This is a genomic window from uncultured Pseudophaeobacter sp., from assembly GCA_905479575.1.
GTDB lineage: Bacteria > Pseudomonadota > Alphaproteobacteria > Rhodobacterales > Rhodobacteraceae > Pseudophaeobacter.
The window spans coordinates 1-55,538 of record CAJQNB010000018.1 but is presented as its reverse complement, the minus strand read 5'-3'; the positions used below and the strand labels follow the sequence as shown (position 1 = coordinate 55,538).

Annotated in this window: 55 protein-coding genes, 3 tRNA genes and 1 riboswitch (1 of these 59 running past the window's edge); of the genes, 51 read left to right on the top strand and 7 right to left on the bottom strand. The window is 58.5% G+C overall.

From position 1 onward, the window contains the following. The 29 genes from QZ268_RS06945 to QZ268_RS06805 form a co-directional block, all read left to right on the top strand. Positions 1 to 378 carry the 3' portion of a hypothetical protein gene (locus tag QZ268_RS06945; protein ID WP_295450135.1) on the top strand. 135 nt of this gene lie to the left of the window's left edge, so only the last 378 of its 513 coding nucleotides appear in the window; the start codon falls outside the window, past its left edge; its stop codon occupies positions 376 to 378. 250 nt (positions 379 to 628) lie between these two features. Continuing rightward, entirely contained in the window at positions 629 to 1,000 is a 372-nt protein-coding gene (locus QZ268_RS06940) for a hypothetical protein (RefSeq protein WP_295450133.1), read from the top strand. Continuing rightward, positions 997 to 1,611, top strand: a complete 615-nt coding sequence (locus QZ268_RS06935; RefSeq protein WP_295450131.1) for a hypothetical protein — start codon at positions 997 to 999, stop codon at positions 1,609 to 1,611. Before QZ268_RS06940 ends, QZ268_RS06935 begins: the two co-directional genes overlap by 4 nt. Before the next feature lie 196 nt (positions 1,612 to 1,807). After that, a complete protein-coding gene (locus QZ268_RS06930; protein ID WP_295450129.1) occupies positions 1,808 to 2,386 on the top strand; it encodes a hypothetical protein in 579 nt (192 codons plus the stop codon). 140 nt (positions 2,387 to 2,526) lie between these two features. Then, positions 2,527 to 3,162 (top strand): hypothetical protein, encoded by a 636-nt coding sequence (locus tag QZ268_RS06925; protein ID WP_295450126.1) that lies wholly within the window; start codon positions 2,527 to 2,529, stop codon positions 3,160 to 3,162. A 103-nt stretch (positions 3,163 to 3,265) separates the two neighbouring features. Continuing rightward, positions 3,266 to 3,646, top strand: a complete 381-nt coding sequence (locus QZ268_RS06920) for an HNH endonuclease signature motif containing protein (RefSeq protein ID WP_295450123.1) — start codon at positions 3,266 to 3,268, stop codon at positions 3,644 to 3,646. A 148-nt stretch (positions 3,647 to 3,794) separates the two neighbouring features. Beyond that, complete coding sequence (locus QZ268_RS06915) at positions 3,795 to 4,214, top strand: phage terminase small subunit P27 family (protein ID WP_295450119.1); 420 nt, start codon at positions 3,795 to 3,797, stop codon at positions 4,212 to 4,214. After that, positions 4,201 to 5,868: a terminase TerL endonuclease subunit gene (locus QZ268_RS06910; RefSeq protein WP_295450116.1), complete on the top strand. Its 1,668-nt coding sequence runs from the start codon at positions 4,201 to 4,203 to the stop codon at positions 5,866 to 5,868. The genes QZ268_RS06915 and QZ268_RS06910 overlap by 14 nt, the downstream gene beginning before the upstream one ends. After that, a complete protein-coding gene (locus QZ268_RS06905) occupies positions 5,865 to 7,145 on the top strand; it encodes a phage portal protein (RefSeq protein WP_295450113.1) in 1,281 nt (426 codons plus the stop codon). The genes QZ268_RS06910 and QZ268_RS06905 overlap by 4 nt, the downstream gene beginning before the upstream one ends. Then, entirely contained in the window at positions 7,142 to 8,065 is a 924-nt protein-coding gene (locus tag QZ268_RS06900; RefSeq protein ID WP_295450110.1) for a S49 family peptidase, read from the top strand. Before QZ268_RS06905 ends, QZ268_RS06900 begins: the two co-directional genes overlap by 4 nt. 109 nt (positions 8,066 to 8,174) lie before the next feature. Continuing rightward, positions 8,175 to 9,476, top strand: a complete 1,302-nt coding sequence (locus QZ268_RS06895) for a phage major capsid protein (RefSeq protein ID WP_295450107.1) — start codon at positions 8,175 to 8,177, stop codon at positions 9,474 to 9,476. Positions 9,477 to 9,551: 75 nt separating this feature from the next. Next, a complete protein-coding gene (locus QZ268_RS06890) occupies positions 9,552 to 10,034 on the top strand; it encodes a hypothetical protein (RefSeq protein WP_295450105.1) in 483 nt (160 codons plus the stop codon). A gap of 12 nt (positions 10,035 to 10,046) precedes the next feature. Next, the gene (locus QZ268_RS06885) at positions 10,047 to 10,622 is read left to right on the top strand and encodes a hypothetical protein (protein WP_295450102.1); all 576 of its coding nucleotides are present in this window, start codon (positions 10,047 to 10,049) and stop codon (positions 10,620 to 10,622) included. A gap of 1 nt (position 10,623) precedes the next feature. Next, complete coding sequence (locus QZ268_RS06880; RefSeq protein WP_295450099.1) at positions 10,624 to 10,953, top strand: head-tail adaptor protein; 330 nt, start codon at positions 10,624 to 10,626, stop codon at positions 10,951 to 10,953. Continuing rightward, positions 10,950 to 11,399 (top strand): HK97-gp10 family putative phage morphogenesis protein, encoded by a 450-nt coding sequence (locus QZ268_RS06875; protein ID WP_295450096.1) that lies wholly within the window; start codon positions 10,950 to 10,952, stop codon positions 11,397 to 11,399. The genes QZ268_RS06880 and QZ268_RS06875 overlap by 4 nt, the downstream gene beginning before the upstream one ends. Positions 11,400 to 11,402: 3 nt before the next feature. Beyond that, positions 11,403 to 11,795: a DUF3168 domain-containing protein gene (locus QZ268_RS06870; protein ID WP_295450094.1), complete on the top strand. Its 393-nt coding sequence runs from the start codon at positions 11,403 to 11,405 to the stop codon at positions 11,793 to 11,795. Next, a complete protein-coding gene (locus QZ268_RS06865; RefSeq protein WP_295450092.1) occupies positions 11,788 to 12,207 on the top strand; it encodes a phage tail tube protein in 420 nt (139 codons plus the stop codon). The genes QZ268_RS06870 and QZ268_RS06865 overlap by 8 nt, the downstream gene beginning before the upstream one ends. After that, a complete protein-coding gene (locus QZ268_RS06860; protein WP_295450089.1) occupies positions 12,204 to 12,560 on the top strand; it encodes a hypothetical protein in 357 nt (118 codons plus the stop codon). Before QZ268_RS06865 ends, QZ268_RS06860 begins: the two co-directional genes overlap by 4 nt. Positions 12,561 to 12,571: 11 nt before the next feature. Further along, entirely contained in the window at positions 12,572 to 12,856 is a 285-nt protein-coding gene (locus QZ268_RS06855) for a hypothetical protein (RefSeq protein WP_295450087.1), read from the top strand. Beyond that, on the top strand, positions 12,856 to 14,847 hold the full coding sequence (locus QZ268_RS06850) for a hypothetical protein (RefSeq protein WP_295450084.1): 1,992 nt from the start codon (positions 12,856 to 12,858) through the stop codon (positions 14,845 to 14,847). Before QZ268_RS06855 ends, QZ268_RS06850 begins: the two co-directional genes overlap by 1 nt. Next, positions 14,847 to 15,506 (top strand): hypothetical protein, encoded by a 660-nt coding sequence (locus QZ268_RS06845; RefSeq protein ID WP_295450082.1) that lies wholly within the window; start codon positions 14,847 to 14,849, stop codon positions 15,504 to 15,506. Before QZ268_RS06850 ends, QZ268_RS06845 begins: the two co-directional genes overlap by 1 nt. Beyond that, positions 15,503 to 16,090: a hypothetical protein gene (locus QZ268_RS06840; RefSeq protein WP_295450080.1), complete on the top strand. Its 588-nt coding sequence runs from the start codon at positions 15,503 to 15,505 to the stop codon at positions 16,088 to 16,090. The genes QZ268_RS06845 and QZ268_RS06840 overlap by 4 nt, the downstream gene beginning before the upstream one ends. Then, on the top strand, positions 16,087 to 16,533 hold the full coding sequence (locus tag QZ268_RS06835; RefSeq protein WP_295450077.1) for a hypothetical protein: 447 nt from the start codon (positions 16,087 to 16,089) through the stop codon (positions 16,531 to 16,533). Before QZ268_RS06840 ends, QZ268_RS06835 begins: the two co-directional genes overlap by 4 nt. Further along, complete coding sequence (locus tag QZ268_RS06830; RefSeq protein ID WP_295450075.1) at positions 16,523 to 18,349, top strand: fibronectin type III domain-containing protein; 1,827 nt, start codon at positions 16,523 to 16,525, stop codon at positions 18,347 to 18,349. Before QZ268_RS06835 ends, QZ268_RS06830 begins: the two co-directional genes overlap by 11 nt. 14 nt (positions 18,350 to 18,363) lie before the next feature. Continuing rightward, entirely contained in the window at positions 18,364 to 20,694 is a 2,331-nt protein-coding gene (locus QZ268_RS06825) for a hypothetical protein (protein ID WP_295450073.1), read from the top strand. A 111-nt stretch (positions 20,695 to 20,805) separates the two neighbouring features. Beyond that, the gene (locus tag QZ268_RS06820; protein ID WP_295450070.1) at positions 20,806 to 21,027 is read left to right on the top strand and encodes a hypothetical protein; all 222 of its coding nucleotides are present in this window, start codon (positions 20,806 to 20,808) and stop codon (positions 21,025 to 21,027) included. Positions 21,028 to 21,098: 71 nt separating this feature from the next. Beyond that, a complete protein-coding gene (locus QZ268_RS06815; protein WP_295450069.1) occupies positions 21,099 to 21,824 on the top strand; it encodes a lysozyme in 726 nt (241 codons plus the stop codon). Next, positions 21,821 to 22,168, top strand: coding sequence for a hypothetical protein (locus tag QZ268_RS06810; RefSeq protein WP_295450067.1), 348 nt, complete (start codon positions 21,821 to 21,823; stop codon positions 22,166 to 22,168). The genes QZ268_RS06815 and QZ268_RS06810 overlap by 4 nt, the downstream gene beginning before the upstream one ends. Positions 22,169 to 22,433: 265 nt before the next feature. Next, complete coding sequence (locus tag QZ268_RS06805; protein WP_295450064.1) at positions 22,434 to 22,823, top strand: hypothetical protein; 390 nt, start codon at positions 22,434 to 22,436, stop codon at positions 22,821 to 22,823. Positions 22,824 to 22,985: 162 nt separating this feature from the next. Here QZ268_RS06805 and QZ268_RS06800 read toward each other — a convergent pair whose 3' ends face one another. Continuing rightward, positions 22,986 to 24,071, bottom strand: coding sequence for a site-specific integrase (locus tag QZ268_RS06800; protein WP_295450062.1), 1,086 nt, complete (start codon positions 24,069 to 24,071; stop codon positions 22,986 to 22,988). Between the two features lie 165 nt (positions 24,072 to 24,236). Next, positions 24,237 to 24,315: riboswitch (SAM riboswitch) on the top strand. A gap of 59 nt (positions 24,316 to 24,374) precedes the next feature. On the opposite strand from QZ268_RS06800, the gene metZ reads away from it, so the two are divergent. The 11 genes from metZ (at position 24,375) to QZ268_RS06745 (ending at position 39,915) form a co-directional block, all read left to right on the top strand. Beyond that, on the top strand, positions 24,375 to 25,565 hold the full coding sequence (gene metZ / locus QZ268_RS06795; protein WP_295450059.1) for an O-succinylhomoserine sulfhydrylase: 1,191 nt from the start codon (positions 24,375 to 24,377) through the stop codon (positions 25,563 to 25,565). Between the two features lie 159 nt (positions 25,566 to 25,724). Continuing rightward, a complete protein-coding gene (gene folE2, locus QZ268_RS06790) occupies positions 25,725 to 26,828 on the top strand; it encodes a GTP cyclohydrolase FolE2 (RefSeq protein ID WP_295450057.1) in 1,104 nt (367 codons plus the stop codon). Positions 26,829 to 26,973: 145 nt separating this feature from the next. Continuing rightward, the gene (locus QZ268_RS06785; RefSeq protein ID WP_295450055.1) at positions 26,974 to 28,434 is read left to right on the top strand and encodes a TrkH family potassium uptake protein; all 1,461 of its coding nucleotides are present in this window, start codon (positions 26,974 to 26,976) and stop codon (positions 28,432 to 28,434) included. 158 nt (positions 28,435 to 28,592) lie between these two features. Continuing rightward, positions 28,593 to 29,831 (top strand): aspartate kinase, encoded by a 1,239-nt coding sequence (locus QZ268_RS06780; RefSeq protein ID WP_295450053.1) that lies wholly within the window; start codon positions 28,593 to 28,595, stop codon positions 29,829 to 29,831. Positions 29,832 to 29,878: 47 nt separating this feature from the next. Next, positions 29,879 to 32,119 carry a phosphoenolpyruvate--protein phosphotransferase gene (gene ptsP, locus QZ268_RS06775; RefSeq protein ID WP_295450050.1) on the top strand — a complete coding sequence of 747 codons (2,241 nt, stop codon included), beginning with the start codon at positions 29,879 to 29,881 and terminating at the stop codon, positions 32,117 to 32,119. 627 nt (positions 32,120 to 32,746) lie between these two features. Next, positions 32,747 to 35,041, top strand: a complete 2,295-nt coding sequence (locus tag QZ268_RS06770) for a bifunctional salicylyl-CoA 5-hydroxylase/oxidoreductase (protein ID WP_295450047.1) — start codon at positions 32,747 to 32,749, stop codon at positions 35,039 to 35,041. Continuing rightward, positions 35,038 to 35,793: an SDR family NAD(P)-dependent oxidoreductase gene (locus QZ268_RS06765; protein WP_295450045.1), complete on the top strand. Its 756-nt coding sequence runs from the start codon at positions 35,038 to 35,040 to the stop codon at positions 35,791 to 35,793. Before QZ268_RS06770 ends, QZ268_RS06765 begins: the two co-directional genes overlap by 4 nt. Beyond that, positions 35,790 to 36,251: a MarR family transcriptional regulator gene (locus QZ268_RS06760; RefSeq protein ID WP_295450042.1), complete on the top strand. Its 462-nt coding sequence runs from the start codon at positions 35,790 to 35,792 to the stop codon at positions 36,249 to 36,251. The genes QZ268_RS06765 and QZ268_RS06760 overlap by 4 nt, the downstream gene beginning before the upstream one ends. Beyond that, on the top strand, positions 36,248 to 37,051 hold the full coding sequence (locus QZ268_RS06755; protein ID WP_295450039.1) for an enoyl-CoA hydratase family protein: 804 nt from the start codon (positions 36,248 to 36,250) through the stop codon (positions 37,049 to 37,051). The genes QZ268_RS06760 and QZ268_RS06755 overlap by 4 nt, the downstream gene beginning before the upstream one ends. A gap of 82 nt (positions 37,052 to 37,133) precedes the next feature. Beyond that, positions 37,134 to 38,294: an acyl-CoA dehydrogenase family protein gene (locus QZ268_RS06750; protein WP_295450037.1), complete on the top strand. Its 1,161-nt coding sequence runs from the start codon at positions 37,134 to 37,136 to the stop codon at positions 38,292 to 38,294. 1 nt (position 38,295) lies between these two features. Next, entirely contained in the window at positions 38,296 to 39,915 is a 1,620-nt protein-coding gene (locus QZ268_RS06745) for an AMP-binding protein (protein ID WP_295450035.1), read from the top strand. A 66-nt stretch (positions 39,916 to 39,981) separates the two neighbouring features. Here the strand turns inward: QZ268_RS06745 and QZ268_RS06740 are convergent, their stop codons facing one another. Next, positions 39,982 to 40,566 carry an NAD(P)H-dependent oxidoreductase gene (locus tag QZ268_RS06740; RefSeq protein WP_295450033.1) on the bottom strand — a complete coding sequence of 195 codons (585 nt, stop codon included), beginning with the start codon at positions 40,564 to 40,566 and terminating at the stop codon, positions 39,982 to 39,984. A gap of 161 nt (positions 40,567 to 40,727) precedes the next feature. On the opposite strand from QZ268_RS06740, the gene QZ268_RS06735 reads away from it, so the two are divergent. Then, positions 40,728 to 41,309: a TetR/AcrR family transcriptional regulator gene (locus QZ268_RS06735; RefSeq protein ID WP_295450031.1), complete on the top strand. Its 582-nt coding sequence runs from the start codon at positions 40,728 to 40,730 to the stop codon at positions 41,307 to 41,309. A 16-nt stretch (positions 41,310 to 41,325) separates the two neighbouring features. On the opposite strand, the gene QZ268_RS06730 is transcribed toward QZ268_RS06735, so the two are convergent. Next, the gene (locus QZ268_RS06730; RefSeq protein WP_295450028.1) at positions 41,326 to 41,961 is read right to left on the bottom strand and encodes a glutathione S-transferase; all 636 of its coding nucleotides are present in this window, start codon (positions 41,959 to 41,961) and stop codon (positions 41,326 to 41,328) included. A gap of 193 nt (positions 41,962 to 42,154) precedes the next feature. Between QZ268_RS06730 and QZ268_RS06725 the strand changes: the two genes are divergently transcribed. From QZ268_RS06725 to QZ268_RS06710, 4 genes are all read left to right on the top strand, one after another. Beyond that, entirely contained in the window at positions 42,155 to 42,727 is a 573-nt protein-coding gene (locus QZ268_RS06725) for a histidine phosphatase family protein (protein ID WP_295450026.1), read from the top strand. Between the two features lie 73 nt (positions 42,728 to 42,800). Then, a tRNA-Val gene (locus QZ268_RS06720) sits at positions 42,801 to 42,876 on the top strand. Between the two features lie 457 nt (positions 42,877 to 43,333). Further along, positions 43,334 to 43,410: transfer RNA gene (locus QZ268_RS06715), tRNA-Asp, on the top strand. Positions 43,411 to 43,503: 93 nt separating this feature from the next. Beyond that, positions 43,504 to 43,580, top strand: a tRNA-Asp gene (locus QZ268_RS06710). A gap of 171 nt (positions 43,581 to 43,751) precedes the next feature. Here QZ268_RS06710 and QZ268_RS06705 read toward each other — a convergent pair. Continuing rightward, the gene (locus QZ268_RS06705) at positions 43,752 to 43,973 is read right to left on the bottom strand and encodes a hypothetical protein (RefSeq protein WP_295450023.1); all 222 of its coding nucleotides are present in this window, start codon (positions 43,971 to 43,973) and stop codon (positions 43,752 to 43,754) included. 208 nt (positions 43,974 to 44,181) lie between these two features. Continuing rightward, positions 44,182 to 45,570, bottom strand: coding sequence for a M20/M25/M40 family metallo-hydrolase (locus QZ268_RS06700; RefSeq protein ID WP_295450021.1), 1,389 nt, complete (start codon positions 45,568 to 45,570; stop codon positions 44,182 to 44,184). Between the two features lie 528 nt (positions 45,571 to 46,098). On the opposite strand from QZ268_RS06700, the gene hemA reads away from it, so the two are divergent. The 3 genes from hemA (at position 46,099) to ispG (ending at position 49,968) form a co-directional block, all read left to right on the top strand. Then, positions 46,099 to 47,322 (top strand): 5-aminolevulinate synthase, encoded by a 1,224-nt coding sequence (gene hemA, locus QZ268_RS06695; protein WP_295450018.1) that lies wholly within the window; start codon positions 46,099 to 46,101, stop codon positions 47,320 to 47,322. A gap of 130 nt (positions 47,323 to 47,452) precedes the next feature. After that, positions 47,453 to 48,667, top strand: coding sequence for a helix-turn-helix domain-containing protein (locus tag QZ268_RS06690; RefSeq protein ID WP_295450015.1), 1,215 nt, complete (start codon positions 47,453 to 47,455; stop codon positions 48,665 to 48,667). A gap of 170 nt (positions 48,668 to 48,837) precedes the next feature. After that, complete coding sequence (gene ispG, locus QZ268_RS06685; RefSeq protein ID WP_295450012.1) at positions 48,838 to 49,968, top strand: flavodoxin-dependent (E)-4-hydroxy-3-methylbut-2-enyl-diphosphate synthase; 1,131 nt, start codon at positions 48,838 to 48,840, stop codon at positions 49,966 to 49,968. Between the two features lie 91 nt (positions 49,969 to 50,059). Here the strand turns inward: ispG and QZ268_RS06680 are convergent, their stop codons facing one another. Together QZ268_RS06680 and QZ268_RS06675 are read right to left on the bottom strand one after the other, a co-directional pair. Further along, on the bottom strand, positions 50,060 to 50,830 hold the full coding sequence (locus tag QZ268_RS06680) for a DsbA family protein (protein ID WP_295450008.1): 771 nt from the start codon (positions 50,828 to 50,830) through the stop codon (positions 50,060 to 50,062). Continuing rightward, complete coding sequence (locus tag QZ268_RS06675) at positions 50,827 to 52,203, bottom strand: M48 family metalloprotease (protein WP_295450005.1); 1,377 nt, start codon at positions 52,201 to 52,203, stop codon at positions 50,827 to 50,829. The genes QZ268_RS06680 and QZ268_RS06675 overlap by 4 nt, the downstream gene beginning before the upstream one ends. Here QZ268_RS06675 and QZ268_RS06670 point away from each other — a divergent pair. The 3 genes from QZ268_RS06670 to QZ268_RS06660 form a co-directional block, all read left to right on the top strand. Next, positions 52,202 to 53,347: an aminotransferase class I/II-fold pyridoxal phosphate-dependent enzyme gene (locus QZ268_RS06670; protein ID WP_295450001.1), complete on the top strand. Its 1,146-nt coding sequence runs from the start codon at positions 52,202 to 52,204 to the stop codon at positions 53,345 to 53,347. The two genes, QZ268_RS06675 and QZ268_RS06670, sit on opposite strands and share 2 nt — an antisense overlap. A gap of 91 nt (positions 53,348 to 53,438) precedes the next feature. Then, positions 53,439 to 54,674 (top strand): N-acetylmuramoyl-L-alanine amidase, encoded by a 1,236-nt coding sequence (locus tag QZ268_RS06665; RefSeq protein ID WP_295449997.1) that lies wholly within the window; start codon positions 53,439 to 53,441, stop codon positions 54,672 to 54,674. 230 nt (positions 54,675 to 54,904) lie between these two features. Then, on the top strand, positions 54,905 to 55,538 hold a 634-nt coding region (locus tag QZ268_RS06660; RefSeq protein ID WP_295449995.1), incomplete at its 3' end, for a biosynthetic peptidoglycan transglycosylase.

Here is a 55,538-nt window from a genome sequence, read left to right as displayed (position 1 = left end):
GGGCTTGGCTGCGCGGCAGGGTGGCGAATGCCGATTTCAGTTCGAGGTACCGTTTATAAAAACTCATCCGAAGCCGCAGAGGTTCTCGGGGTTACACGATCTGCAATTCATAATGCCCTGCACCATGGGCGGATCGATAAGGTTGGTTTGCCTAGTCCTAAAAGGAAGAAGGGTAAGCCATTTTCTGTCGGTGGATTGAGTTGGCCTTCTATGCGTTCGGCAAGTTTGGAGCTGGGATTTGGGCACCAATATGTGTTCAGGGCCTTCAAGTATAATCGGGTCGAGGCAAAGCATAAAATCCTTCTGGCAGTCATGAAATTGGCAAAAGAGCGCGGTGCTGTAGGATCTGAGGGCGGATCGATAAATGTCGTTACTTGATGTTTCTACTTCGCTCGGCTCGCAGGGCCAGCCGCGCATGAAAGCCATCTGCGATGACTGTGAACGGGATGAGGTTTTTGCCAACCCGCGAGGGGATGAGGGCAAGGCTCGCAAGAAAATTCAACAGATGGGGTGGGAAGTTGCCGGAAAATCCGAGCGATGCCCTGCCTGCAGGGCGAAGAGGAAGGCACAAAAAATGGCGGCAAGGAAACCTAAACCGGTCCCTGTGGCACCGGCATCTGATGCTCTGATGAGGCAGCCTACGCGAGCGCAACGGCGCGAGATCATGGGATTGCTTGAGGTCTCGTATGACGTTGAGGCCGAGCGCTATTCTGGTCATGAAACCGATGAGACGATCGCAACGGTTTTGAATGTTCTGCCAGGCTGGGTTTCGGCCATCCGCGAGGAATTCTTTGGTGCGGCGGGCGGGAATGACGAAATCGCTGCCTTGCAGAGTGGCTATGACGATTTGGCCGGGCGCGTTGCGGATCTTGTGTCGAAACTGGCTGAAGTATCGCAGCAGGCCTCAGACATTAGTGCACAGTTGACGGGCTTTGAGGGGCGCTTGTCCAAGGTTCAGAAGGCGGTTGGCGAGCGGGCCATGGCGAGGGCGCGCGGATGAATATCCAGGCCAATCATTTGCAGCCGGTCGATGCTTGCGAGTTGCCAGTATATCCGATTGAGGCGGGTGAGAGGCTGGAAAGCCACTACTTTGTTGAATTTCACTATCAGCGCTGGTTGACAAGCGACACGCGGCTGCTGGCTGACCTTGAGGTTCGGTCAGTTTTCCTTGATCTAATCTGCCTTGCCCAAACGCAATCCCCGGTCGGCACGTTGCCAACCAATCCCAAGCTGCTGGCAAAGCTGGTCGGGCTATCGCAGGAAGTATTTGATGGGCTGTGCAAGCGCGAAGTCGGCCCGCTGCACAATTGGGCACCATGCCTGTGTGATGGGGTTCAGCGGCTGCATCACCCCGTGGTGACCGAAATCGCTCTGAAGGCGGTCAATTCCAAAAAACGCAATGCGGCCGCCAATGCCAATGATCGCGAACGCAAACGCTTTGCCAGCATCCGAAAGATCCTTGTGCGCGATATTCCAGGCGGTGCCCGGTTTGCAGAGAGCCAGTCTATGGTTGAGCAGATCAGTGGTTGGATAGAGGGCGAGTATCCTGGCGGCAGTTGCACGGTGACGCGGGTGAAGGAGGCGCTGAATGCCTTGTCCGCGCGTGAGTGATTTTCTTCCAGAATTCTTCCGCCGGAAGAAAACGGAATTCCGCCGGAAGATTTTGGAAGTTTTTTTTCTTCCAAAAAACGCGGTTCTGAAAGGAGAAGAGAAGAAAATGATAATGAAAAGATAACCGTTGGCGTGACGCAATTAGCCGGTTTCGGCTGTGGATAAGTGGGAAAGAGCAGAGAAAAGGTTAGGGGCGATGGGGTCAACAGACCTGAAGGAAGCAAAGAAGCGGGTCAGGGCGCATCTGGTGGATCCTCTGCTGCGATTGGGGCTGCGTCGGCCATCGGGAATGACGGTTAGGCAGTTCGATGAAATGGTCGATGAGCTGTGTGGGCGGTTGTCCTACATGACGGCATTGAACCTGGACGCCTTGGCAGAACAGGCAGCAGTGCGACCTAGTGGCCGGGATGGGTCGCGGTTTCCGATTGCGGCCAAGATCCTCGCATGGGCGGCGGAGATCCAAAGGCCGGAGGATACCGCCTCGCCCCTAATGATTGCAGTGTTTTCCGGGCCGATCGGTCAGGAGGCAGTGGCAGAAGATTGGGCACCTGAATTGCTGTCGCATATACGAAAGTTCCGGACATGGCCAAAGTCACCAGACTTGGCCGCCATTAAGGGGCGGGCTGATGATGCGCGGCGCAGGATTGCCAAGGCGCAGGAACTGGCGGGCCGTGGTTTTGTTGCCTCGCCAGAAGACCAGAGGCTGAAAGAGATGCGTGGCAAGGCGGCTCAAAGGTGCCGCCGAATTCTGCAGGAAATTGAGGTGCAGCAATGAATGAGCAGGTGGTGATTGTAACCTCCGCTGGGGTGGCCCGGTTGCAGGATGAGGCAGCGCGCATTGCAGAGATCAGGGCGCGAGGCTGTGTACCTGTTGAATGCGGTCCAGAGATACCGATGGCCCCAGGCCGAGGGCCAATGATGCGCTTCACGCCGCGCGAGATGCGCCAGACCGAATGTGGCGGCTTTGTCTCGGTCAAGACTGGCGAGGCGGGCCGGGATGCGGCACGGGTTGCAGATGCGTTCGATGCGATGGAGCGGGCTTCACTAAAGGCGCATCGGGCGGCAGAGGTCAGGCGGGCCTCGGCTGGACAGGAACCGCAGGCCTATAGCGCATTGTTCACGCCGGGGCAGATCAGCGCGGCGCGCGACTATGCGGCGCTGGTCGAGCGGGTCACAGCGTCGGGCGTCAAATGTTCGTCTCTTGAGGCTGTTCATTCCGGCGGTGCCGGTGGTGGTGATCGAGAGGCTGCGATCTTTCGGGACTTCCAGAGATTGCGGGCTTTGCATCGCCGCATTGGCGATGGGCTGGCAAAGGAGGTTAGACGCATCCGGCCATCAAAGAATGGTGGGGTGAAGCGCCGGGCCATCTATGTTCGTCGGTTGGTCGATATGGTTTGTCTGGGTGACATGTCAATTCTTCAGGTTCTTCATTCGCATGGATGGTCAAAAGATGGTGGCGCATCAAAGGCTTTACGGCTGTCTCTCTGTTCGGCTCTTGATCGAATGCAGGGATATGATTTGGCCAAAATGAAAAAGGGTGTTGACACTTAACCCACCCGCAGAGCATGAATAGTGCATCATCTACAAAAGCGCCCACGGGAAACTGGCGGGCGCTTTTGCGTTGGTGGCTTTCAAACAGAGTTGGGATTACCCGATGGCGCGACTAAAGATCTGCGTTGCTGCAGGTTGTGATGAGTTCGCATTGCCTGGGCTGTCGCATTGCGAAGAGCACGAGGCTGCGCGCAAGGCAAAGCTGAAGACGCGGCGCGCGGTGGCGCAGACCTCGCCAGCGGCCATTGCGGCTCGGCGTTTGTATGCAGATCCGAAATGGAAAGCCGCGCGACTGGTTCACTTGCGCGCCAATCCGATCTGCGCTGATTGCGATGAGCTGGGCGTGGTCGAGGCGGCAACGGATGTGGATCACATCATGCCGCACAAAGGCGATCGAAAACTGTTTTGGGATCGCAAGAATTGGCAGAGCCTTTGCCACTCTTGTCACAGCCGCAAGACCGCGCGTGAGGTGTTCCACCGATAAGGGGGGTATCTCAAAACTGAGGCCCCACAATACAAACCGGAGGGATAACCTTTTTTTACGCGACCGGGAAATTGGAGAGAAAAACCCACTTTGAGAGGAGGGATGAGAAATGAAGGGACGCAAGCCGGATCTGCAAAATGTCATCCCCATGAAGGGGGATATCCAAAGAGAAATACCGGCGGCGCCGGACTTCATGGATGATCTCGCCCGTGATGTCTGGGATGAGCTGGTGCCGGAACTGGTGAAGAAAGAACGGATGGAACTGCTCTTCAAATATCAGTTTGCGAGCTACTGCGTGGCGGTGTCAAATTTCATTTCCTCTACCAATACGGTGGCGATGGAAGGCCAGTTTTATGACACTGGCAAGGGGCGCAACGGCAATCAAAAGCGCAAGCATCCAGCGCTGACCTTGCAGGAAACGGCGGCAAACACGATGCGGAGAGAGGCTGCTCTGTTTGGTTTGAGCCCAGTGGATGAGGCTCGGCTGGGGGCTGGAAGCCAAGGCGAGTTGTTTGATCAAGTAATGGCGCAGCTGAATAAACCTACTGGAACCAATGGAACCAATTGACCACCCTGTCAGCCGCTATGCGCTGGGGGTTGTTGAGGGGGATCTGGTTGCGGGCGATCTGGTGCGGATGGCCTGCGAGCGCCACCTGATGGATCTGGAAACCGGGGCCGATCGCGGGCTGTTTTTTGATTGCCAGGCCGCCAGCCGGATTATCAACTGGGGCGGCATGCTGCAGCACACAACCGGGCCGATGGCTGGCCAGCCTCTGAAGCTGGAACCCTGGCAGGAATTTAGGCATGGTTCTGTCTTTGGCTGGAAGCGATCGGAAACCGGTCTGCGGCGGTTCCAGTCGACCTATCACCAGGTGGGCAAGAAGAACGGCAAAACCACGGATACGGCGGTGCCGATGCTCTATACCCAGTTGTTTGATGGTGAGGCGGCGCCGCAGGGCTATTGCGCGGCGACCACCAAGAACCAGGCGGGGCTGCTATTCAAAGAAATGAAGCGGATGATCAAGCGATCACCGCTCTTGCGCGAATTCATGGATGTCTCACGCACCGCGATCGAGACGAACCAAACAGACGGGCTGATTGCCTGTCTGAGCCGGGACGGTGATTCCTCGGATGGGATTAACCCCAGCTTTCTGGCGCGCGACGAAATGCACCGCTGGACCGATCGCGAACTGGCGGACACGATTGTTGAGAGCATGATCGCACGTGCGCAGCCGATCGATTGGGTGATCACCACGGCGGGGCAAGACCGCGCATCGCTCTGCGGTGAGCTGCGCGACTATGGCGAAAGTGTGCTGCGCGGCGGCGTCGAGGATGATGCCTTTTTTGGCTACATCGCAGAGCCGCCCGCAGATTGTGATCCGGCGGACCCGCAGTTCTGGGCCATGGGCAACCCCAATCTGGGGGTGAGCAAAAAGATCGATGCGATGCAGTCGACGCTGAAAAAGGCTCTGGCGATCGCGGGGCGCATGCCCAACTTCAAGCGCTTTCACTTGAACCTCTGGACTGAAGGGGCAGAGACCTGGATTGCGCGGGATATCTGGGACAAGGGCATGGCCAGCGCGCCGTTTGACATAGAGCGCATGTATGGCCGCAAAGCCTGGGTCGGGCTGGATCTGTCCAACAAGATCGACACTACGGCGATTGTGATCGCGGTGCCAGTTGATGGGCTGATCTACCTGGTCGCCTTCACCTTCCTGCCAGAAGGGCCCAAGGGATTTATTCAGCGGGCGCAATCGGAAAAGCGGGAATATGTCGGCTGGCGTGATCAGGGGTGGCTGGAGATCCACAAAGGCGGAACCATTGATGAGGATGAGCTGGCCACCCGGTTGGAATGGATCCGCCAGCACTTTGATCTGCAGGAAGTGGCCTATGACCCCTGGGGCATGAAGTATCTGGCCGACAAGCTGGACAAGCGCCGGTTTCCGATGGTGGAGCATCGGCAGGGCTATCAGTCGATGTCAAACCCGATGAAGCGGTTTGAAGAGAAGGTCATGGAAAACAAGATCCGCCACGGCGGCAATCCCATGCTGGCCTGGCAGGTTGGCAATGTGCACCGGGATGAGGACGCCTCGGAGAATGTTAAGCCGAACAAAAAGAAATCATCGGGCCGGATCGATGCGGCTGTGGCCGCGATTATGGCGCTGGGGCGCGCCGAGGCGGGCGAACAGAAACGTAAAGCACGGGAAGTTGAAGTGGTATGAGGTTCTTTGGATGGGATATTGCGCGCGGTTCAGATGAGACTGTTGTGCAGCGGGTCGAGCCGCCGGTGATGTCTGCCGAGGCCGCGACCTCTGGTACCATGGCACCAGAGCCTTGGCTGTCCGATATCGGCTGGGGCGGATCTGGTGGGCGGCTCGCGAAACATCTGCCGCGCGTCTCGCCCCAGCGGGGCGAACAGCATGCGACGGTGTTTGCCTGCTGCAACAATATCGCGGGGGATCTGGCCAAGGTGCCGTTGAAGCTCTGGCAGCGTAAAGGCGACGGGGAAGAGGTGCGGGTGCGCGATCACCCAGCGGCCTATCTGCTGAATGTCGAGGCCTCGGAGGGTGTGCCGGCCAAGGTGATGCGACTTGCTCTGATCTATGCCTGGGCGCTGCGCGGCAATAGCTATGCCTATGGTCCTCGTGATGGCGGTGGCGAGCTGGAGCTGATCGAGATAATCAACCAGGATGCCTGCACGATGCTGCGCTCTGGCCGGTCGCGGTTCTATGATTTTACCGATGGGGCAGACGTGCAGCGTCGCGCGCCCAGCCGGTCGATGGTGCATCTGCGCTATTTGGCGCTGGATGGCTGGACGGGCCGGTCTCCTTTGCAGGTCGCAACTGAGAGCGTTGGATTGGCTTTTGCCGGGCAAGAGGCGGCGGGCCGGTCTGTTTCTGGCGCCCATGCCAAGGCCTTTCTGAAACTAGGTGAAGGCTATGAAGACGATGCGGCGCGGACCCGCAATGCGCGGCGGCTCAAGGATCACATCACCAATCCGAACTCGGATGGCATTCCGGTTCTGGGGCCGGAGGATGATATCAAAAGCCTTGATCTGACAGCGGCAGATCAGGAGCTACTGGCCAGCCGCAAGTTTGACCGCGAGCAATTGGCTGCAATTTACCGGATGCCGCCCAGCAAATTGCAGATGCTGGAAAACGGAGTGAAGGCAAACGGCGAACAGCAGGCGATCGATTATCTGACGGATTGCCTCTTGCACTGGTCGGGGTTGGCAGAGGAAGCCATGGCGATGTCGGTGCTGACGCGGGGCGAAAGAGATAGCGGCATGTTCCTGCGCCATGACTTTGGCGCTTTGCTGCAGCCCACAATCAAAGATCAGATCGAGGCGGTGACCAAGGCGGTTGGCGGGCCGATCTATACCCCGAATGAGGGGCGCAAAAAGGTTGGGCTACCGGCCACGGAAAATGGCAACAAGATGAACCCTGCGCCCAACATGACCCGCAAAGAAGAGGCAAAGCCGAAAGGAAAAGAGCAATGACAGTGACCACTATTGCAGCCCTGTTGGGGGCCGCGCCGCTGGCAATGTCCGAGCATGGATTGCCCATGTTGTCGATGGGGTTGCCAAAGGAAGAGGCTGTTTCCTCGGTTGATGTGTCAGCCATGGGTGGTGATGCGATCAAGTTTGAACGTGGCCAGCGGTTTGCGGTGCATCGCGGCGTTGCCTTTGTTCCGGTGCGGGGCATCCTTACGCCAAACTCGGCCATGCTGGAGCGCTATCTGGGCTGGGCCACCTATCACGGGTTGGCAGAAACCATGGCGGCAGTCACTGCCAGCGATGAGGTGCAGGCCACGGTGATGTTGTTTGACACGCCGGGCGGCTCAGTGATGGGCATTCAGGCCGCAGTGCAGGCGGTTCGCGCGGCAGTCTCGGTCAAGCCGGTGCATGGCTTGGTGCATCCGTTGGCGGCCTCGGCAGGCTACTGGCTGGCCAGCCAGTGCAGCGATTTGAGCGCCACCCCTGGCTCCTGGGTTGGCTCGGTTGGGACCATGGCCACAATGGCTCAACCAATGCAGCCGGGATCCGGTGGCGATCAAATCTTTATTCAGACCTCTGCCCATGCCGGGGCCAAGCGGCCTGACCCGTCAACAGATGAGGGCAAACAACTGACCCAGATGCGCCTGGATGAAATGGAAGGCGAATTCCTGGCGGGGGTTTCCGAGGGGCGCAAAATTTCCGTTGCAGATCTTCCTGGGCGGATGAGCCGCACGGATAATGCCGAGGATGGCGGCGACGTGTTTTGGGGAGCGGATGCAATCAGCCGCGGGCTGGTGGATGCAGAGGAAACCCTGCCTGATTTTCTGGGGCGCATCGGCGCGCTGTACGCTCCCAAACCGCGTGCCAAAACGCGGGCGGCCATGGCCCTGGCTGAAGCCGCCCAGGCGCAAGCTACCCTCTAAAACTCACGATTAGTCACCGGCAACCTTGCCTGTGTTCACCTCGCGCATTTGCGGCGGGGCCAATTGGGCTGCGCTATTGCAGCCTTTCCATGACGAAAAGGAAACCAACATGGATATCAACGATCTGCGCCGCATGCTGAAGGCGGCGGCTGAAACCATGGGAACCACGGCGCAGGCGCTGGATGATTTGGAAGCCAGCGGCACTGCCGAGGTCAGCGCGATCGAAGCGGCGACTGCTGCCTTTGATGCGGCCAAGGCGGACTTTGAAGGCCTGAAGGTGCGGGTTGCACGGGCTGAAGAGGTCGAGGCTGCCAAGGCCAGCACTGCCAGTTCTGAGCTGACCCCTGGTGGCCTTGGCGTCTCTGTGCCGGGGCAGGTTGCCAAGGCGGATGACAAGGGCGCTGATACCGGCCTGATGGTGGCGGCGCTGGCCAATTCCAAGGGCAACAAGGATCAGGCTGTCACCTTCCTTGAGGCGGAGGGGCACAGCGGTATTGCGGCCACTCTGTCTGGGGCCAGTGATGGGGCTGGCGGGGTGCTGATCCCACGGGCGCAAAGCGCGGTTTTGATCAGTCTTCTGAAGCCGCGTGTTGTGGTGCGCAAGCTGGGGGCACGGGTGCATGATATGCCCGCGGGCAAGCTGCGCATGGGGCGTGTCGCCTCGGCCCCCACGGCGGGCTATATCGGGGAAAACGCCCCGATTGTTGAAAGTGAACCCAGCTTTGACAAAGTGGATCAGGACTTCAAAACCCTGACCGCTCTGGTGCCGATCGGCAATGCGCTGCTATCGCATTCCAGCGCCAGCATTGGCGCGACGGTGCGGGATTTGCTGTTGGACTATATGGCGCTGCGCGAAGATCTTGCCTTCATTCGCGGCGATGGCACAGGCGAAACCCCCAAGGGTTTGCGCAACTGGTGCCTGCCCGCAAATGTCCGTCTGGCCGTGGCCAATACAGCGGCGGTTGTTGAAGCCAATCTGCGCTGGATGGTCAGCGTGGTGGAAGATGCCAATGTGGCCATGCAACAGCCCGGCTGGATCATGCGGGGCGCAACCAAGCATTTTCTGGCCAGTCTGCGCGATCCATCGGGGGCGAAAATGTACCCTTCGATCGAGGCCAGCAATACGCTGCATGGCTACCCGATTGAGACCACCTCGCAGGTGCCGAACAATCTGGGCACGGGCAATGACACCGAAATTACCTTTGCCGACTTTGGTGAGATCATGATTGGCGACGATCAGGAAATCCGGGTGGCGTCTTCCACTGAGGCCTCGTTTGTGGATGTTGGTGGTAATACGATCTCGGCCTTTCAGCGGGATCTGACCTTGATGCGGGCGGTCTCGCGTCATGACCTCGCCCCTGCCCATGATGAGGCGATCTCGGTGCTGACTGGCACCAGCTGGGGTCTCTAAACCCCTCTGAACAGCACGACAATCGGGGCGGCCTAGCGGTCGCCCTTTTCTATTCCTGAGATTTGGAGACGTGAGATGACACGCATTCTGGTGCAATTCCTTGCGGGATATTCCCGCTACAACAAAGGTGAAACCGCAGCGTTTGATGAGAAAAAGGCCAAACAGCTCTGCGCTGGGGCAAGCGCTGTCGCGCGGCTTGTTGGGCCTGTGAAACAGGTGACTGCTCTCACTAGTGAAGGCATCGATCTGCTGGAAAGCGATCGGCAGGAGCTGGCCCAGGCTGGCGAGAATATGGCGGATCAATTGGCGAGTGTTGAGCGCCGCGAAGAAGAGTTGCTGGTTGGTCTGTCTGGCCTTGAAGCGCGCGCGCGGGATCTGGCCGCGCGGGAGGCGGCTTTGCTGGGGCGCGAGGAAGAACTGCAGGCGGCACTGGATGCTGCGGTTGAATCCGTTTCTGAAGAAGAACCTGCAAAGACCCCCGCTGAACAGATTGAACCTGAAACGCAGGGCAAAGGGAAAGCGCCTGGTGCGCCGCCCAAACAGGGCGCAAAAAGCTAAGGGGCGCGAGTTATGCGGGTGATTGAAGCGGGTGAAATTGCTGCTGGTGTGGATCTGGCTGACTTCAAGCGGTCGATCCACTTTCAGTCTGAGGATGCCGGGGATGATGCGGCACCGCAGTTGGCGCTGGAATCGGCGGAGGCCACTGTGGCAACCGCAACCGGTCGCCCGCTTACACCGCGCCGGGTGGAATTTGTTGTCACGCGTAGCGCGTGGCGGCGGTGGTGGTTTCCTGTGCTGCCGGTGCAGGAGCTGGTTGGGCTGGCGCTGGATGACGGTGCAGGTGGCTGGGTTGATCAGCCATTGGCCGGGGTCTGGGTGCAGCAGGCGCATGATGAGCCGCAGCTTGTTCTGGGCAACGCCTGGGCGGGGCATGCTGTGCATTCCGAACTGCTGCGGGTGCAGGCTAATGTTGGCGGCGCAGATGCGCCCACTGCGAAGCGTTTGCGGCAGGCGATCTTTTTGCTGGCCAAGGAATGGCTGGAAGCCGGGATCTCGATCGAGAATGAGGACGTGCCGCGCATGTCCTTTGGGGTGCGCATGCTGATGAAACAGGCGCGCTACCGTCGCCCCTGCGAGGTGGCTTGATATGGGCGGACGTTTGGACACACGCATTCAATTTCTGAGCAAAGCGCAGGTGGATGATGGGCGGCGGCGCGAAGACGTGTATCAGCCGCACGGCCAAAAAGTCTGGGCCTCTAAGGAGGATGCAAGCGCTGATGAGGTGTTTCGGGCGGGGCAGGATGCGGCGCACCTGGTGGCGCGGTTCAAGGTTAAGAAAACCGCCTTCACCTCATCGATCACTGCGGCGCATCGCCTGAGGTCCGGGGCGCAGGAATTTGAGATCTTGGGCATCAAGGAGGTTTCTGGCCGTGGCCGGATCCTTGAAATCACCGCCGTTGTGAAGATGCAGCCATGAGCATGGAAATGAAGCTGGAGGGTTTCAGCGAATTGGAAGATGCGCTGGACGAGCTGAGCAAATCAGCGGGGCGGGGTGTGTTACGCCGATCCCTGATGAAGGCGGCAGGGCCGATGGCGGATTTGATGCGCAGTGGTGCGCCGCACGGTGAGGGCGATCTGCAAGAAAGCATTGCGGTCAGCACCAAGCTGTCAAAACGGCAGGCGGCAGAGCATCGGGCGTTGTTCCGGGATCAGCGGGCTGCGGTGGAGATGTTTGTGGGGGCGGGGCCATTGCCGCAGGCAACCCAGTCAGAATTTGGCAATGAGCATCAGGCGCCGCAGCCCTTTGCGCGGCCTGCCTGGGATCAGGATCAGCAGGCGCTGCTGGATCGGCTTGGCGGTCATCTCTGGGCGGAGTTTGAGAAATCACTGGCTCGCGCGCAGCGCAAGGCCGCGAAAGGATAGCCCATGCAAATTGAACTGCGATCACTTCTGCGCGGAGTGCCGACGGTGGCCGCGCTCTGCGGTGTGCGGGTGGATTGGGGCAAGCGGCCCCAGGGGGATCCGTACCCGGCCATTTGCTTGCATCTGATTGGCGATCGAGAAGGCCACACTCTGCAGGGGGCTGATGGGCTGTCACAGGGGCGGGTGCAGGTTGACTGCTACGCAGAGACCTATGGCGATGCTGCAGCAGTGGCCCGCGCGGTACGCGATGCCCTGGATGGATATCGCGGCGGTGGCTTTCGGGGCGTGTTCCTGGAGGCCACGCGCGACAACACAGAACGCGGATCAAATGAGCCTGACCGGGCCGCCCGTGTTTCAATGGATTTTTTGGTGAACTGGAGAGAGAGCAATGCCTGAGGTAGATGCAGATATCGGATATAACTCCGACTTTGGAATGGCGGATGATCAAGCGGGGCCATTCCCGGTAATCGCTGGGGTGGTCAGCATTACCCCGCCCAGCAAATCGCGGGATGCGGTTGAGAAGACCCACCTCAAAAGCCCGGATCGTTACAAGGAATTCATTGCCGGGATGAAGGATGGCAGCGAGGCCAAAATCGGTCTGAACTTTGCGCCCTCGGTTGCCGCCACACTTGATGCGGCTTTTGAGGCTGGGACAAAATGGTGCCAGATCACTTTCCCGGATGAAACCTCCACGCTCACTTTCAACGCGGTAATCACCGGGCTGGAATTTGGCGAATTGACCAATGACAAGATGACGGCAACGCTGACGGTGAAACCCAGCGGCAAGCCAGTTCTGGCGGTGGCATGATGGCCAACCGTTTCATTGGTGAGACCACTGCCCAGGCGAATGGTAAGAGCTGGACCCTGCGCTGCGATTTTAACGCGATGGCCGCGTTTGAAGAGGCGACTGGCAAGGATGCCATGACGGCTTTTGAGGCGGCGGAGCAGGGCGATGTCTCTATACTTGATCTGCGGCACCTGGTGCGCGCCTGTCTGCTGCGCCACCATCCCGACGCCACATTGTGCGATGCGGGCGATGTGCTGAGCCATGATCTGAGCGTGGTGCAGCGGCTGATTGAGGGGGCAATGCCCACGAGTGGCGAGGCCGCAGAGTTGGGAAACGGCCAGCCGGTGACAGCCCCGGTGACGGCGCCGGGCTGAACTACATCAAAATGTTAGAAGCCTATGTGGCCGCTGGGTTCCCGGATCCGGCGGCTTTCTGGTCTCTGACGCCGCGCCTGTACCTGGCCCTGATGAAGGGGGCGGGTCAGCGCTTGGAGCGCGAGCATAAGGATCGCGCCTGGCAGGTCTGGCATATCGCGGCGCTGAGCCGGGTCGATGCGCTGCCTTCTTTCGATGAATTCCTGGGCGCTGGCCCTGTTGAACCCCAATCGCCTGAGACCCTGCAGGCGATGTGCGAACTCCTGGCGCGGAGCTGGGGAGCAGAGGAGATCTGATGGGCAAATCTGTTATTGGGGCGCTGCGGGTCAATCTGGGGCTGAACAGCGCCAAGTTTGAACGTGGTGCCAAGCGGGTGAAATCCCCCCTGGCTGCGATGAGAAAGCAATTCCTTGCGGTGGCCGCTGTGGCTGCTGCTGCGGGGGGCGCGATCTCGGCCATGGCGCTGGCGGGGGCGCGGGATCTCGACCGGGCGGCTAAATCCGCGCGTCGCCTCGGCGCCTCGATCGGGGGCTTTCGGGCGCTGGAGCTGGCGGCTGGCGAGGCGGGTGTGAGCCTGTCGAGCATGACCAATGACATCCAGACCATTGACCGCGAGATTGCCTCGATCGGGAAATCTGGCAATGCGCAGCGGGCACTGGATGCGCTGGGGATCTCGGCTGAGCAGTTCTCTGGGTCAGACGCAGATGAGAAGCTGGCGCTGATTGCCGATCGGGTGCAGGCGCTGGGGCTGACTACCGGCGAGACCTCTTCGATCTTACGCGACCTTGGAGTGCGCAATCGGGAAATGGTTCTGCTGATGCTGAACGGCGGCGAGGCCATTCGCACGGCGCGGCGCGATATCGAGGACTACGGGCTTGCGGTCAACTCAGTTGATGCGGGCAAGATTGAGCAGGCCAATGACCGCATCGCGCGGCTGGGCCTGGTGACGCAGTACCTTGGCCAGCGTCTGGCGCTGGAATTGGTGCCTGCCCTGGGGCAGATGGCGCAGGGGATCACCAATAGCCTGCGCACAGGTGGCGCACTGCGCGGGGTTCTGGACGGTTTGGCCTCCAATGTGCAGCGGTTGACCACCTATTTGGCGGTGGCGGTCACCGGCTTTGGGGTGCGCTATGTGGCGGCGCTGGTGGCGGCGAAGCTGGCAACGGCCACGCTGTCCGGGGCACTGGTGTTTCTGCGCGGTGCCTTGATCAGGACCGGCATTGGTGCGTTGGTCGTTATTGCGGGGGAATTGGTCTATCAGATCTCGCGGATGGTGACCAAGGTCGGGGGCTTTGGTGAGGCCTTGTCGCTGCTGAAAGGTGTCGCGGCAGAGGTTTGGGACCGGATGATGTTGGGGGCGTCTTCTCTGGCGGCCTCTCTGTCTGCGACCTGGGACGGGATCAAGGGCGGATTCATCTCTATGCTGGCCTCCCTGCAGGAGCGATGGGCAACTTTCCTTGGGACACTGGCGGGTGCGATCAGAAACGTCCCTAAAATGGGGGACCTATCGAACCAGCTGGCCGGTTCATCGTTTGAATTGCTGTCAAGGTCTTCTGCCACTGAACAGGTCGCTGAGCGATACAGTGGGGCGGCAGCTTCCGGGCGTGCGCGTGCTGATGCTCTGGCGCAGGCGGCCAATGCGCCTCTGAAAAGCATTGAAGCGCTGCGGGCTGCGTTGAAAGGCACCACAGAGGAAACAGAGGATGGCACCACGGCAGCCAATCGCCTCGGAGATGCTCTGGGCAACCTCGGCGGCGCTGGGGCTGGTGGAGTTAAACCGATCAAGGAAGAGATTGACGGGCTGTCTGAGGGTCTGCAGTCGGTGAAATCTTCGGCCAAGTCTGCCTTTGCGGGGCTGGTGACGGGTGCCAAGAGCGCAAAGGAGGCTTTGGCAGACATGCTGTCCAGCGTGGCTACGGCTCTGGCAAACAGTGCGTTCAATTCGCTGTTTGGCAATGCCTTTGAGGGGCTTTCTGGGATTCTTGGCTTTGCCAATGGCACCCTGTCAGCACCTGGCGGGTTGGCGCTGGTTGGGGAGCGGGGGCCGGAGCTGGTGAATCTGCCGCGCGGGTCGCAGGTGAACACAGCGCAGGCCACCAGGTCGATGCTGGGGGCGGCACAAAACCGGCTGCATGTGAGTGTTGGCGTCGATGATAGCGGCTATTTGGTTCCGCTCATCCAAGACGTCAGCGGCAATGTCTCGGCCCAGCATGTCTCTGCGGGGATGGCGATGCAGGACCGCAAAACGTCCAGCAATCTTGCAACCCATCTGGCGAGGCAGGGCTGATGCAGCGACCTATTGTTACCCTTCCCGATGGCTTTTTGAAGTTCCTGCAGGTGGATTGGGATATAGACTGGCGCGGCCAGGGTCTTGGAGAAAACACCGGGGGCGGCTCGTCGACGGTGTTCAACCGGTTCCCACGCTGGACCGGCGCGCCTTCGGTGTTTTTGGAAGGGGCGGAGTTGGCGCAGTGGCGCGGGATCCGGGCCATGGCGCAGGGGAGGCTGGGAATTTACCGCCTGCCCATGGTGGATCCGATCGGGTTTTCTGGCGCACCCGGTGCGGAACAAACCTTTGCAGACGGTACCAGCTTTGCATCCGGTGAGGGCTTTGCCTCTGAGCCGATGTGCTTTGCTGCGCAGGCTGCTGATCGTGGCGCAGAACAGATCCGGGTGACGGGTTTGGATGCCGCGCCGCGTATCGGCCAGATCATGAGCCAGGGGCTATGGCCCTTCACCGTGACCTGGGTGCTGGAGGTCTCGGCGGGTGTATATGACCTTGGGGTGCAGATGCCCCTGCGAGAGGCGCTGGCAGCGGGTGATCCGATCCGGCTGGAAGCCATGGGCCTGTTTGAAGCGGTTGAGGGCGGCATGGGGCGGGTGCGTTATGACACCAGCCGCGCCGCCCAGGTGAAACTGAACTTTCGTGAGGTTCTGAACAGATGAGCTTTTTCCCTGAAGGGTATGATCCTCAAGGTGAGATCCTTGGGGCGCTGGACCTGTGCGAGATGGATACACCAGATGGGCCGATGCGCTTCATGATTGGGGCTGATGGTGTCTTCACGGATGTGAATGGTCACAAGTGGTACGGCACCCAGCTTGCCAGTGTCAGCTCGCTTGAGAGCGCTCTTGAGGGTCGCGCGCCAGAGGGGTCGATCACGCTCTCCTACTTTCAGGACCCAGAAGCGGATGATCTGATCTCTGAGGTGAAAGCTCTCGGTGTTGACTATATCAAAGGCCGCGCCATCCGGTTCTTCTTCCAGCCCATCGGCAGCATGGCGGACTTCTACAAGCCCAAGCATCCGCCCAAACAATGGATGCAGCGCACCATGCGCAGCCTGCGGTTCTCGGCCAGTGGGGCGCAGGATCGCTTGATCTCTCTGGGCTTTGAGGCCTGGACCGAGAAACGCCGGGCCGCCGGGCGGTTGGTGATGAATACTGAGGGCCACGCCAGGCTAACCGGCGCGCCCAATCCCTCACTGAAGTTTGCCCCTACAACCGCTTTTGAAGAAGAGAAGCTATTCGGATGATGTCACCGCTGTATCAGGAATTGCACCGCTGGAACGCCGCGCCCTTTATCTGGGGCGAAATGGATTGCGTTCTGTCGATTGCGGATTGGGTCGGGAAAGTTAAGGGCAAAGACCCGGCAGCGGCGCTGCGCGGTGTTTATGACAGTCGCGGATCCTGCCAACGTGAGACCGGCTTTCTGCGCAATCCGGTGGCAACGGTCGAGGCCTGCCTGGCCACGATCGGCGGGCTGCCCCGCGTTGCTACACCTGCGCCGGGTGATATCGGTATTGTCATGGCCTATGATGCCAAGGGGCGGTTGTCGCCCTGTGGGGGGCTGTGGCTGGGGGAGGCCTGGGGCTTCAAAACCCGCAATGAGGATCACGGGGGCAGGGGGGCAATCACCATCAAGCCCATTCTGATCCCGCAGGTTTTGGCAATCTGGGGAGTGGGCTATGAAGCGTAGCCTGCTCTTTGCCGCCCTGCTGGGCTGTACCATGCTGACGCCGCAACCTGCGCAGGCCGCGCCGGTGGTGGCCTGGGTCGCTGGCGCTTTGACCGTGGCGGGCGGTACTGCGCTTGCCGCCACGGCGGCCTATGCTGCAGGCGCGACTTTTGCGGCCTCGGTGGTTGGTGGCTTCATTGTCAAAACCGTTGTGGCCATTGGTCTGTCTGCACTGGCAGCGCAGCTTGCGCCCAAGCCCACATCGCCACCGCCCAGCGTCCAGATGGCCAATTTTGCCCAGCCGGTCACCTATGCAGAATGGGTCTATGGGCGCACCCGCAAGGGCGGCTTTTTGGGCTTCACCGGCTTTGCAAAGGACAAACGGTTTTATGTGCCCATTCTGGCGGCGCATCCTATTGAGGGTGTGGTGCAGCACTGGCTTGATGAGCGACTGGTGACGCTGACAGATGAGGCAGACCAGGACAAAAGCAATATCGCAGAGACCCCGATTGCGGGTTATGGCCGGATCAATGTCTTTGATGGCGCTGCGGGCCAGCAAGTTGATCCTGGGCTGAATGATGCCTTTGTCGAGATCACCGAGGAATTCGATTTTGCAACGCTGTCAGGGGCTGTGCTCTGGGCGGCGCGGCCTCCGTCGTCTTCGTTTACTCAGATCTACCCGGAAAGTCGCCAATGGGCCTATACGCCAGTGATCGATGGCAAGAAGGATCTCTTTGACCCGCGCGATGGTGGGCGGCGCTTCACCTCAAATGCTGCCCTGGTGTTGGCGGATTGGGTGGTGGAGATCCTGGGTCGCGAGGTGGATTGGGATGAGGTGGCTGATGAGGCCGAAGCCTGTGACGCGCAGATCCTGAACGCAGAGGGTTATCTGCAGAACCGCTGGGAGCTGAACGGCACCCTGTCGGATGAACAGGATTTTGAGGGCCAGCGGGTCTCTCTGGCGGCGGCCTGTGATGCCTTTCTATATGAGCGCACGGACGGCAAGGTGGGCTTTACCGTGGGACGCTGGATTGCGCCGGATCTGACACTGGGGCCGGATGACTTTCTGTCGCTGGAGCTGAACAGCGGTGAGTTTGGCGCCGATGCGCCGGATGAGGTGGCCGGCGTCTATACTGAGCCGGGAAACGGCTGGCGCGAAACCCCCAGCGGAGCCTGGGTCGAGAATGAGGTGGCCAAGCCTAGCCGGGATGAGCCGCAGCTCTTCATGGTCACCAATCACAATCAGATCTCGCGGCTGAACAAGCGGCTCGCCCGCACAAAACTGGCCGAATACCAGCTCACCGCGACCATCGGCTTTCAGGGCTATGAGATCCTTGGTGGGCGAACTGGTGAGAGCGGTGACGGCAGGGCGCATCGGTTCTTCCGGGTTGTGCATCCGGAACTGCAGATCGATGCGGTCTTTGAGGTGGGGGAGCTGACCCGCGAGGCCTCGGGGGTGTTCTCGCTCACCGCCAATTCGGTCAGCCCGGAGGATTTTGCCTTTGACGCTGCAGCAGAGGAACCAAGGCGCCCGATCTATGACAGCGTCGAGGGTGACAACGGCATTCCGGTGCCAACGGGTCTGGTGGTCACCGGGGCAGGTGGGGGCAGCGCGACAGTGGGGTGGGATGCTCAAAGCGGCGCCTATAGCCAGGAGCTGCGCTATCAGCTCACGGCGGCGTCCTCGCCCTGGACCAATGTTCAGGCTGATGAGGGGGCGGTCACCTTTGCGCTCACGGGTTTGACTGCCGGGGCAGACTACGCGGTGGAAATCCGCAACCGCAGTGCAGGTCTCGGGCTGTCCGACTGGTCTGCATCTGAAACATTCACAGCATAAAACAGGAGGCGCCTATGGTTGCCGATAATCCGCAAACAGTAATGCTTGGCAATCCGCCTAGCTCTGAACACCGCCCCTCAAGAGTGGATATTGCAAATTGGATGACGGGTGCCGCTGAGGCGACTCAGTCCGTGGCTCAGCGAGCTACAGCTCTGGAGATATCAGCTGTTGAGGCCGATGGGCGGACTGCAGCACTGGAGGAGCGGGCGGAGCTGTTAGAGGTCGGTCAGGTTTTTAGCCAAATTGTAAAACCTACTTGGTCTGATCTTCTTACTGCAGTCGGTGGTGGAGACGGGCAGGGGGGGGAGGTGTTGGACAGTGATGGCGGCACACATTTAGCAGCTTCTGAGACGGGATATGACGGTGCATCTGTAGACAATTCGGGGCGATATTCTTGGAATGATGCATGGGGCCGATGGGTTCGTATTGGAAATACAGGACTGTCCGGTCGGTTGGATGTGACTGAGTTAAGAACCGTGGGTTCGATCTTCTGCTCTGTCGGTGGGACGGAAGATGCAATCGAGCTGGGCAACGATAACCTGACAGGATTCTCCGAAGGGACGCGACTTAGGTTTCGTGCGGTTTCTGATAACTCAGGCGCAGTCACCATTTCCCTAAATGGCGGTGGCTCTTTTGGATTGATTACTATGTGGGGTGGTCCGCTTTCTGAGGGGGATCTAAAGGCAGGATACTACTATGAGGTAGTTTGGGATGCTGGACCAGCAAACAAGTGGCGACTGACGACTATGGGTCAGGACACCAGGAAGCTGCGATCAATTTACGCAGTGGCTAGTAGTGTGGCCGGTTCAGAGAATGAAATTGAGGTTTTGGCTGACCATGGGCACGTAAACGGTACCCTGCTTGCATTTAAGGCGCTCTACGACAATACCTCCGTAAATGTTACACTTTCATTGAATGAGTCTGCGCCTTTCTACATCAGGGGGGCAGCGGGTGCGCCTTTGCTTGTTGGCGATATCAAGGCTGGAAGTTGGTGTTTGCTCAGATATGACGCTTCTGGTGGTCACCCATGGATTTTGCTGACCTCTGGCGTATCTCGTGGAGAAATCTCTACAATTGTCGCGGATGTGGAGGGGCTGCAATCGCGAGTGCAGGAGGTAGAGGGTCTAGTTGGTGAGTTAGAGGGGCGAGTGGGAGGTGAGGCTTTTGCTAGTGAGGCCCTTGCCCTGATGAACAAGATCAACGGGCCGGTGCCGTCTGATGCTGCTTACGCAGCATCGCCGCGCAACCCTAGCAACTTCTTTACGTGGACCGATGGTGTACGCGCAAAGGCGGCCCCGACCACCTTGAAGGTGCTGAATTTCGGTTGCTCTTCTGACACCGATTTGCATGTGGGCAAGTCGCCTTCCTCACTGGCAATATCCGGTCTTACCAGTGCGTTTTCATACCTTCGTAACTTGGAGTTCACGCGGACAAGCCGTGCTGTGGGCGGCGCGTTTTTGAATGAGTACCTTGCTCAAATTCAAGGCGCGGCGGCGGGTGATTACGATATTGTAATGGGCGGTCAGCTTACTAACTCTGTGGGCATCGGGGCGATTTCTGGCGCGAATGATTACGACAACTATAGAGGTCAGTTACTGGATCTGTTTACTGAAATCCGCGATGTTCGCAACGCCATGCCAATCTATGTGGGCTGCTATCACAACCACGTCGATTATCCTCAATCCTTCCCAAGTACCTATCGTTCAAACTGGCCGGATAGCAACCAAACGTACGAAGTAAACGGGTCGCACGAATTTGATGCAGCGGGCGGGCGCGTCAAGATGATCAACCTGCGGCTTTACGGCTACACTCTAGCGGCGGGGGATAAGATTTACTTTGCATCCGGTCCAGGTGCGGGGACTTATACCGTCGATACGATTGACTGGGACACCAATTGGATCACCTTTGTTGAGGCCATCCCTCACACCGGCTCATACACCGTCTTGGCGAAAAACGTGGAGGTCGATGATGAGCGAGTGATATGGCCCGCAAACAGTGACTTGTTAGTATCGCGAGATCGCACCGGGAACGGTGTGGAGTTGATGGGCTGGCGAACAACCGACATGGTGAACCAGCTAACGCAGCAAGTCTGCGATGAAGCGGGCGTGATGTTCTGGGATATGCAAAAGGCGCAGTATCTTTTCATGGAAAAGAGGCTTGCGGAAAATCCGACATGGACCACGACGCAGCTCTTTGACAGCGTGTTCAACTGGGTGACGCCGCCCGGTGTCCAATTCAATCATCCGAACGCAGAGTTCTTCGAGTGGGCGGGTCAGCGCTTTGCAGGAAAGCTGACCACCCTGATCGAGGACGGAACTCTGCACAAGCAGCGGGTGATTTTCTGACGCAGCCGCTGACTTCTCTGATGGCAGGCACTGGCCAGGGTAGTGCCAGATGCCGATCTTACCGAGGCTGCATGTTCAGAAGATGTGGCAAATATTTAGACACAAGGCATCATGATGATTGAGCACAAGATCCAAGGCGTTGCCAATATCTCAACCCTGAGCGGCGCGGCGATTGCGGGCTTTGGGGCGCTGACCCTGACCCAGTGGTTGGCGATTGGCGGCTTTATCCTGGCACTGGCTGGGTTTGGAGTGAACCTGTGGCACAAGGTTGCCACCTACCGGCTGCAGCAGCGTGAGTTGCAGCTGAAGCTGACAGGCAAGCTGCCCAGCTAAAACCTCTGAAAAACCTAAAACCTGAACCCAACCCTGCCTGCGGCGGGGCTTTTTGCATTGGAGCAAACGCAATGAAACTCATCTCAAACTGGCGCGCCACGCTTGGCAAGTCCTGGTCTGTCTGGCTCATTTTGGCCAGCCTGGTTCTGCTGGGCGGATACTTTCTGGCCCTGGTTCAACCCGGCATGCTGGGCTGGGATCCGCTGTATTTTGCCATGGCCTCGGCCACATGTCAGGTGCTGGCGATCCCGGCGCGGCTGGTGCTGCAGAACGGGCTATCTGAGCTTGCAGCCTTCCGTCGGGACCAAAGCGGCGCGATCCGCCGGCGCACAGTTGGCGCCATTGCGGGCGGTGGCATTGCGCTTTCAACGGCCATCGGTTTTGTCGGTCAGTGGGAGGGGCTGCGCACTGAGGCTTATCGCGATGTGGTTGGCATCTGGACTGTTTGTTATGGCGAAACCAAGGGGGTGCAGCGCGGTGACAGCTACAGCAAGGCGGAATGCGATGCGATGCTGGCGCGCGAAATCGTGGCCTATGAGGCGCAGCTTGACCGCTGTCTAACGCGCCAGGTTCCCATCGGTATGAAAATCGCCCTCGTCTCCTGGACCTACAATGTTGGGGGAGGGGCCGCCTGCAAATCGACTCTAGTGCGTAAGGCCAATGCCGGGGATCTGGTGGGGGCCTGCAATGAGCTACCCCGCTGGAACCGTGGTGGAGGCCGGGTGATCCGGGGGCTGAGCAACCGGCGCGGTGCTGAACGTGCCATGTGCCATGCCGCGCTGAAAGAGGCGGCATGATGCAGGCCAAGCTTTGGGCCTGGGTTCTGCGCAACCTGCCAGGGCTTGCCCTGGTGGCGATGCTGGCTGGAGTGGTCTGGTTTGTTGGCGATGCCTTCAATGACCGCGCCCGGCTGCGCGGCGAACTGGCTGCGGTGCAGTCGGATCTTGCGGCTGCGCAAGCCACCCTAGAGCAAGCCGAAGAGACCGCCCGCATTCACCGCGATCACCTGAGCCGAGCTGCCAAAGAGGCGCGCGCCTGGGTGGCGCTTTCCAATGACCTGCAACAAATGGAGGGACGCGATGCGCCTTTATCCCCTTTGCTGTCTGCTACTGCTGACCGGCTGTTTCGGGCGGGACAGTGAGCTAATCCAACCCCCGCAAAAAGTGCCGGCGGATTTGCTGCAGCCGGTGCTAGGTTACACCGGGCCGGTGCCCCAGACTGAGGGCCAGCTATCGGATGCGCTGATTGCGGAGCGCCGAGGGCGGCAAGCGGCAAACGCAAAGCTGGCCACTATTGGCGAAATACTGAACGACGAAAAGCCCCGGTGAAAGCTGGGGCTTTTCTTCGTTTGCGGAGGCAATTGGGGTGGTTTAGATGGTGTTGGGTTGGCATCTTAGGAGAAATCGATGAAGGATTGGGCGAGTATTGTAAAGGAATTGCCAGGAAATCTGCAAAGCGCTGTATTCTTATATGCAGGAGCATTTCTGGCCCTTGGAGCCAGTTTTCATTTTTCTCAGTGCTACAGTGGTTTGTTGGTGGTTATCGCTCAGGTTGGGGCGATACTGATTCATTTGTTCCTTGTTCTTCTCATGTTCCATATTTCGGTGGGCCCGCTCTTGGGGATGCTTCGGAGACGACGGCTTGCGCAGGGGGGTCTTTGTGCTCTTCTATTGTTCTTTGTACTCCCTGTTCACGTGATGTTTGTGGAACTTGTATGGCCGATTTCTGAGGGAACAGAATGCTCAATGGCGGATGCTGTTTCATTGATTCCTGGTTTGTCCTTAAAGTCCAACTAGAGGGCAGTGTGAAAGCTCTGCGCCTTGGTGATCTCGCGTGGGAGGGGGCTAGCCAAAACCTGCCCTGAGATCTACTTACCGCACATGCTAAAGCGCGGCGGAACCAAGCTCTCAGTGATGTGCAGCTGCGGGCATGCGGAATCTGTAGCGGTCCTGGCTCTCCTAACAGTGGGGCTCGCTGCACACTCGCGCCAGCCATGGCCAACCATCATACTTGTCACCCGGCGTTTTAATGTGGCTGTATCGCTGCAAGCTTTGCCAACTGCGGTGGCCGGAAACGCTAGCGGCCAACGGGATCGTGCGGCCCATTTCAAACAGGCGGCTAACCCCTTCATGCCGCAGATCATGGAAGCGCAGATCCTCGATTCCCAAGAGAGCGCAGGTCCGAATGAAGGACGCAGAAATGTTGTTTGCTCGGTAGGGGAATATTGAAGCGCCCGCAGGACCGGTGGGCATGGATTTGATGATCCTCAGGGCCTCAGGGGTAAGTTCGCACCAAACATCATTCCCAATTTTTTCACCCGGATTTTTCATATCCCTTACCAACACCCGGCTGTTTTCAGGTTCAAGATCCTCCCATTTGATCCTTACAATCTCTTCCTGTCGGCGCGTGGAGAATATCGCGAAAGCAATGATTTTGTGCATGGGCATGTGCCCGCGTCTGGCGCTGTCTTCATAGTGGCATAGGAGCTTATCCAGCTCATCTAGCGTAGGGCGTCTGTTGCGACGATTCGATTTCGAGATTATGCCGAGCTGTTTGCACACGACGAGTGCATCCGCCATAGCGGCGGGGTCAAGATCTAGGTTCCATGCAGGCCGCGCGAGCTTAAAGACCGGGGAGAGGTGAGTAAGGTAGTTCCCCACGGTGGAGGTCGCGCGGCTGCGCCCGAACTCTCTCGCAAAATCCACGATTTTCTGGCTGGTGATTTCTTCGCAAGCAATTTGGGCAAGATCGGTTTGTGCTAGTTTTGCAAGGACTTGGGCCTTTGACTTCCCATAGCTCTTTTTGTGATCGTCAACATACCTGTTGATGGCGTCAGATAGGGTGGGGCGTGGTGCTCTGGCTTTTTCCAAAGCGCCAGGTTGGCGCAACTCTTTCTCGCGCCGTTGCATCCAAGCCTTTGCTGTGGCCCGGCGCGGAAACTGCCGAGACTCTCTGAAGGTTGGTTCACCCTTGCGTTTCAGAATAATCTGAGCCTTATAGGCGGTGCGTCCGTTGGATAACTTGCGCTCTGCAATTGTTCCCATGGTGACCCTGCTGTTTGGTATGCCCTGAGTGCTCAGGTATGCCTTGGGGGCATACCATAAAAGGGAAATACTCGTAAACGCTGGAAAATGGGCGGAAAAGATGCGAGTTTTTAGGCGGGTTTTAGTTATGAAATCGGGCTAACATGTTGAAATTTCAGGAGATATCCACCTGAACGTGGTAGATTTGTAACCGGATTGCGGGCCACGCTAAATATTCCGCTAAAGAGGTCAGGATGTGAAGGACCCCCTTTCGCTTGGCCGGACGGGGGTTTTTTGTTGCGCGATCAGCGCGGAGGACTTGAGATGAGTGAGACTTGGAACAACCGCACCAAACTGGTGCATGGCGGTACCCGCCGCAGCCAATACAATGAAGTCAGCGAAGCGATCTTTCTGACCCAGGGTTTTGTCTATGACAGCGCTGAGCAGGCAGAGGCGCGGTTTTTGGAAACCGGCCCGGATGAGTTCATCTATGCGCGCTATGGCAATCCAACCGTTGCGATGTTCGAAGAGCGTATTGCGCTGCTGGAGGGGGGCGAGGATGCCTTTGCCACCGCCTCTGGCATGGCGGCTGTCAGCGGTGCGCTGACCTCGCTGCTCAAGGCGGGCGATCACGTGGTGTCTGCCAAGGCGCTGTTTGGGTCCTGTTTGTACATTCTGGAAAATGTCTTGTCCCGCTATGGGGTTGAGGTGACGTTTGTGGACGGCACCGATTTGGATCAGTGGCGCGCGGCGCTGCGCCCGGACACCAAGGCGGTGTTCTTTGAAAGCATGTCGAACCCCACATTGGAGGTCATCGACATTGCGGCGGTTTCGGCGCTCGCGCATGAGGTCGGCGCCACGGTGGTGGTGGACAATGTGTTCTCCACCCCGGTGTTTTCCAAGGCCATTGCCCAGGGCGCCGATGTGGTTGTTTATTCAGCCACCAAACATATCGACGGCCAGGGCCGGGTGCTGGGCGGTGTGGTTCTGGGCAGCAAGGATTATATCCGTGGGACCTTGGAACCCTATATGAAACATACTGGCGGCTCGCTCAGCCCGTTTAATGCCTGGACCCTGCTCAAAGGTCTTGAAACCATTGACCTGCGGGTCCGGGCGCAGGCGCAAAGCGCGCTGTTGATTGCCCAGGCCTTTGCCGATCACGCGGCGCTGGAACGCACCATATACCCGGGGCTGGCGACCCATGCGCAGCATGGGCTGGTGCAAAGCCAACTGGGCGGCAATGGCGGAACCGTGCTGTCGCTGGATATAAAAGGCGGCAAGGCGGCGGCGTTTCGTTTCCTCAATGCGCTGACAATCCCGGTGATTTCCAACAACCTTGGGGATGCCAAATCCATTGCCACCCACCCGGCGACCACCACCCACCAGCGGCTGCCGGATGATCAAAAGGCCGCCCTGGGGATTACCCCCGGTTTGGTGCGCTTTTCAGTGGGGCTGGAAGACAGCGCTGATTTGATCGCGGACCTGACCCAGGCGCTTGCGGCGGCACAGGGGTAGGGCTGGATCTGACCTTTCGGGCTCCCGGATTGGATGCTTTCGTCCGATCCGGGGACAAACCTGACGTATTTGAGTGATCCGTTTTGAGTTTTGAGCCGTAAAGGTCTAAACAGTTTAACGCGGCCCCTGCAGGGCGGCGCTACCGGAGTGCATTTTGCCATGAATATTCCTACGCGTGATCTGTCCAAGGTTCCTGATCGTCAAGCCGCCGAGGCGGCTTTGGCGCTGCTGCGGCAGTGGGTCGAAACCGCAGACCCCACCGAGGTGGCCCTGCTGGATCCGGCTGTTGCACGCCTGTTGCCGGGGCGCGACCTGGGCAACTACCCCGAGCTGTCCCGCAGTTATCCGGCAGATTTTGTCTCCGATGAGGCCTACCGCGCCACCCTGCCAGATCTGCAAAACGGGCCTGCCAGCCTCATCCGTGGGGCCAAGGAGCAGATCCAGCACGTCGGGATTTCGAATTTCCGCCTGCCGATTCGGTTCCATAGTCGTGATGGTGGCGATCAAACACTGGAAACCAGCATCACCGGTTCTGTCAGTCTGGAGGCCGATAAAAAGGGCATCAACATGTCCCGGATTATGCGGTCTTTTTACAAGCACGCAGAAAAAACCTTTAGTTTTGAGGTGATGGAGGCAGCGTTGAACGACTACCTCAAGGATCTGGACAGCATGGATGCGCGGCTGCAGATGCGGTTTTCCTTTCCGCTGCGGATCGAAAGCCTGCGCTCTGGCCTGTCTGGGTATCAGTATTACGATATCGCGCTGGAACTGGTGCAGTCTGAGGGCCTGCGCCACAAGGTGATGCATCTGGACTATGTCTATTCCTCGACCTGCCCGTGTTCGCTGGAGCTGAGTGAACATGCGCGCCAGGCGCGCGGGCAATTGGCTACGCCGCATTCGCAGCGCTCGGTGGCGCGGATTTCGGTCGCAACCGACCCTGACGGCGCGTGTCTGTGGTTTGAAGATTTGATTGAGCATTGCCGCGGTGCGGTGCCGACCGAAACCCAGGTGATGGTCAAGCGCGAGGATGAACAGGCCTTTGCCGAGCTGAACGCAGCCAATCCCATCTTTGTCGAGGATGCGGCGCGGCTGTTCTGCGAGGCCCTGCAGAAGGACGCCCGAATCAAGGATTTCCGCATCGTTGCCAGCCATCAGGAAAGCCTCCACAGCCATGATGCCATCAGCGTCCTGACCCAAGGCCCGCTTTTTGCCAACAAAAGCCTGGATCCCAAGCTGTTCTCCACCCTGATTCACCAGGGCTGACAAACCCTGACAGGCGGACTGACGGGCCAAGCAGTAGAGCAACCTGGCGCAGCTGACACAAACCGTTGTTTGTCGAGCACGTCACGGGCGCTCTCCATGGGCTTTGGCTTGACAGTTTCCGTCAGGCGGGCCAACGCTCGCGCCTATGTTGGATTTTCGACCCATTGGATATGTGATCGGCCTGCTGGTTCTGATCCTGGGCGCCATGATGGTGTTCCCGTTCCTCGCTGACCTCATCGAGGGGCGTGGGGAATGGCCGGTGTTTCTTGAAAGCGGTGTTATCACCATGTTGTTCGGGGCGCTTTTGGCGCTCAGCTGCGGCAGTGGCAGCGGTGGTGGGACGAGTCGGGGGCTGAGCATCCAGCAGACGTTTTTGCTGACCACCTCTGTCTGGGGGGCGCTGCCACTTTTTGGCGCCTTGCCCTTGATGCTGGGGGCGACGGATCTCAGCTTTACGGACGCGTTTTTTGAGGCGATGTCAGGCCTGACCACCACCGGCTCGACCGTGATTTCGGGATTGGACGACCTGCCAAAGGGGCTGCTGCTGTGGCGCGGGATCCTGCAATGGTTGGGCGGGATCGGTATTATTGTTGTTGCGATGGTTTTCCTGCCTGAACTGCGCGTTGGTGGTATGCAGATTTTTAAATCCGAAGCCTTTGATACCTTTGGTAAAATCCTCCCGCGCGCGCAAGCTATCGCCAAACAGATCTCGCTGATCTACCTCGGGCTCACGATCGCTTGCATGGTGGTTTATCTGGCCTTGGGCATGGGTTTTTTTGATGCGCTTGTGCATGCGATGACCACCATGTCGACGGGGGGATTTTCCAATTATGATGCCTCTTTTGGCACCTTCTCGGGGTCCGCCGAATACGCGGCATCCATATTTATGATCTTCGCGGCCATGCCATTTGTGCGCTACGTACAGCTGATCAATGGCAAGGCAACACCTTTGTTTCGCGATAGCCAGATACGTTCGTTTCTCGGAACGATTGTTGTTCTTGTGGTTGTCACGGCCAGCGTTCTGGTGACGATTTTCCCCCATCATCCCGAACAGGCTGTCCGCGAGGCTCTGTTTAACATCACCTCCATTATTTCCGGCACAGGCTATGCCAGTGTTGACTATATGGAATGGGGAAGCTTCCTCATTATGGTGTTCTTCTTTATCGGGTTGATTGGTGGCTGTGCGGGCTCTACCGCGTGTTCGATCAAGATCTTTCGCTACCAGCTGCTTTTTGCCTCGATCCGGGTGCAAATCCAGCGCATCCGCTCTCCGCATGGGGTCTTTGTGCCTCGGTTTGACGGCCGCCCAGTGGGGCAGGATGTTCTGAGCTCGGTAATTTCCTTTTTTATGTTCTTTATTGTGACCTTGGGCATCGTCGCCTGGGCACTGGCGCTCACGGGTTTGGATTTTGTTACCGCCATTTCAGGCGCTGCCACGGCGGTGGCCAATGTGGGGCCGGGCCTGGGAGAGACCATCGGACCTGCGGGGAATTTCTCCTCGCTCAATGATACAGCCAAGTGGATCCTGAGCGGCGCCATGTTGATTGGGCGGCTGGAGCTGATGGCGGTCTATGCCATTTTGACGCTGCGGTTCTGGCGCGCCTGACCCTGTTTTTATTGCTTTTTTGGCGGTGGAAGCCCCATTAAATAAGGCGCGAACAGGGCTGGGCGCTTGTATCGCTACAATACGCAGCCTTGCCCTTGAAACCCTGACCCCCTATGAGGCTGTGATCGGAAACTGCGAGCGCACGGAGACTTTTACCCATGCCCGTTCTAGTAATGAAATTTGGCGGCACTTCGGTCGCCAACCTCGACCGGATCCGGCGCGCAGCCAAGCGCGTTGGTGTCGAAGTAGCCAAGGGCTATGATGTTATCGTCATTGTCTCTGCCATGTCCGGTAAAACCAATGAAATGGTCGGCTGGGTCAAGGAGACCTCGCCGATGTTTGATGCCCGTGAATATGATGCGGTGGTGTCTTCTGGTGAAAATGTCACCGCCGGGCTGATGGCGCTGACGCTGCAGGAAATGGATGTGCCGGCGCGCAGTTGGCAGGGCTGGCAGGTGCCGTTGAAAACAAACAGCGCCCATAGCCAGGCCCGGATCGAAGAGATCCCGCCGGAAAACATCAATGCCAAGTTTGGTGAAGGCATGCGGGTGGCCGTGGTTGCCGGGTTCCAGGGCATTAGCCCCGAGGGCCGCATCACCACCCTGGGGCGCGGCGGATCTGATACCACCGCTGTAGCTTTTGCTGCCGCTTTTGACGCCGAACGCTGTGATATCTACACAGATGTGGACGGGGTCTACACCACCGATCCGCGCATCTGTGGCAAGGCGCGTAAGCTCGACAGGATCGCCTTTGAAGAAATGCTGGAACTGGCCTCACTGGGGGCCAAGGTGCTGCAGACCCGCTCGGTTGAGCTGGCCATGCGGTATAAGGTGAAACTGCGCGTTCTCTCTAGTTTTGAAGAACAATCCGACGAGGCCGGCACACTGGTCTGCGACGAGGAGGAAATCATGGAATCCAATATTGTGGCCGGTGTGGCCTATTCCCGCGACGAAGCCAAGATGACCCTGATGTCGGTTGCTGACCGCCCAGGCATTGCTGCGATCATTTTTAACGCCCTGTCTGAAGCCGGGGTGAATGTCGACATGATCGTGCAGAATATTTCAGAAGACGGTCGCACGGATATGACCTTCTCCTGTCCTACCGATCAGGTGGCCCGTGCCGAAAAGGCCCTGTTGGGTATCAAGGGAGAAGGCGGGTTGAACTACGCCGACCTGGTTGCCGATACCGAGGTCGCCAAGGTGTCGGTTGTGGGCATTGGCATGCGCTCGCAATCAGGTGTGGCCGCCAAAATGTTCAAGGTACTCTCGGATGAGGGGATCAACATCAGGGTCATTACAACCTCAGAGATTAAGATTTCCGTGCTCGTTGATCGAAAATACATGGAACTTGCCGTGCAAGCACTGCATGATGCTTTTGAACTGGACAAGGCAGCCTGATACCTTTGGATTGCCTGCCACAAAAAAAGAATATGTGAACAGGACCCATGGTCGAATCTACTGAATCTGAAAGCCGCAAGCTGCTTGGCCGCTTGCGTGAGGCCATGGCTGGGGAAGACCCTGGCCAGGCCCGTTTGGACAAGATTACCCATCTGATAGGGGACAGCATCGGGACCGAGGTTTGTTCGGTCTATCTGTTTCGCGATGATGAGACGCTGGAGCTTTGCGCAAGTGAAGGTTTGAACATCGAATCTGTTCACCAAACCCGGATGCGCATTGGCGAAGGTCTGGTGGGGCGGGTTGCCAAGTTTGGCAAGGTGATCAACACGCCTGATGCCCCCAACTCCAAGGGGTTTCGCTATATGCCGGAAACCGGCGAAGAGCGGTTTTCCTCCTTCTTAGGCGTACCAATTCAACGGCTTGGTGAAATGCTGGGCGTTTTGGTTGTGCAGTCCAAAGAGGCGCGCGAGTTCTCTGCCGATGCGGTCTATGCCTTAGAAGTGGTCGCTATGGTCATCGCAGAGATGACCGAACTTGGCGCCTTTGTTGGCGAAGAGTCCGGCCTGTCACCGCTGCACCAGCAGCCGGTTTTGTTGCCTGGAACGGCGGCGCAGGAAGGCGCGGCAGAGGGCCATGTCTGGCTGCATGAGCCGCGCGTGCTGGTGACCAACCCAATTGCCGATGACCCGGAAACAGAGCTGGAGCGTCTCGGTGAGGCCGTTGAGCAGCTGCGCGTTGGTGTCGACAAGATGCTTGAGATCTCGCAAAACGGCGATAAAGAGCAGCTGCAAGTGCTTGAGGCCTACCGCATGTTTGCCAATTCCAAGGGCTGGATGCGGCGCATGGAAGAGGACATCTCCCGCGGGCTGAGTGCCGAGGCTGCGGTGGAGAAGGAGCAGTCGCAGGCGCGTGCACGGTTGTCGCAGGTGCAGGATGCGTACCTGCGCGAGCGGCTCAGTGATCTGGACGACCTGTCCAATCGTCTGCTGCGTATTCTGACCGGGCAGGGGGCCGAAACCGGCGCTGAGCTGCCGGATGATCCCATCTTGGTTGCGCGCAACATTGGCCCGGCGGAACTGCTGGAATATGGCCGCAATCTCAAAGGCATCGTGCTCGAAGAGGGCTCGGTTGGCTCGCATGCGGCCATCGTCGCCCGCGCCTTGGCGATTCCGCTGGTGGTGAATGCCAAACGCATCACCAATGAGGCCCTGAACGGCGACCACATCATGGTCGATGGCGAACAGGGCGTGGTGCATTTACGCCCTGATGACAGCGTCGTGAGCGCCTTTCGTGACAAGATTGCCATGCTTGCCCAGGCGCAGGAGCGCTATGTTTCGATCCGAGACAAGGCGGCCGTGACGCTGGATGGGCATAAAATTGACCTGGTGATGAATGCGGGCCTTATGGCCGATCTCCCCTCTCTGGAAAGCTCCGGTGCTGAGGGCGTTGGCCTGTTCCGTACCGAGCTGCAGTTCCTGGTGCGCAACCAGATGCCGCGCCGATCAGAATTGGTCGCGCTCTATAAACGGGTGCTGGATGCTGCGCAGGGGAAGCGCGTTGTCTTTCGAACTTTGGATATCGGCTCGGATAAAGTCCTGCCCTATATGAAGCCAAATGACGAACCTAACCCGGCTTTGGGCTGGCGTGCCATTCGGGTGGGTTTGGATAAGCCCGGCATTATGCGGATGCAATTGCAGGCGCTGATGCGTGCCGCCGAAGGACGTCCGCTGACAGTGATGTTTCCCTTTGTGGCGCAGGCAGAAGAGTTTCGTGCGGCGCGAAATGAGGTGACCAAAACCCTTGAGCGGGAACGTATCCTGGGACATGTGCTGCCTGAAAGTCTGGAGATTGGCGCCATGCTCGAAACTCCCTCGCTGGCTTTTGCGCCGCAAAAGTTTTTTGATGAGGTTGGCTTTATCTCTATCGGCGGCAATGATCTGAAGCAGTTTTTCTTTGCCGCAGACCGTGAAAATGAGCGCGTTCGCAAGCGGTATGACAGTCTGAATGTGAGCTTTCTCACCTTTATTGAACAGATTGTGGAGCGTTGCTCTGTCTCAAAGACCCCGCTGAGTTTTTGTGGCGAGGACGCCGGGCGCCCCATTGAAGCCGTCTGTCTTGCGGCGATGGGGATGCGCACGCTTTCGATGCGGCCGGCTTCAATTGGGCCTGTTAAGTCTTTGTTAATGCGTGTGAACCTTCAGGACTTGCGGCAGGTTATTTTTGAGTCTCGCCACCGTGGAGATCAGTCCGTACGCGGGGCTGTGATGCGTTACCTGCGTGAGACATGACGCCCTAATCTCTTCACAGTAGAGCGCCATCCGTTTTTAGCATCTCTTGTCTGGGTAGATTGTATCGCCGCTTTTCCACAGCATTTAAGGGAAGAACAGAGGGTGGCGCTAGGTCTGATGAGTTTCCGTCGACCTCTGGTTCGTTGGATTTTCTAAAATTTCCCGTTTCACATAGTCGTCAAAAATGAATAAAAATTCGACAGATCATCCATAAAATTTACATTTATCAACTTTTACCCTCTATCGGCGAGGCTTTGGTGCCCTGTGGCAATGACTGCAGGCCTGATGTTGGGAATTTGGCGTCCCGGAGCCGTGGCTGATACGGGTTTTAGGGCGGATCAACTGTTAAGAATAACCCGCGTTGGGCGCTTTACCCTCTGGATGTTCACAGGGTTATCCACATCATAAATAGATCTTAATTATTTGTTAATATGATGAAGTTTGGTTTCCCCCACAAATATTCTAATTACCGAGATGCTGTTGGTTTGATCGCTGAGGTGTCTGCATATTTTGGCAGCAGATCGTAAAAAGTGTCTGAATAAAACTTCAAGTATAAAACTTTAAGCTTGAAAGTTTTTCGGGCTGGCCTATCCTGATCTCATATTCTGGTTTCAGGGAAGAACGGTCATGAAAATTGCTTGTTTGGGAGGGGGGCCTGCGGGGCTCTATTTTGCAATCTCGCTAAAGCTGCGGCAACCTGAGGCCCAGGTTACTGTTTTTGAGCAAAACAAGGCGGACGATACCTTTGGTTGGGGGGTGGTTCTGTCTGATGACGCCCTGGATAACCTAAGCCGCAATGACCCCCAAACCGCGCAGGCGATCAAAGATAGTTTCGCCTATTGGGATGATATCGCAGTGGTGCAGGAGGGCGTGAGGACCGTCTCCCAAGGGCATGGTTTTGCGGGAATTGGCCGCAAAAAGATGCTTTTGATCCTGCAGGAGCGAGCACGGGAGCTTGGCGTTGACCTGCGCTTTGAAGCCCGGGCCAAACCAGCCTCGGCCTATCAGCAAGACTATGATGTGGTGGTTGGCTGCGATGGTCTGAACTCGGCAGTGCGCAGCGAATTTGCCGATCACTTCAAACCCAATATTGATGTGCGCCCTTGCAAGTTTATCTGGCTGGGCACCCATCAGAAGTTTGATGATGCTTTTACCTTTGTATTTGAAAAAACCAAACATGGCTGGGTTTGGATCCACGCCTATCAGTTCGACGATGAGACCGCGACGGTGATTGTCGAGTGCTCTGGCGAGACCTGGGAGCGCTGGGGATTTGAAGACATGTCCAAGGAGGAGATCATTCGCACCTGCGAAGAGATCTTTGCGGATCACCTTGGCGGTCACGCCCTGATGTCCAACGCTGATCACCTGCGGGGCTCGGCCGTGTGGATCAACTTTCCCAGGGTGCTCTGTGATAAATGGCACCATGAAAACGTGGTGCTTTTGGGCGATGCCTCGGCGACTGCGCATTTTTCAATCGGTTCCGGCTCACGGCTGGCCTTTGACAGTGCCATTGCCCTGGCGGAGCTGATCACCAGCGAAGACAGTCTGGAACGCGCTTTTGAGCGCTATCAGGAGGAGCGGCGTCTGGATGTGTTGCGGCTGCAATCAGCAGCGCGCAACTCATTAGAATGGTTTGAGGATGTCGAACGCTATCTGGGCATGGACCCGGTACAGTTCAATTATTCTTTGCTCACCCGTAGTCAGCGAATTTCCCATGAAAATCTACGCCTGCGGGATCCTAAGTGGCTCAGCTCGGCAGAGAAATGGTTCCAGGAAAATGCGGGCGCGCCAAGCGATGCGCCTGTGCGGGCACCGATGTTTGCGCCCTATCAGTTGCGGGATATGCGGTTGCAAAACCGTATCGTGGTGTCGCCGATGGCACAGTATAAGGCAGTGGACGGCTGCCCAACCGACTGGCATCTGATCCACTATGGGGAACGGGCCAAAGGCGGTGCAGGGCTGGTTTATACCGAAATGACCTGCGTCAGTCCCCAGGGACGGATCACGCCGGGCTGTCCCGGGCTATATGCACCAGAGCATGAGGCGGCCTGGACGCGGCTGGTGGATTTTGTCCACCAGGAAACCGATGCAAAGATCTGTTGCCAAATCGGCCATTCGGGGCGCAAGGGGTCAACCCAGGTTGGTTGGGACACCATGGATGCACCGCTGACGGATGGGAACTGGGATTTGGTCTCGGCCTCGCCCTTACCCTGGTCGCCGGATAACGCCACCCCGCGTGAGATCAGTCTGGCGGAAATGGACCAGGTCAAGGCGGAGTTTGTGGCCGCAGCGCAAATGGCGGCGCGCTGTGGGTTTGATATGATCGAACTGCATGCGGCTCATGGCTATCTGATTTCTTCGTTCATTTCGCCAAAATCGAACATTCGGACGGATTCTTACGGCGGGTCTCTGGACAACCGGATGCGTTATCCGCTTGAGGTCTTTACGGCCATGCGGGCGGTCTGGCCAGCGGACAAGCCAATGTCGGTGCGGATCTCTGCAACCGATTGGTTGGGGCAGGACGGGGTGACGCCCGACGAGGCAGTGGAGATTGCCAGAGCCTTTGCGGAGGTGGGGGTTGATATCATTGATGTGTCGGCGGGACAGACGTCGATTGATGCCCAGCCGGTTTATGGCCGCATGTTCCAGACGCCCTTTTCTGACCGCATTCGCAACGAGGCAGGCCTCGCGACCATGGCGGTGGGCAACATATACGAGGCGGATCACGCCAATTCGATCCTGATGGCCGGACGCGCCGATCTGGTTTGCGTTGGCCGCCCGCATCTGGCGGACCCGTACTGGACACTCCATGAGGCCAGCAAGATCGGTGACCGCTCTGGCCGTTGGCCCTTGCCCTATGAGGCGGGGCGCGATCAGGCTTGGCGGCTTGCGGATCGTGAGGCAGAGGTGATCCGGGCATGAGCGTTCACGGCAAACATGTTGTCATCACTGGCGGAGGGTCCGGTGTCGGTGCCGAGCTTGCCCGGCAGTTTGCCGCGCAGGGGGCCAAGGTGACAATCCTTGGCCGTCGTTTGGAGGCGCTGCAGCAGGTTGCAACAGAAACAGGTGCTTTGCCGCTGGCTTGTGATGTGACCCTGCGGGAGAGCCTTGATCAGACGATAGCACAGGCCAGCGCTGCAAACGGTGCGGTGGCGATTGCTCTGGCCAATGCAGGGGCAGCGCCCTCCAAGGCATTTGAGCAGATGGCGGTGGAGGACTTCACCGATGCTTTGGGGGTCAATCTGCTGGGGGTTTTCAATCTTTGGCAGGCTTGCCTGCCGGGGATGAAGGCGGCAGGCTGGGGGCGGTTGCTCGCCGTGGCCTCCACTGCCGGGCTCAAGGGATATCCCTATGTGTCGGGCTATTGCGCGGCAAAACACGGTGTGCTGGGCCTGACCCGGTCGCTGGCACTTGAGCTGGCAAAAACCGGGGTGACGGTGAATGCCCTGTGCCCGGGGTTTATCGAGACGCCGTTGTTGGAAACTTCGCTGGACCTTATTGTGGCAAAGACCGGCATGTCGCGAGAACAGGCGGCTAAATCGCTGCGTCGCGGCAACCCACAGGATCGCTTTATCCAACCAGGAGAGGTGGCTGCGGCCGCGCTTTGGCTGGCTGACGACGGGGCGGGATCGGTGAATGGCACAGCATTGCCCATTTCTGGAGGTGAAATTTGAGCGAGACGGATATTTCAAAGGATCGGTTGCGGCTGTGGCTGCGGCTGCTCAAGGCGACGCGCAGCGTGGAGAGCGCTTTGCGCGAGAACCTGCGGCAGGAGTTTACCACAACGTTGCCGCGCTTTGATGTGATGGCGGCGCTGTCCCAGCACCAGCAGGGGCTCAAGATGAGCGAGCTGTCCAGCGTGCTTAAGGTCTCCAATGGCAATGTCACGGGCATCGTGGAACGCCTGGTCGAGGATGGCCATGTGCTGCGCGAAAAAGTTCCCGGAGATCGCCGGGCCAGCCGGGTGCGGCTGACCTCAGCCGGTGACGCGGAGTTTGCCCGTCAGGCCAGTGCCCATGAGAGCTGGATTGATCAGATTTTTACTGGTGTCGCTCCTGAGGCGGCCCAGACTATGGCCGAGGCGCTGGATGCAGTGGCCCGGCGGTTGGACAACAAGGATACTGCGCCATGACCCAGGTCGATACCAAACATTTTCTCTGCAAGATCGAAGACGGTATTGCCACCGTTTCTTTGGACCGGCCGGAGCGCAAAAACCCGCTGACCTTTGACAGCTATGCAGAGCTGCGCGATTGGTTTCGTGATCTGCACTATGATGATGCGGTCAAGGCGGTGGTTTTTGCCTCCAATGGCGGCAACTTCAGCTCCGGTGGCGATGTACATGATATCATTGGCCCGTTGACCAAGATGAGCATGAAAGAGCTGCTGGCCTTTACCCGGATGACCGGAGATTTGGTCAAGGCGATCGTCAATTGCGGCAAGCCAGTTATTGCAGCGATTGACGGCATCTGTGTGGGCGCAGGGGCGATTATTGCCATGGCCTCGGACCTGCGGATTGCCACGCCGGAGGCCAAGACGGCCTTTTTGTTTACCCGCGTTGGACTGGCGGGCTGTGACATGGGCGCCTGTGCAATTCTGCCCCGGATCATCGGCCAGGGACGCGCCGCAGAGCTGCTTTATACGGGCCGCTCGATGAGCGCAGAAGAGGGAGCAGCCTGGGGGTTTCATAACAAGCTGGTTGCCGCCGCTGATCTGGACGCAGAGGCGCATGCACTGGCGGGGCGCATCGCGGCAGGGCCGAATTTTGGCAACATGATGACCAAGACAATGCTGGCGCAGGAATGGTCCATGTCGATTGAGCAGGCCATCGAGGCCGAGGCACAGGCCCAGGCGATCTGCATGCAGACCGCTGATTTTGAGCGCGCCTATCATGCCTTTGTAAACAAGGAAAAACCGGTTTTTGAGGGCGATTAATCCGCAAGCCGCAGCGCGTGGTGCGGTGGTTGGATGCCTCCGGCGGAGGTATTTTAGGTAAGATGAAGAGAAGGGGTGACAGATGGCAGACCGGACGTTTTTGAGCTGGCCGTTCTTTGAGGATCGGCACCGGGAGCTGGCGCATGAGTTGGACCTTTGGGCTGGACAGAATCTGGGTGACATTGATCACGCGGATGTGGACACGGCCTGTCGCAACCTGGTTGCTGGGTTAGGGGAGGCCGGATGGGCGCAGCACAGTGGTGCGATGGCGGGGGAGAGCTTGGATGTGCGCAGCCTCTGCCTAATCCGGGAAACCCTGGCGCGCCATGACGGGTTGGCTGATTTTGCCTTTGCGATGCAGGGGCTTGGCACCGGGGCGATTTCGCTGTTTGGCTCTGAGGCCCAGCAGGCGGAATGGTTGCCACTGACCCGCAGCGGTCAGGCGATTTCCGCCTTTGCCTTGACCGAGCCGCAGTCGGGATCGGATGTGGCCAATTCCACCATGACCGCGACACTGGATGGTGATGACTATCTGCTGAACGGGGAAAAGACCTGGATCTCCAATGGCGGCATTGCCGATGTTTACACGGTGTTTGCCCGCAGTGGTGAAGCGCCGGGGGCCAAGGGGCTTTCTGCCTTTATCGTGCCTGCAGGACTGCCGGGCTTTGAGGTGGTGGAGCGACAGCAGGTGATTGCGCCGCACCCCCTGGCGACCCTGCGGTTTACCAACTGTCGCATCCCCAGGTCGGCCCTGTTGGGCCAAGCGGGGGGTGGTTTCAAAATTGCCATGTCGGTGTTAGATGTGTTCCGTTCGACGGTAGCGGCGGCGGCGCTTGGCTTTGCTCGGCGGGCGTTGGATGAGGCGCTGGAGCGGGTTTCAACCCGGCAGGTGCAAGGGGCGCCGCTGTTTGATTTGCAGATGGTGCAGGGACATATCGCCGATATGGCGCTGGACGTGGATGCAGCGGCGTTGCTGGTGTACCGCGCTGCCTGGGCCAAGGACAGCGGCGCGGCGCGTGTCACCCGCGAGGCCGCCATGGCCAAGCTGTTTTCCACGGATCAGGCGCAACAGGTCATCGACAAGGCGGTGCAGTTGCATGGCGGCGATGGTGTGCGCCATGGTCAGAAAGTCGAGGAGCTGTACCGCGATATCCGGGCTTTGCGCATCTATGAGGGGGCCTCGGATGTGCAACGGGTGGTGATTGCCCGGCAGACCCTTGGTGCCTATCAAGGAGGGGCGTAAAATGTTGGGAGTTTCGGCACATAGCGATACATTTACCCGCGATAACCTACCGCCAGAGGAGCAATGGCCGGAGTTCATGCTGGCGGGGTTTGACTATCCTGAGCGGCTGAATGTCGGGGTTGAGCTGACAGATGCCATGGTGGCCAAAGGATTTGGCGATCACATCGCGCTGATCGGCAATGGCAGGCGGCGCACCTATAAGGAGCTGGCGGACTGGACCAATCGGCTGGCCCATGTGCTGAGCGAGGATCTGGGGGTAAAACCCGGAAATCGTGTGTTGATCCGCTCTGCCAACAACCCTGCCATGGTCGCCTGTTGGCTGGCTGCCACCAAGGCTGGGGCGGTGGTGGTCAATACCATGCCGATGCTGCGCGCCGGAGAGCTGGGGCAGATCGTCGACAAGGCCGAAATCACCCATGCGCTTTGTGATACCCGGCTAATGGATGAGCTGGTGACCTGTGCCAAAACCTCGGAGCATCTGAAATCGGTTGTTGGCTTTGATGGCACCTCTAACCATGACGCCGAGCTGGACCGTTTGGCGCTGGAAAAGCCGGTGAACTATGAGGCGGTGCAGACCGGGCGCGATGATGTGGCGCTTTTGGGCTTTACCTCGGGAACCACCGGCTCTCCCAAGGCGACGATGCATTTTCACCGGGATCTGTTGATTATTGCCGATGGCTATGCCCGCGAAGTGTTGGATGTGCAGCCCGATGATGTCTTTGTGGGTTCGCCTCCTTTGGCCTTTACCTTTGGGCTGGGGGGCTTGGCGATTTTTCCGCTGCGGTTTGGCGCTGCTGCAACCTTGTTGGAGAATGCGTCCCCCCCCAATCTGATCGAGATCATAGAAAAATACCGCGCGACGGTTTGTTTTACCGCGCCGACGGCCTACCGGGTGATGTTGCAGGCGATGGAGGAGGGGGCGGATCTGTCTTCGCTGCGGGCGGCGGTTTCGGCGGGCGAGACCCTGCCTTCGCCAGTCTATGAGGCCTGGATTGCCCAGACCGGCAAGCCGATGCTGGACGGGATCGGTGCCACCGAGATGCTGCATATCTTTATCACCAACCGGTTTTCCGACCACCGCCCCGCCTGTACGGGCAAGCCTGTGAACGGCTATCAGGTCCGCATCCTCAACAGCGACGGCACTGAGGCCCCGCGCGGAGAGATTGGACGGCTGGCTGTCAAAGGCCCGACCGGCTGTCGCTATCTGGCGGATGATCGCCAGGCCGCCTATGTGCAGGATGGCTGGAATGTGACGGGGGACAGTTTCAGGATGGATGAGGCGGGCTATCTGCATTTTGCCGCCCGCAATGATGATATGATCGTCTCGGCTGGCTACAATATTGCGGGCCCGGAGGTGGAGGCCGCGCTGCTATCCCATGAGGCGGTGGCGGAATGCGCGGTGATTGCGGCGCCAAACGAGGCGCGCGGCTCTATCGTCGAGGCCCATGTGGTCCTCTCCGCGGGGCATATGCCATCAGAAGCCCTGGTGAAGCTGTTGCAGGATCACGTGAAGGGCAGTATCGCGCCGTTCAAATATCCCCGCTCGGTGGTTTTTGCCAAGGAGTTGCCAAAGACCGAAACCGGCAAGATCCAGCGTTTTCGCTTGAAGGCCGCGCAGTAGGCAGAGGGGGCCGGAGGATCGCTACGCCGTGATGTGGCAAGATCCGGCCCCAATCCGTTGTCCACCTTACGTGGCCTTTGCGGCCAGTTTTTCGATCTGCGTAAGCCAGCGTTTTAAAGTTGTGGGTTTTGGGTGGGATGCAGCTGCAAAAAAACTGCTTTTGACCGGTTTTAGACCAATAAACCCAAGAATTTGGCGCTCGGTTTGGCGCAGCATGGCGTTGCTGTATAGCAGCCACATGAGAAACTTGGGGGTGTCTGACGTGACAATGACGCGACCACTGCGCCCTTTTAGCATCGGGGCCGGCATGCCCATCTTGGTGTTGCGGGTGTCAAAGGCCTTGCCCGGCAATAAGGCGCGATCAAACAAGCCTTTCAGTTTTCCCGGCAATCCTCCCCACCACATAGGGGTGGTCATCACAAAGTGCTCGCACCATTCCAGGTTGTTGAAAAAGCTATTTAAATCCGGCTCAAGTGGTTTGACCTCAGTATAGCCCGCATAGCCATGGTCGATATCAAAATCCAGATCATGCAGGTGCAGGATGCGTACTTCATGGCCATGTGCCTCTGCGGTGCGTGCATAGGAAAGGCTCATCGCTTTGTTGAGAGACGTCTCGGCGGGGTGGCCGTTCAAGATAAAGATTCGGGTCATTCGGGGCTCCAAACTGGCTAATAATTGACTGCGGTCATTTATTGGTGTAAAAAATGACTGCGGTCAATTAAAAAATGACTGCGGTCAATTTTGCGTGAGGTTTGGGTTTGGAATTTGACCATTCCAACCGAACGTGGCAGCAGGAGAGCATGGTGAGACAGATGCAAAAGAGAACTCTGGAGACGCGGGCCCGGCTTGTCGCTGTTGCAACGGCTTTGGTGGCGGAAAACGGCTATGGTGCCCTGCGCACAGAAGAGGTTGTTCAAGGCGCAGGTGTTGCCAAGGGCACGTTCTTTGCGCATTTCAAAGACAAGGATGCGTTGATGGACCTGTTGATCGGGACTGGCATCGATCAGCAGCTGGATCAGCTGGCCAAGGCGCCTGCGCCCAGAACCGTTGAGGAGCTGGTTGCGTTGCAGCAACCGTTGCTGCGCTACATGACGCAGGAGCGCTATGTTTTTGATGTGATTTTGCGATTGTCCGGCGCCGCCGCCGTGGCAGAGATTGGCACAATCGCCACCACCTTTGGCCGATACCTGGAGCTCACAACCCGTTGGTTCGAAGAAGGGCAGTTCCGCCAGGATATTTCCGCCGAGCTACAGGCTGAGGGCATGCAGGGCTTTGTTACGCAGGCTATGGCGTTGTATTTCTGTGCTCTGCATGAGGATCAAAGCATGGAGGCCAGGCTGGTGGTCTATCTGCGGGCTTGGCTATGCCCGCGCGGGGGCCAGACCGCGGTCTGACCCTCCTCAGCCCCCGTTACCGCTTGGTCGGTGCCTCGGGAAACAGCGTCGCCGCGTCGCCGTCTTGCCATTTGGGGTACTTATGCATGATCGCTTCAAACCTGCTGCTGCTGATAAAGCGGTCCAGCCAGGCCTGAAGGTGGGGCCAGGGCTGTTGATCGAACCAGGGCTTGTCGATGAATGCGAACTGCCGCACGAAGGGCAAAATGGCGTAATCCGCGAGGGAGGCCTCGGTAAAGATCCAACGGTCAATCGTCTGGTCAAGATCTGAGAGGAACCCGGCGGCTTTTTGGCGCTGTTCGGTTGCGTCCTCATCCGGGTAGCGGCTGGCATATTTGGTTCGGTCCAGGGCCTGTTTGAAGGGGCCATCGGCTTTGGCAATCCAGCCCCAGCCAGTCTCGGGCATTGCCAGCCACTGTTCTGGATCGTTGCGACGCAGTGCCCAGACCATAATGTCGAGGCTTTCATCAATCACCTGCTCAGCGGTCTGCAAACAGGGCACCGTGGCGCTGGGCGAGGTCGCCAGAAAAGCGGCAGGCTTGTCGCGCAGCACAATTTCGCGCAGTTCAACAGGCTGTGCAGCCGAGGCCAGGGCGAGGCGTGCCCGCATGGCGTAGGGGCATCTGCGAAAGGAATAGAGCGTGTGGGTCATGGGCAGCTGCGTTTTCTGTTTCTGGTAAAGAGCAGGTCTTTGATCCTGTCTAAAAGGCCGCAGTTTTTTCGCCTTGTCGAGAGGCAGTTTTCTTGGGGCGGGGCAGGTTTCTCCGGGGCTTTCCTTCCAGGCGGTGCAGCGCTAAATATGACGGGATTTTCACCACGGTATTAATAACAGGATCTGAGGTCACATGACGTCCTTTCCCAAAATCTGGTTTTTGCGTCACGGGCAAACCGAGTGGAACGCCGAGAAACGTATTCAGGGGCAGCTGGAATCGCAGCTGAGCCCCCTGGGGCGATCCCATGCGCGCCAGCAGGCGGAGCTGATGCGGCCCATATTGGCACAGGAGCCGACCTGCTACGTATCGCCATTGGGGCGGGCGCGGGAAACGGCGGAGATTGCCCTGGGCGGGGCTGAGTGCATCATCGACCCACGCCTGGCTGAGGCCCATGCCGGCGATCTGCAGGGCATGACCTTGCCAGAGGTGGAGGCGCAGCTCCCTGAAATCTGGGCGGCAAACCCCTCTCATCTGGATCTGTTCTGCGCCGCCCCCAATGGCGAAGGCTATGGCAACTTCCATGCCCGCATCCTGTCTTTCATGCAGGTATTGACCGAGCCGTCGGTTGTGGTTGCCCATGGATTGCTGGGCCAGGTGATGCGCGGAATTGTTCTGGGGCTGTCGCGCCAGGAGATGGCAAAACTGTCAAACCAGCAGGGCTGTATCTATGTTCTGGAGGAGGGGCGTGAACAGCTTTTGCAGTAATCTGACTTTTTTGCAAAAAATGCCTTTTCCCCTCTTGCGCCTGCCTCGGTCTTTGTCTAAATCCCCGCTTATCGGGTGATTAGCTCAGTTGGTAGAGCGCTTCGTTTACACCGAAGATGTCGGGAGTTCGAGCCTCTCATCACCCACCATACTCCCCCCCCAAGAAATGAACAAAATATCCCCACCCTTCGGGGCGGTGTCTTGCGGTAAATGGCGGGGCCGTATGTTGTCGCTCTCCAGGCGGGCAGTGAGACGCTGTTGCGGCACAAGATCAACGTCAAACCTTGCATCTTGGGGGGGCTTTGACCCTTCCTTTTGTGTTTCTCCCGGGGGGGGCTGCACATCCTTGGCCGCTTTGCTGCTGCAGGTAGGCTGTGAAATGCGCGCGACGCTGGCAGGGCAGGGCTGCCACAGGTGGGCGCCGGATTTGGTGGATGCCTTTTCGGCCGGGGCGCCCTATTTGAAATGATGAAAATCAAATAGTTACATTGTTTTTGGCATTTTTTTCGACCAAAGCAGCGAAAATACCAAAACACCGCTTGACGATCCCCGAGCGCTGGGAATATTACAGCCCAACATTCAGCAGCGATGCTGGATGGGCAGCACGCGGTTGTAGCTCAGCTGGTTAGAGTACCGGCCTGTCACGCCGGGGGTCGCGGGTTCGAGCCCCGTCAACCGCGCCACTGCTGCCTGTCTGATTTGGGCATACCAAATCCCGCTCCGGATGGAGCCGCCTCGGATGAGGGTGGTGGTTAAGGCCACTATGAAGAAAATGCGCGGTTGTAGCTCAGCTGGTTAGAGTACCGGCCTGTCACGCCGGGGGTCGCGGGTTCGAGCCCCGTCAACCGCGCCACTTTTCTCATTCATCACGTGTTGAACTTTTGAATGTCTAGATTGGCCACTCCTGTTGCGTGGGCGCGATCTGGTCTGACCAAGGATTCGTGCCTGCGAAACGGCAAACAGCCCCCGAAGGGGCTGCAGTATGGCGATCCATTGATGTTGGTGCGCGAATCTCTCGCGCCTCTTAGGGGGTGGGAGGAGTGGGCTCGGCCTCAGTGTCATGGCGCCAGGCGGTTAGATCGGAATTGACCCATTTGGTCAGTCGCTCCATATCCAGTTTCTGTTCGCTTTCCAGGTGGCGCAGCAATACGCGCACCCCATGTTGATAGCCCGCGCGGTAGCTTTCTTCTGGATCGCTCTGGATGCCTTCAAAGCCGGCGGGACGTTTGTATTTGCTATGTGGCATTACCTGTTTCTCCATTCGCATCGATCTGTGCTGTTCAGCGCAGTCTCGCAAGAACTGGCTAAACTTGTCTTAAGCAGGTTGATTTGGCGGGAGAGGGCGAGCGTATATCACGCGTAAATTTGGTTTCTGCGGGGGCAAGCTGACAAATTCGTGTCGGATCACCTGTTTGCAGGGGCCGGTTTGGACACCAGCCCCTGCGCGTCTTTGATTACTTGGTCAAGGCGTCCAGGATGCGGGCCCAGGAACGGGTGCCTTTGTGGAAGCTCTTGAGGTCGTATTTTTCATTTGGGGAATGGATGGCGTCATCTTCATTGGCGTATCCCACCAGCATTGATTCCATACCCAGAATGGATTTGAAAAATCCGGCAATCGGGATGGATCCACCCATGCCGCAGAACACGGCTTCGCGGTTCCATTCGTCGCTGAGCGCACCACGCGCGGCTTCAAATTCAGGACGGGTGATATCCATCACCGAGGCGCGCGAGCCTTCCATGTCATTGTCCCAGATGACCTTGCAATCGGGTTTCAGCTGGGCCTCGACGTGATTGCGCAGCTTGGTGCGCAGGGCATCCGGATCCATGTCCCCCACCAGACGGCAGGTGATCTTGCAATGGGCCTCGGAGGGGATCACGGTTTTGGAGCCGGCGCCATTGTAGCCGCCCCAGATGCCGTTGATTTCCAGCGTTGGGCGCGCCCATTGCTGTTCAAGGATGGAATAGTCCTTTTCGCCATGGGCCTGGGTGTAGCCCGCATTGTCGAGGTAGTCTTTGGCCTCAAACCCCGATGCTTCCCATTGGCGCAGCAGTTCGGCGGGAACCTTTTCGACACCTTCATAAAAGCCATCAACCGCAACGGCGCCGGTTTCCTCGTTGTAGAACGACGCAATGATACGCGACATTTCCCGCAGCGGGTTGAGGCCGGGACCGCCGTAATGGCCGGAATGCAGATCAATCCGCGGGCCGACCAGAGTGAATTCATCCTTCAGCATACCGCGCAGCTGCGACGAAATTGATGGCACCCCGCGGGAAACCATCGAGGTGTCGCAGATCAGTGCTAGGTCCGCTTTCAGCTCTGCCGCGTGCTCTTGCATAAAGGGGATCAGCGAAGGAGAGCCGCTCTCTTCCTCGCCTTCAAAGAAGAAGGTGATGCGGCAGGGCAGGGTGCCATGAATGGCTTTCCAGGCACGGCAAGCTTCGACAAAGGTCATCAGCTGGCCTTTGTCATCCGAAGCGCCGCGGCCCCGGATCACCGTGCCGTTTTCGGTCTCTTCCAGCTGGGGCTCAAAGGGCGCTGTTTTCCACAGGTTCAGCGGGTCAACGGGCTGCACATCATAGTGGCCGTAAAACAGCACATGTGGGGCATCTGTATTGTCCTCACCGATGTGGCCCACCACCATGGGGTGGCCGGGGGTGGGGCGTTTTTCGGCTTTGATGCCAATGCTGTTCAGGTCCGAAACCAGCCAGTCGGCTGCCTTGTCACATTCTGCCTTATAGGCGGGGTCAGTGGAAATGGACTGGATTCGCAAAAGTTCCAGCAGCCGCTGGGTCGCGGCGTCCAGGTCTGTATCAATTCGGTCAAGCACGTCGTTGAGCGACATTCGGGTCTCCGGCAAATAGGGTGGTTCAAAGTTTCGATTGATCGGACCCTAGCAGCCTCCCAGGCGGGGGGCCAGATCTGCGCGGGGGATAAGCGGGAGCGGATTCTGTCAGAAAGGGGGCGGCGCTTTTTTCAGGCATCGCAGCCCTGATAAGGGAGCGCGAATCCCCTGGTTTTGCCCTGGATTGTGCCAAATTTCAGGGCTGCTATCCTGCGGACATGCGCCGGATCATGGGGCGCAGCAGCGGGGATTTGGTTTCCAATAGGCAGCAAGCCTACCATTTGTCGCAGCCGATGTGGCGCAAATGGCGGTAAAGGGGGCGCGGGGCTTCTTGTCGATCTTTGGTTATAGGTCTATTTGACCTGTATCAAAGTAGTGCAGGGCTGCGGTGCGTATCCGGTTGATATAAGAGTGCGCATTTGTTACTCATTCACGAATGCGAATGGGTCAGCGACCTGCAAACTGCGTGACATATACACAGCCCGCGCTGCTTAACGATCGGCGCCTTAGATAGCTATGGAGAAGCCGGTGGACTATTCCGCGAAACTTGATGCCGCCATTGATCGTCTGCACGAAGAGGGGCGCTACCGCACCTTTATCGACATTGAACGTAAGAATGGCCAGTTTCCCCACGCGGTCTGGACGCGCCCTGACGGCGGCAGCCAGGACATCACGGTTTGGTGCGGCAACGACTATCTCGGCATGGGGCAGAACCCGGTTGTGTTGCAGGCCATGCATGAGGCCATCGATGCCACCGGCGCGGGGTCTGGCGGCACCCGCAATATTTCCGGCACCACGGTTTATCATAAACGTCTGGAGGCCGAACTGGCGGATCTGCACGACAAAGAGGCGGCGCTGCTGTTCACCTCTGCCTATATCGCCAATGATGCGACGCTTTCGACGCTGCCAAAATTGTTTCCGGGCCTGATCATTTATTCTGACGCGTTGAACCATGCCTCGATGATCGAAGGGGTGCGCCGGAATGGCGGCGACAAGCGGGTGTTCCGCCACAATGACGTTGCGCATCTGCGGGAGCTGCTGGAGGCGGACGATCCTGCAGCGCCCAAACTGATCGCCTTTGAATCTGTGTATTCGATGGACGGTGATTTTGGCCCAATTGAAGAGATCTGCGATCTGGCGGACGAATTTGGCGCTCTGACCTATATCGACGAGGTCCATGCCGTGGGTTTGTACGGCCCCCGCGGTGGTGGCGTTGCTGAGCGGGACAATCTGGCCCATCGCATCGACATTATTAACGGAACTCTGGCCAAGGCCTTTGGCGTCATGGGCGGATATATTGCGGCCTCAGCAAAAATGTGCGACGCGATTCGCTCCTATGCGCCGGGCTTTATCTTCACCACATCCTTGTCCCCTGCGGTTGCAGCTGGGGCGGCGGCCTCTGTGGCCTATCTGAAAGAGCACCCAGAACTGCGTGAGAAACACCAGGAACTGGCCAAGGTTCTGAAACTGCGCCTGAAAGGTCTGGGACTGCCAATTATTGATCACGGCAGCCATATCGTTCCGGTAATTGTCGGCGATCCTGTTCACACCAAAAAGCTCAGCGATATGCTGCTCTCCGAGTTCGGTCTTTACGTGCAGCCGATCAATTTCCCCACCGTGCCACGGGGTACCGAACGGCTGCGGTTTACCCCGTCACCCGTCCATGGACCCTCCGAAGTCGACCACCTGGTACAGGCGATGGACAGTCTTTGGTCGCATTGTGCGCTAAATCGTGCCGAATTGGCGGGCTAGAGCACAGATTTGTGTTCAAAGCACTTGAGTGTGTTATATTTCCATTAATGAAAAGGTGCGAACGAATCGCGGGGTGATTCGTTTAGCGCCGAAGATGTCGAATGCGGCAGGCTATGATGGGACAGCGGGCATGATTAGGCGCCTCACTTTGCGCAAGTCGAAGGAGCATGAGCAAATCTCAGCTCCGAAGAGTTTTGATGACTATGAGTTGCGCCTCGGTGATATGATGCGTGGCGAACGGGCGACCATGGGGAAATCGCTTCTGGACGTCCAGCGCGAGCTCCGCATCAAGGCGTCCTATATAGCCGCAATTGAAAATTCAGATCCTTCCGTTTTTGATACACCCGGTTTCATCGCGGGCTATGTGCGGTCTTATGCGCGGTATCTCAATATGGATCCCGAAGTCGCCTTTGATACCTTCTGCCGCGAAAGCGGCTTTGCCGTTGCCCATGGCATGTCTTCCGAGGCCTCTTCGCGCAAGGTGGTTGCCGCTCCGATTACCACGAGTGGTGGGTTGGGAAACGGTGCCTTCACGTCGCCAACGACGCCTTTTGCCCCCGCAGCGAGTGGTGTTTTTGCCCAGATTGAACCACGTGCCATTGGTTCGCTGATGGTGCTGGTGGGATTGATCGCCGGGATTGGATACGGCGGTTTGAGCATCCTGAAAGAAGTGCAGCAGGTGCAATTTGCGCCAGTTGAGCAAACGCCACTGGTTTTGGCCGATGTTGACCCGCTTCAGGGCGCGCGCCGCAGTTCCGATGCGTCGTCCGTTTCCGTGGATGAAACAGATATCGCGGCGGCCGCGCTGGACCGTCTGTATCGCCCACAGGCGCTGGATGTGCCGGTTCTGGTAGCGCGCGACGCGCCTATTGCGACGCTGAACCCTGGTAGCCTTGGCAATTTTGCCGTGCCGGAATTGCCCAGCTTCACACTGGCAGAGGCAAGCCTGTCGTCGTCAGAACCAGCTGGACTGGCAGTTCCACAGGTTGTTGAACCGGTATCGCCTGGCGTCGAAATGGTGGCCGTGCGTCCCTCTTGGGTGCAGGTCACTGCCGCAGATGGCTCTGTTATCTTTGAAGCCATCATGAATGCAGGCGACAGTTTCTCGGTTCCGCTGACAGAAGAGGCGCCTAAGCTGCGCACCGGCGAAAGCGGCGCAATCTATTTTGCTGTCAATGGTGATCATTTTGGTCCGGTTGGCAACCGTGGTCAGGTAAGCAAAAATGTCGATCTATCGGTGGGTGGCGTGTTGGACCGCTTTGAGGTTGCTGATTTGAGCGATGGGAAAAACAGCGCCCTTGCAACTATGGTTGCGGCCCTGCAAACCCAGCCTGTCTCTGAGTAGAGACCATAAAACCCGGCTATATTGGCGGCTACCGCCGATCTGCCCTGCGTTGACATCTTCCCGGCAAAAGAAAACCCGTCTGTTGTGGGTGCGGTAGGCCCCCACCCATTGCAGCGCCAGTGCAGAGCCCTTAGTTAAACCTCAACGAGGGTCAACCGGGATCAGCCTGCATGTCGATGAATCACATTCGCCCCTGGCGCAATATTGAGCGCCGCAAAAGCCGTCAGATCCATGTCGGTAAGGTCCCCATTGGCGGGGATGCTCCCATCGCGGTGCAGACCATGACCAATACGCTGACCACGGATATTGCGGCCACCATTGCCCAGGTTCAGGCCGCAGCCGAGGCTGGGGCGGATCTGGTGCGGGTCTCGGTGCCGGATGAAGCCTCCTCCAAAGCCTTGAAGGAGATCGTCGCCGAAAGCCCGGTCCCCATTGTTGCGGATATCCATTTTCACTACAAACGTGGCATCGAGGCCGCCGAGGCGGGCGCGGCCTGCCTGCGGATCAATCCCGGCAATATTGGCGACGAAAAACGGGTGGCCGAGGTGATCAAGGCGGCGCGCGACCATGACTGTGCAATCCGTATTGGCGTCAATGCCGGCTCATTGGAAAAACACCTGCTGGAAAAATATGGTGAGCCCTGTCCCGCCGCCATGGTTGAAAGCGGTCTGGACCACATCAAGATCCTTGAGGATCATGATTTCCACAATTTCAAGATCTCTCTCAAGGCGTCCGATGTCTTTATGACCGCCACGGCCTATCAGCAATTGGCCGATGCCACCGATGCGCCAATCCATATTGGGGTGACCGAGGCCGGCGGCTTTGTGTCCGGCACCATCAAATCGGCCATCGGGCTGGGCCAGTTGTTGTGGATGGGCATTGGCGACACCCTGCGCGTCAGCCTCTCGGCGGATCCGGTCGAAGAGGTGAAAGTGGGTTTTGAGATCCTCAAATCTCTGGGGCTGCGCCATCGCGGCGTCAATATTATCTCCTGCCCCTCCTGCGCGCGGCAGGGGTTTGACGTGATCAAAACCGTCGAGGCGCTGGAACAGCGGCTTGCCCATATCCACACGCCGCTCAGCCTGTCGATCATCGGCTGCGTGGTCAACGGACCAGGTGAGGCGCTGATGACCGATGTCGGCTTTACCGGCGGCGGTGCTGGCTCTGGCATGGTCTATCTGGCAGGCAAGGCCAGCCACAAGATGAGCAACGAAGCCATGGTGGATCACATCGTCGAAGAGGTGGAGAAAAAGGCTTCTGAGATCGCCGCCAAAGAGGCGCTGGAGGCCGCGGGGGACTGATCCCGCTCCCAGTTGGCCCGGGCGGGCCTGTCTCCACATGCAAAAGGGCGCCAGTTTAGGCGCCCTTGTTTGTTTTGTTTGTCCGGTTAGATCAGCTGTTTTCTTCGCGCTGTTCATCCACCAGGATTTTCATCTGATCCGCAGGCAGATATCCCCGCAGCAGTTGGTTGCCGAGCACAAAGGTCGGCGTGCCGGAAATGGCCAGGTTCTGTGCCAGAGCGCGGGTGCGGCGCAGCTCATCGGTGACGGCATCGGAATCCATCGCGGCCAAAATGGCATCCGCGTCGATCGACAGCCCTTCGGCCAAGCGGCGCAGGGTGACTTCATTCAATTCGCTGCTTATTTCAATCAGCGCGTCATGGACCTGTTCATAGGCCTCATCCCCGGCCACCTGTTTTGTGGCAACCGCAAACCGGGAGGCAAAGACCGAGGCCTCTCCCAGAATGGGGAATTCTTTGACGATGAGCCGGATATTACCGTCAGCCTGAAGGAGCTTGGCAACTTCTGGTGCCGCTTTGCGGCAGTAGCCACAGCGGTAATCCATAAATTCAACCAGGGTAATATCGCCCTCAGGGTTGCCACCGACCCAGGAATAGCCATCGTTGTGCAGCTCTTCCAAATTGGCAGCAACCATGGCTACATCCCGGTTGGCCTCGTCTGCTGCCTGTTGCTGTTCCAGCAGATTGACAGCCTCCAGGATCACCTCGGGGTGTTCCATCAGATAAGCCCGCACTTCGGCCCCAAAGGCAGCGCGTTCCTCTGCGGTCATTGCACCCAGTTCAAAGGCCTGCGCCGGAAGGCTGCCCAAAGCGAGCGCCGCAGCAGTTGCGACCCCGGTGGCCATGCGCGAAAGAGGTTTCATCGTCGTTTCCTTTTTTGACTTTGTTCATAGGCCAGCACAACATCCTGCGCGCGGCGCCAGGTGGCAGAGCCACGTGGCAGCAGCGCCACTGCACGTTTTGCGTGAAGGCCTGCATCTTCAAAACGCCCGGCAAGAGCGTAGCGTTCGGCAGTCACCAAAGCTGCCATACCGTTTTGTCCGGTCTTGGCATAGGCCTGTGACATATCCCGCAACAACAGCGCATTGCGAAAATCCAGACTGCGGGACCTCTCCATTGTTTTTAAGGCCGCAGTTGCCGCTCCAGCCGCCAGTTGCGCCCGCCCATAGCTGGCCAGAACCAGGGGTTCAGAAGCGGCAAGTTGCACCGCACGGGCAAAGCTGTTTTTTGCCGCGTTCCAACGGCGGTTTTCAAACAGAATTTGACCTTTGAGTTCATGGTAGAAGGCATCATTGGGGCGGATAGAGAGGGCGCCATTAATGCCGCGCAGTGCCTTTTGTAGGTCCCTGCGCCGATGGTAGGCAACGGCCTCACGCATCAGGCGAATATCCCTGTGCGGCTCTTCCTTGGCACGGCGCAGGCTCCATTTGGGGGCGCGTTTGAAGGCAGAGAGCTTGCCGCGTATGCGGGCAAACCAATACTCGTCCTGAGGGTCAGGGGCGCTCACGCGGCCATGGGAGGTCACAAAGGCCTCGGCGGCGCGGATCCGGTCCCGGCTTAAGGGGTGCGAGCGCATGTAGGGATCCTGGTGCGCGGCGCTGAGCACTTCCTGGCCGGCAAAAATCTTGTGCAGGTCCACCAGCCCCTGTGGATCAATACCAGCCGCCTTGAGATAGCGTGCGGCGGCGCGATCCGCTGAGGATTCTTCGGCGCGGGTATGGGACAGAAACCCCCGCAAGGCAGAGGTCTGCGTGCCAATGGCGATGCCGCCTGCGGCCTCACCGGCGCCTGCAGCAGCGGCCAGGGCGGCAAGGGCCAGACCCAGCCCGGCAGCGGTGCCGGCGGATTGCAGGTTTTGCATTCTTCGGGCAATGTGCCCATTGGTAATATGGGCCGCCTCATGGGCAATCACCGCCTGCAGCATTTCAGGGCTGGAGACCTTTAGGATCAGGCCGTAGTTGATAAAAATTGCACGGCTGTCCAAAACAAAGGCATTAAACTGGGAGTCATTTACCACCAGAATGCGCAGGCGTTTTGCGTTCAGACCAGCGGCGCGCAGCACAGGGGCGGCCAGCCTGGACAGGCCCTGTTCGATATCCGCATCCCGCAATAGCGTGATCGTCGCCGCCTGGACACAGGTGGCGGTATAGACGAGCAGGCAAAACACCACGGCCGGGATTGACGCCAGCCGAGAGAAACGGTCAAAAGTCATGCGCGCACCATGGGAGATCATCATGCGAAACTCAAGCAGATCAAACGTCGATCCCTTCATTGTGATGGATGTGATGGAGGCAGCCCGCCAGGCCGAAGAGCAGGGGCGCCACATCATCCATATGGAGGTGGGGCAGCCCTCGACCGGGGCGCCGATGGCGGCGCGGCGGGCTCTGGCGGATGCGCTGGAGGACAATAGTCTGGGCTATACCGTGGCGCTGGGTTTGCCCGCCCTGCGCCGCCGCATCGCACGGCTGTATGGCGAATGGTATAATGTTGATCTGAACCCGGACCGGGTGGTGGTTACGCCAGGGTCGTCCGGCGCTTTTCTACTGGGCTTTACCGCCCTGTTTGACAGCGGCGACCGGGTTGGCATTGGCGCCCCGGGATACCCCTCCTATCGTCAGATCCTATCGGCGCTGGGGCTGACCCCTGTCGATATCGAGACCGCGCCGGAAAATCGGCTGCAGCCAGTGGCCGCTGATCTGGAAGGGCTGAACCTGGCCGGGCTGATGGTGGCGTCGCCGGGCAATCCCACGGGAACGATGCTTGATCGCGGGGCAATGGGCAGCCTCATCGACGCGGCGCGGGCGCAGGACGCGTCTTTCATTTCGGATGAGATCTACCACGGCCTGGAATATGAGACCAAGGCGGTCACCGCGCTGGAGCTGACGGATGATTGCTATGTGATCAACTCCTTTTCCAAGTTCTTTTCCATGACCGGCTGGCGGGTTGGCTGGATGGTGGTGCCCGAAGATCAAGTGCGGGTGATCGAACGTCTGGCGCAGAATATGTTTATCTGCGCCCCACATGCCAGCCAGGTCGCAGCCCTTGCGGCGCTGGATTGCCAGGACGAGATGCGCGAAAACCTTGCGGTTTACGCCCGCAATCGCCAGCTGATGCTGGAGGGGTTGCCTGCAGCTGGCTTTGACAAGATCGCGCCGCCGGATGGTGCCTTTTATGTCTATGCTGATGTGTCTGACTTGACCACAGACAGCCGTAGCTTTGCCGCTGAAATCCTTGAAAAGGCGGGTGTAGCTGTGACGCCGGGTCTGGATTTTGATCCGGTCCGCGGCGCCACCACGCTGCGGTTTTCCTATGCACGCGGCACGGCGGATATCAAAGAGGGCCTTTCCCGGCTCAAGGCCTTTATGGCGGCGCGTGGCTGAAACATGCAAACGGTTAGGCAGGCAGTTTGATCTCTCCTCCGCGCGGGAGCTAGGATAGGACAAAGCCATAAACACAGGGCAGGGGCAGTACATGGGCAGATTGAACGCGGCGGTGACGGCCCTTTGGTTGGGCGGGCTATGCGTTATGGGGTCTTTGGCCTCAGCGCAGGAATTTAGCGGCCTGGCACGCGTCACCAGCGAGGTCTCGCAGATCAGCGATACTGGTGACGGCGCGCGCCTGCAGCTGGGACTGAGCCAGGGAGTGCCGTATCGGCTGTTCACCCTGGATGAGCCCGCGCGGCTGGTGCTGGACTTTCAGGAGGTCGACTGGAGCGGGCTCGACCCGGAAGCATTTTTGAGCGGCGAGGCTGTGGCCTCGGTGCAATTTGGCACCTATGTGCCCGGCTGGTCGCGGCTGGTGCTGGAACTCTCTGAACCGATGGTGGTTGCCGCGGCGGCGCTGGAGGTCGATCCGGTGACCGCGGCTGCGGTGCTCAAGCTGGACTTGCAGGCCAGCACAGCAGAAGATTTTGCCAAAGCGGCGGGCGCGCCGCAGGATGCCCGTTGGGATTTGCCAGCGCCACAGGTTTTGGACGTCGCGCCCCACCGGGATGAAAACGCGCCGCTGCTGGTGGTGCTGGATCCGGGGCATGGTGGTATTGATCCTGGGGCCAAGGCTGCGAACGGTGTCGTCGAAAAAGATCTGATGTTGCAGTTTGCGCTGGAGCTGGGCGAGGTTTTGGTGCGCTCGGGTCAGTTTGCGGTTCAGGTCACCCGGGATGGGGATTATTTTGTCTCGCTTGAGCGGCGCACCGCGCTGGCGCATCAGGCAGGAGCGGATTTGTTTATTTCCTTACATGCGGATTCGCTGACACAGGGGCACGCGCATGGCTCTACCGTCTACACCCTGTCGCAAGAGGCCACGGATGCGGCCTCGGCCAGCCTGGCAGAGCGCCATGATCGCGCCGATCTGCTGTCGGGCACCGACCTGAGCCACACAGATGATCTGGTTGCCGGGGTTATGCTGGATCTGGCGCGACAGGAAACCCAGCCTCGCAGCGAAGCCCTGGCACGGGCCCTGGTCGCCGGGCTGAAGGCTCAGGGTGGGCCGCTTAATCGTAAGCCGTTGCGATCTGCCGGGTTTTCGGTGCTGAAATCCGCCGATATCCCATCAGTTCTGGTGGAGGTCGGGTTTTTGTCCAGCCCTCGCGACCTGGCCAACCTGCAAGACCCTGATTGGCGTCGACAAACCGCAACTGCAATGCTGAAAGGTCTGATTGATTGGCGCATAGAGGACGACGCGCGTCGCGCTTTGGTACGCCAATAGGCCAAATGCGCTGTCGTCAGACCTGATGACAGCCCTGCGACAGACGTAGCGGGCTCTGCATGGATTTTTTTGTTTCCGGTGGTTGCAGGTTTTGAAGAGAAAAGGCAAAGACCCGAGGGGCATTGCATGGCGTTTTTCCCCCTGTGACGGCATCTTTCCGCTGTTTCCGCTTTTGACCCCAGGCCGTCGCCCTCCTATATAGACGGCACCCCGCGAGAAAGGCAGCATCCGTGCTCAGGTTTATTCTATCCTTCTTTGGTTCGATCTTCAGCACCGTAACCCTGGGCATTGCCATGGTTGCGCTGACACTGGGAGCGATTTTCTGGATCTATGGGCGTGACCTTCCCAGTCATGAATCCCTGTCGCAGTATCAGCCACCAACCATCAGCCGGATTTATTCTGGCGAGGGGCGGATGATTGATGAATTTGCCAAGGAACGGCGCCTGTTCACCCCTTCGGCGGAGATACCGGATTTGGTGAAACAGGCGTTTATCTCGGCTGAGGACAAGAATTTCTATTCCCACAATGGCTATGATGCCCGTGGTATTGCCGCCGCCGCAGTTGAGGCGGTGCGCTCGCGCGGGGATAACGTGCGCGGGGCGTCGACGATCACCCAGCAGGTGGTCAAGAACGTCTTCCTGTGGCAGGGCCGCTCCTGGGTCCGCAAGGGCCTGGAGGCGGGGCTGACACCGCTGGTGGAGGTGCTCTGGCCGAAACGGCGGATCCTGGAGGTCTACCTGAACGTGGCCGAGACCGGTGAAGGCCTGTTCGGTGTCGGTGCGGCGGCACGGCGACGCTTCGGGACGACGGCGGCCGAGCTGTCGCCCGTGCAGGCCGCGCGCCTGGCGGTCACCCTGCCGAACC

Bases quoted from the DNA above. Each gene is read 5' to 3' on its own strand.
- QZ268_RS06940 (WP_295450133.1), top strand. From the start codon at position 629: ATGAGGCAGCCTACGCGAGCGCAACGGCGCGAGATCATGGGATTGCTT.
- QZ268_RS06935 (WP_295450131.1), top strand. From the start codon at position 997: ATGAATATCCAGGCCAATCATTTGCAGCCGGTCGATGCTTGCGAGTTG.
- QZ268_RS06930 (WP_295450129.1), top strand. From the start codon at position 1,808: ATGGGGTCAACAGACCTGAAGGAAGCAAAGAAGCGGGTCAGGGCGCAT.
- QZ268_RS06925 (WP_295450126.1), top strand. From the start codon at position 2,527: ATGATGCGCTTCACGCCGCGCGAGATGCGCCAGACCGAATGTGGCGGC.
- QZ268_RS06920 (WP_295450123.1), top strand. From the start codon at position 3,266: ATGGCGCGACTAAAGATCTGCGTTGCTGCAGGTTGTGATGAGTTCGCA.
- QZ268_RS06915 (WP_295450119.1), top strand. From the start codon at position 3,795: ATGAAGGGGGATATCCAAAGAGAAATACCGGCGGCGCCGGACTTCATG.
- QZ268_RS06910 (WP_295450116.1), top strand. From the start codon at position 4,201: ATGGAACCAATTGACCACCCTGTCAGCCGCTATGCGCTGGGGGTTGTT.
- QZ268_RS06905 (WP_295450113.1), top strand. From the start codon at position 5,865: ATGAGGTTCTTTGGATGGGATATTGCGCGCGGTTCAGATGAGACTGTT.
- QZ268_RS06900 (WP_295450110.1), top strand. From the start codon at position 7,142: ATGACAGTGACCACTATTGCAGCCCTGTTGGGGGCCGCGCCGCTGGCA.
- QZ268_RS06895 (WP_295450107.1), top strand. From the start codon at position 8,175: ATGGATATCAACGATCTGCGCCGCATGCTGAAGGCGGCGGCTGAAACC.
- QZ268_RS06890 (WP_295450105.1), top strand. From the start codon at position 9,552: ATGACACGCATTCTGGTGCAATTCCTTGCGGGATATTCCCGCTACAAC.
- QZ268_RS06885 (WP_295450102.1), top strand. From the start codon at position 10,047: ATGCGGGTGATTGAAGCGGGTGAAATTGCTGCTGGTGTGGATCTGGCT.
- QZ268_RS06880 (WP_295450099.1), top strand. From the start codon at position 10,624: ATGGGCGGACGTTTGGACACACGCATTCAATTTCTGAGCAAAGCGCAG.
- QZ268_RS06875 (WP_295450096.1), top strand. From the start codon at position 10,950: ATGAGCATGGAAATGAAGCTGGAGGGTTTCAGCGAATTGGAAGATGCG.
- QZ268_RS06870 (WP_295450094.1), top strand. From the start codon at position 11,403: ATGCAAATTGAACTGCGATCACTTCTGCGCGGAGTGCCGACGGTGGCC.
- QZ268_RS06865 (WP_295450092.1), top strand. From the start codon at position 11,788: ATGCCTGAGGTAGATGCAGATATCGGATATAACTCCGACTTTGGAATG.
- QZ268_RS06860 (WP_295450089.1), top strand. From the start codon at position 12,204: ATGATGGCCAACCGTTTCATTGGTGAGACCACTGCCCAGGCGAATGGT.
- QZ268_RS06855 (WP_295450087.1), top strand. From the start codon at position 12,572: ATGTTAGAAGCCTATGTGGCCGCTGGGTTCCCGGATCCGGCGGCTTTC.
- QZ268_RS06850 (WP_295450084.1), top strand. From the start codon at position 12,856: ATGGGCAAATCTGTTATTGGGGCGCTGCGGGTCAATCTGGGGCTGAAC.
- QZ268_RS06845 (WP_295450082.1), top strand. From the start codon at position 14,847: ATGCAGCGACCTATTGTTACCCTTCCCGATGGCTTTTTGAAGTTCCTG.
- QZ268_RS06840 (WP_295450080.1), top strand. From the start codon at position 15,503: ATGAGCTTTTTCCCTGAAGGGTATGATCCTCAAGGTGAGATCCTTGGG.
- QZ268_RS06835 (WP_295450077.1), top strand. From the start codon at position 16,087: ATGATGTCACCGCTGTATCAGGAATTGCACCGCTGGAACGCCGCGCCC.
- QZ268_RS06830 (WP_295450075.1), top strand. From the start codon at position 16,523: ATGAAGCGTAGCCTGCTCTTTGCCGCCCTGCTGGGCTGTACCATGCTG.
- QZ268_RS06825 (WP_295450073.1), top strand. From the start codon at position 18,364: ATGGTTGCCGATAATCCGCAAACAGTAATGCTTGGCAATCCGCCTAGC.
- QZ268_RS06820 (WP_295450070.1), top strand. From the start codon at position 20,806: ATGATGATTGAGCACAAGATCCAAGGCGTTGCCAATATCTCAACCCTG.
- QZ268_RS06815 (WP_295450069.1), top strand. From the start codon at position 21,099: ATGAAACTCATCTCAAACTGGCGCGCCACGCTTGGCAAGTCCTGGTCT.
- QZ268_RS06810 (WP_295450067.1), top strand. From the start codon at position 21,821: ATGATGCAGGCCAAGCTTTGGGCCTGGGTTCTGCGCAACCTGCCAGGG.
- QZ268_RS06805 (WP_295450064.1), top strand. From the start codon at position 22,434: ATGAAGGATTGGGCGAGTATTGTAAAGGAATTGCCAGGAAATCTGCAA.
- QZ268_RS06800 (WP_295450062.1), bottom strand. From the start codon at position 24,071: ATGGGAACAATTGCAGAGCGCAAGTTATCCAACGGACGCACCGCCTAT.
- metZ (WP_295450059.1), top strand. From the start codon at position 24,375: ATGAGTGAGACTTGGAACAACCGCACCAAACTGGTGCATGGCGGTACC.
- folE2 (WP_295450057.1), top strand. From the start codon at position 25,725: ATGAATATTCCTACGCGTGATCTGTCCAAGGTTCCTGATCGTCAAGCC.
- QZ268_RS06785 (WP_295450055.1), top strand. From the start codon at position 26,974: ATGTTGGATTTTCGACCCATTGGATATGTGATCGGCCTGCTGGTTCTG.
- QZ268_RS06780 (WP_295450053.1), top strand. From the start codon at position 28,593: ATGCCCGTTCTAGTAATGAAATTTGGCGGCACTTCGGTCGCCAACCTC.
- ptsP (WP_295450050.1), top strand. From the start codon at position 29,879: ATGGTCGAATCTACTGAATCTGAAAGCCGCAAGCTGCTTGGCCGCTTG.
- QZ268_RS06770 (WP_295450047.1), top strand. From the start codon at position 32,747: ATGAAAATTGCTTGTTTGGGAGGGGGGCCTGCGGGGCTCTATTTTGCA.
- QZ268_RS06765 (WP_295450045.1), top strand. From the start codon at position 35,038: ATGAGCGTTCACGGCAAACATGTTGTCATCACTGGCGGAGGGTCCGGT.
- QZ268_RS06755 (WP_295450039.1), top strand. From the start codon at position 36,248: ATGACCCAGGTCGATACCAAACATTTTCTCTGCAAGATCGAAGACGGT.
- QZ268_RS06750 (WP_295450037.1), top strand. From the start codon at position 37,134: ATGGCAGACCGGACGTTTTTGAGCTGGCCGTTCTTTGAGGATCGGCAC.
- QZ268_RS06745 (WP_295450035.1), top strand. From the start codon at position 38,296: ATGTTGGGAGTTTCGGCACATAGCGATACATTTACCCGCGATAACCTA.
- QZ268_RS06740 (WP_295450033.1), bottom strand. From the start codon at position 40,566: ATGACCCGAATCTTTATCTTGAACGGCCACCCCGCCGAGACGTCTCTC.
- QZ268_RS06735 (WP_295450031.1), top strand. From the start codon at position 40,728: ATGCAAAAGAGAACTCTGGAGACGCGGGCCCGGCTTGTCGCTGTTGCA.
- QZ268_RS06730 (WP_295450028.1), bottom strand. From the start codon at position 41,961: ATGACCCACACGCTCTATTCCTTTCGCAGATGCCCCTACGCCATGCGG.
- QZ268_RS06725 (WP_295450026.1), top strand. From the start codon at position 42,155: ATGACGTCCTTTCCCAAAATCTGGTTTTTGCGTCACGGGCAAACCGAG.
- QZ268_RS06705 (WP_295450023.1), bottom strand. From the start codon at position 43,973: ATGCCACATAGCAAATACAAACGTCCCGCCGGCTTTGAAGGCATCCAG.
- QZ268_RS06700 (WP_295450021.1), bottom strand. From the start codon at position 45,570: ATGTCGCTCAACGACGTGCTTGACCGAATTGATACAGACCTGGACGCC.
- QZ268_RS06690 (WP_295450015.1), top strand. From the start codon at position 47,453: ATGATTAGGCGCCTCACTTTGCGCAAGTCGAAGGAGCATGAGCAAATC.
- ispG (WP_295450012.1), top strand. From the start codon at position 48,838: ATGTCGATGAATCACATTCGCCCCTGGCGCAATATTGAGCGCCGCAAA.
- QZ268_RS06680 (WP_295450008.1), bottom strand. From the start codon at position 50,830: ATGAAACCTCTTTCGCGCATGGCCACCGGGGTCGCAACTGCTGCGGCG.
- QZ268_RS06670 (WP_295450001.1), top strand. From the start codon at position 52,202: ATGCGAAACTCAAGCAGATCAAACGTCGATCCCTTCATTGTGATGGAT.
- QZ268_RS06675 (WP_295450005.1), bottom strand. From the start codon at position 52,203: ATGATGATCTCCCATGGTGCGCGCATGACTTTTGACCGTTTCTCTCGG.
- QZ268_RS06665 (WP_295449997.1), top strand. From the start codon at position 53,439: ATGGGCAGATTGAACGCGGCGGTGACGGCCCTTTGGTTGGGCGGGCTA.